We start from the raw sequence: 57,671 nt of genomic DNA, 5'->3' as shown, positions 1-57,671 counted from the left end.
CGCCGTCGACCGCGTCCGGCTCATCGCGAGCGCCAAGGACGTCACGGTCGACTTCGAACTCGACCCGCCCGTCGCAGTCGGTGGCTCGGGCCCCGGCATCGGCGGCGGCACGGTGGAACCGCGGTACCGGCTCGACACCGGCGGGATGGCGCAACTCGTCACGAACACCGCGGGCAACGCGGTCGCCGCACTCCCCCGCGGCGGCAGCGTCGTCGTCACCTGGCGGACCACCCCCGGCGAGGGTGTGTTGCAGATCACCGACGACGGCCCCGGCGTCCCCGAGTCGTTCGTACCGGTCGCGTTCGACCGTTTCACCCGGCCCGACGAGGCCCGCACGTCACGACGCGACCCGGACGCAGTGCCCGGCATCCCGATGCCGGGCGGCTCCGGACTCGGACTCGCGATCGTCCGCGCGGTCGCCGAACGGGCTGGAGGCTCGGCCACCCTCCGCAACGTCCCGACCGGCGGGCTCGAGGTCACCATCCGCGTCCCTGAGGTGCGGGTCACGCCGAACCCTCCGCGCTGACGAATCCGGGGAGTGCCGCGCTCACGGGGCCTCCCGCGCTCACGGGGAGCTCCGCGTTCACGGGAAGTGCCGCGCTCACTGGAAGTCCCGGGACCGGGTCCGGACCGCGAGGGGCAGGTGCTCGATCCGGTCCGCGACCAGGTTCACGACGCCGTCCGGCGAGCGTTCCAGGATCCCCCGCACGATGACCGCCGGCGACTCCCGGGCCACCCGCCGGTACCGCCCCCACACGCCGACGCTGCAGATGACGTTCACCAGCCCGGACTCGTCCTCGACGTTGAGGAACGTGATACCCGACGCCGTCGCCGGACGCTGCCGGTGCGTGACGATGCCGCCGACCTCGACGCGCCGACCGGTCTCCGCCGTCCGGGTGTCCTCGACGCTGAGCACCCCACGGTCGGACAGCTCCGGACGGAGGTGGCCCATCGGGTGGTCGTCGGTCGACATGCCCGTCGACCACATGTCCGCGATGAGGACGTCCCCGCTCGTCATCTGCCCGAACAGCGGCGGCTGCACGACGACCTGGGTGTCCGGCAACTGGTCGGCCCGCTCCGCCGCCGCCTGCGCTGCGGACCACATGCCGGCCCGGCGGTCGATGCCCAGGGACTCGAACGCGTCGGCGGCGGCGAGGGCCTCGAGCTGTGCCGTGGTGAGGCCGACCCGCCTGGCCAGGTCGGACATGTCGGTGAAGGGCCCGTTCGCCCGCCGTTCGGTGACGATGCGCTCGGCGCTGCGTCGGCCGAGCGAGGCGACCTCGGCCAACCCGAGTCGCACGGCGAACGCGCCGTCCCGTCGGTGGGCGGCGGTGTCGTCCTCGGCGTCCCGGTCGAAGGGCAGCACGGGCGGTTGCTCCGTCGCCAGGCACGCGTCCCCCAGGCCGCCGGCGGCGTGAGCGGCGGAACCCGCGAGACCCGTGTGACCGGCGGAACGGTCGGGGCGATCGGGGTGGTCGGGGTGGTCGATCGGCTCGAGGGTCGCGTCGACCTCGGACCGCAGGATGTCCGGCCGGAGCACACGGACCCCGTGCCGCCGGGCGTCGGCGACGAGGGTCTGCGGTGAGTAGAAGCCCATCGGCTGCGCCCGGAGCAGCGCCGCCAGGAACGCTCCCGGGTAGTGCAGGCGCATCCACGCGCTGGCGTAGACGATGAGCGCGAAGCTGATCGAGTGGCTCTCCGCGAAGCCGAAGTTCGCGAACGCCTGGATCTTGGCGTAGATGGCGTCGGCGTCCTCGCCGAGGATGCCGTTCTCCGCCATCCCCCGGTAGAGCTTGTCCCGGAGCCGGTCGATCTTCTCGAGGCCACGCTTGGACCCCATCGCGCGGCGGAGCAGGTCGGCGTCGTCCCCGGAGCAGTTGCCGACCGCGATCGCCATCTGCATGAGCTGTTCCTGGAACAGCGGCACGCCGAGCGTCCGTTCCAGCACGGGTTCGAGGGCCGGGTGCATGTAGGTGACCGGTTCCTCGCCGGTGCGGCGTCGGATGTACGGGTGGACCGCGCCGCCCTGGATCGGCCCGGGGCGGACGAGGGCGACCTCGATGACCAGGTCGTAGAACCGTCGGGGCAGCAGCCGGGGCAGCGTGCCCATCTGCGCACGGGACTCCACCTGGAAGACCCCGATCGTGTCCGCGCGGCAGAGCTGGTCGTAGACGCCCTGTTCCTCCTTCGGGATGGCGTGCATGTCCCACCGCTCCCCACAGTGGTCCGCGGCCAGGTCGAACGAGTACTGCAGCGCGGCGAGCATGCCGAGCCCGAGCATGTCGAACTTCACGAGCCCCATGTAGGCACAGTCGTCCTTGTCCCACTGCAGGACGGTCCGGCCGTCCATCCGGGCGTGCTCGATCGGCACGACCTCGCCCACCGGCCGGTCGGTCAGGACCATCCCGCCCGAGTGGATGCCGAGGTGTCGCGGGAACCCGAGGACCTGCTGCGCCAGGTCGACCACGGGTTCCGGGATGTCGTGGTCCTGGCTCTCGGTGACCGAGCCCCACCGCTCGACCTGCTTCGACCAGGCGTCCTGCTGGCCGGGGCTGTGGCCGAGCGCCTTCGCCATGTCCCGCACGGCGCCCTTGGGCCGGTAGGTGATGACGTTCGCGACCTGTGCGGCGTTGAACCGGCCGTACTTGTCGTAGACGTACTGGATCACCTCTTCCCGCCGGTCGGAGTCGAAGTCCACGTCGATGTCGGGTTCCTCGTCGCGCATCGACGACAGGAACCGTTCGAACGGCAAGCCGTACCGGATCGAGTCGACCGCGGTGATCTCGAGCAGGAAGCAGACCGCCGAGTTCGCCGCGGACCCGCGTCCCTGGCAGAGGATCCCCCGGCTCCGGGCGAACTGCACCATGTCCCGGACGATGAGGAAGTAACCGGGGAACCCCTTGTCCTCGATGACGGACAGTTCGCGTTCGATGCGCTCCCGCTTGTGGGCGTCCACCCCGTCGGCGTCCCCGGGGTAGAACCGGCGCGCACCGCGCCATGTGAGGTCTCGCAACCAGCTCATCGGGGTGTGACCGTCCGGCACGTCCAGGTCGGGCAAGCCGGGCTTCGCCGTCCGTAGCGCGAACCCGAGCTCGTCGGCGAGCTCCACGCTCCGCTCCACCGCTCCGGGCCACCGCGCGAACCGCCGCGCCATCTCGGCACCGGAACGGAGGTGTGCGGTGTCGGCCGCCGGCAACCACCCGTCGATCTCGTCGAGACTGCGGCGGGCCCGGACCGCGGCGAGGGCGGTCGCGACCGGGAACCGGTCCGGGGTCGCGTAGTGCACGTTCCCGGTCGCCACGACGGGCAGCGCGTGCCGGTCGGCGAGGACGGCGAGGACGTCGTTCCGGGCGCTGTCGAGCGGGTCACCGTGGTCGGAGAGCTCCACCACCACGTTGCCGGTGCCGAACCGGTCCAGCAGTGCGCGGAGGGCCTGCTCGGCAGCGCTCTCACCGCCGCGTTCGAGGGCCTGACGGACGCTGCCCTTCCGACAGCCGGTGAGCACCCGCCACCGGCCGGCCGAGCGTTCCGCGAGGTCGTCGAGGTCGTACCGCGGCCGACCCTTCTCGGAGCCCGCGGCGAGGTGCGCGGCCGTCACCGCGCCGGCCATCCGGTGGTACCCGTCCTGCCCGTCGGCCAGGAGCAGCAGGTGCGAGCCCTCGGGGTCGGGGACGCCGTTCTGTGGTTCGGTGAGGCCGAGGGACAGCTCGGCACCGTAGACCGTGATGATGCTCGGGTACGTCTCGGCAACCTCGGCCATCCGGGCGGCCCCGTAGAAGCCGTCGTGGTCCGTGATCGCCAGTCCACGGAGGCCCAGTCGTGCAGCCTCTTCCAACAGGTGCTCGGGCGGGCTCGCGCCGTCCAGGAAGCTGAAGGTCGAGTGCGCGTGGAGTTCGGCGTACGGGACAGCCGGGGGCGCGTCGGGCGCGGCGAGGTCCGCCGGTCGGTAGGGCGCACGCTTCCGCGACCAGGCCGGGCTGTCACCACCGTCGCCCTCGGGGGTCGTGCCCGGGCTCCGCTTGTCGGAGAGGGCGCGCTCGAACTGCGACCACGGGATCGGCGGGTTGTTGTACCCCATCAGGAACCGTCCTTCACGTCGCGATCGCCTCTGCCCACCAGCGGTGGTCGGCGAGGACCAGGTACCAGGCACGCCCGTCGGCGTCCACGAGCTGCAACCGGTGCAGCCGTCGCCCGCCGGACTCCCACCAGCGCACGACCAGTGGCCAGGGTCCCGCCCAGGCCGTGACGGCGGTGAACCGTCCCCCGCGGTCGCCGTCGGAGCGGAACTGCTCGGGTTCGCCGGTCAGGGTGCCACGGTCGTCGACGTCCACGGATCCGCCGTCCGCCGCGACGACGTCCACCGGCCGGGGTCGTTCGAGGACCGTCGCCGGCGGGGGCCCGGGGAGCCTTCCCGGCCACGGACGGTCCCGCACGACCGCGAGGGCACGCTCGCCACCGACCGGCGTGTCGCCCCACGGCACGAGCACGATGCGCTCGGCCAGGGTGCGCCCGCCACCGATCCGGGGCGTGACGACCCCGTCGTGTCCGACCATGCCCTGCACCCGGGCCAGCCCGTGGTGGACCCGCTCGTCCGGTCCGGAACCCCAGAGCCCGCGCTCGTGGTTCGCCAGGTCGTCCACCGCGACCGGTTCGAGCACGACCGTGGTCACGGGAGCCTCGAGCCCGGTCGGGTCGACCCCACCGGCGAGCTGCCAGCGCACCCGGTCCACCACGTCCGCGGCGTCGAACCACCGCGGGTGCGCCCAGACCCGTTCGAGCAGGACGTCCCGTTCGTCGACGATGCCCACGCGGATGGTCGTCGCCACCAGCCCCGCCGCCCGGAGCTTCGCGGCGAACTCGTCGGCGGAACGACGGAAGGCGAAGGCGATCTGGTCGGCGCGGTCGAGCGGCGGCTCGAAGGACGCCTGGACCTCGAGGTCGGGTGGGACGTCCCGCGCGGAGACCTCCCGCGGGTCGCGACCCCCGGCGAGCCGGTGCAGGAATGCCCCGGGCACGCCGAAGCGGTCGCGCACCTGTTCGTCGGTGAGGGCTGCGAAGTCGCCGAGCGTCGTGAGGCCCAGGCGGCCGAGCACCATCGCGAGGTCAGGGTCGCCGAGCACCCCGAGCGGCAGCGGGGCGAGGAACGTGCCCGATCCACCGACCGGCACCATCCGGACGCGCTCTCCCGGCCGGGTCGGCCGTGCCCGGGCAGCCTGCTCCGCCGCGAACGGGGTGTCCGCCACACCGGCACGCACGCCGGGTGCGCCGTGGTCGGCGGCGATGCCCGCCAGGATCGTCGCGGCCGCCCGCTCGCCGCCGTGGTAGCGCGCCGGGCCGCGGGCACGCAGCGCGATCGTCCCGGGGCGCAGGACCTCCACCCCTGGCGCGGCGGCTTCGATCGCGCGGATGACGGGCTCGAACGCCCGGTGGTCGAGTGCGTCGTCGTAGGGCTGCGTGACCAGGTCGGTGCAACGTGCCTGTGCTTCGCGGACCCGCAGTCCGCGCACCACGCCGACCTGTCGAGCCGAGGCGGAGCTCGCGAAGACCAGGCCCTTCGCGATGAGGGCGAACGGCTGTTCGGGCGGGGTGCCCGCAGCCCGGGCAGCGGCGATGACGGGCCAGTCCGGGCACCAGAGCACGATCGTCCGGGTCGGCGGGGATTCCGGCAGACCGGCACCACGGCTGAGCGCGTCGGCCCGGACGGCTCCGGCACCCGGCAGCCCCACCCCGGACGACCCGACATTCGGCAGCACGGCACCACCACGTGGGCCGGCGGCCAGAGCCCGACGTCCGCGGGGGCTCACGATGCCACCGCCACGGGACGCAGGGCCCGCCCACCGGCCGAGGCCGCCACCGGGACCGCCGCACGCACCGACCCGTCCGCCGCGGGCAACAGCAGCTCGGTGCTGGTCGGCCGGACTGCTCCGGCCCGACCCGAGGCGGTGACGGTCACCCGGCGTTCGGTGAGGTACCCGTGTCCCTGGCCGATGCCGCTCCAGTGCGACTCGGCGACCCGCAGGGTGACGTCCGCGCCGGGCCAGGAACCGAGTGCGACGAGGGCGGCCCCGCGCTGGCGGAGGCGTGCGGAGAGCCGGGCGACGTCACCGGGCACCACGCGGCCGAGCGGCCGGGTGAGGACGATCTGCGCGACGTCGGCGAGCGCCGCGGTGACCGCGAGCCACTGGTCGCCCGGGTCCGGCACCAGAACGAGTCGTTCCAGGTCGATGCCGGCCGCGGCGGCGGCTTCGACGCCGAAGGACGGCACCCCGACCACGGCGCACCAGGCTCCGGCCGCGGAGGCCGCCTGCAGCATGGTCTGGGCGAGCAGCACCGACTCCGGCACGGAGTACGTGCCACCGGCGCGGATGGCGCCGCCGGGCAACAGCGGCGCGAGGGCATCGGCCGTGGGCAGCCCCTCGGTGTCCACGCGGGTCGCTTCCATGTCGGCGACCCGGGAGCGCAGTGCGGTGATCCGGTCGAGCGCCGCACGAGTTGCACCGACGTGGTCGGAAGCCCGGGCAGCACCGTTCCGCCCGATGTGCTCCCGGTCCCCGCGTCCGCGGTCGCCACGCTCATCGGGCGACCGGAGTGCCGCCGCCGTCTGCATGCCCTCATATTCGAACATGTGTTCGATCATGTCAACCGGCACCGACATCCGGTGGACAACCGCTCGAACACCCGTTCGATCGGTTCAGGACCCGACGATCACCAGCGCGCCACTGCCCCGATCCCCCCGAGCACCGACAGGGTCTTCGTCTCGACCTCGTCCGCCTCGTCCGCCGCCGTGGAGGACCACGTCACCGCGCCGCCGGCCCCGAGGGACCGGGACCGCACGCGGCCGTCCCGGTGCAGGACCGTCACCAGTGTCCGGATCGCCACCGACAGATCGACCGCTCCGCTCGCCGAGAAGTACCCGATCGCCCCCGAGTAGACCCCGCGCGGCGCCGCTTCGAGGCGGTCCGCGATCGCCGTCGCGCTGCGCTTCGGCGCGCCGGTCATCGACCCCGGTGGGAACGCGGCACGCACCACCTCGGCCCGGGAGGTGCCCTCCGGCAGCACCCCGGCGACCGTCGACACCAGCTGGTGCACGCTGGCGTAGGTCTCGACGTCGCAGAGCCGCTCCACGCGCACCGTGCCCGGGCGTGCCGTCCGCAGCAGGTCGTTCCGCAGCAGGTCGACGATCATCACGTTCTCGGCGCGGTCCTTCGCGCTGTCGGAGAGCTCCGCGCGTGTCGCGGCGTCCGCCACCGGGTCCGGGTGACGGGGACGGGTGCCCTTGATCGGTTCGGCGAGCACGCTCCCGTCGGCGTCGATCCGCAGGAACCGCTCCGGCGAACGGCTCGCGATCCGCAGGTCGCCCCAGCGCAGGTACGAGCCGAACGGGACCGGGTCCCCCTCGCGCACGCGCCGGTACTCCGCCAGGTACCGGTCGCCGTCGCGGCTCGGTCGGGCGTCCGGCACCGAGAAGGCGGTCGTCAGGCACACCTGGAACGCGTTGCCCTCGCGGATCTCGTGTCGACAAACGTCCACCGCGTGCTCGTGGGCGACGCGGCGGACGCGACCGCGGGCCTCCAGGACGCGCCCGACGACGACCGTGTCCCCGGCCGGGAGGCCCGGGCGTTCCACCGTGACGTCGTCTCGCGTCGCCGACGCGCGCACCTCCGCCAGCCACGCCCGGTTCGCATCCGAGGCAGTCGGCGCGTCGTCGTCCACCAGCGCGATCGCCCAGGAGGAGCCGTCCGCGTGGACCAGGACGGCCCGGTCGACGAACCGGAGGTCGGCGTCGGGGTGTCCGTCAGCGGTCCGGTCGGGTCCGTCGACCTCGCGACCGAGTTCGTAGCCGAGGAAGCCCACCCAGCCGAGGGCGAACGCACACCCCGGCAACGGCTCGTCGAGCGTCGGGGTGCGGCGCAGCAGCTCGTCGAGGACGGCGAAGGCCGGTCGGCTCTCGACCCGGCTGGACCCGAACCACCGGGCGGCCGACCCCGACACCGTGACGTGGGCGATCCGGTCCTCGTGCCGGAGGCAGGCGGCGAAGGGGCCGTCCGGGACGGCGAGGACCGACCACGCCGCACGGCGGGCCGCCGCTGCGGGCGAGTCGACCGGCAGCGCCGAGTCCAGCCAGGCCAGGTCGGCGGTGCTGCGACGGGCGAGCTCGCCGAGGTCCGGGACGTCGGCGAGCCGCTGGACCGCGATCCGCGGTACGCCCGCGGGACGGTCCACCGTGACGCTCAGACCGCCGAGATCGTCCACGCGGCAGCGTGCGCGTCGCCGGGCTCGAGCACGACGAGTCCGGCGTCCACGTCACCGGCGAAGGCGTCGGCGTTGAAGGCGTTCGGGGCGCAGGTCATCGGCTCGACGGCGAGGCCGGAGCGGTGGTACTCGGGGACGACGTGGTCGGCGGTGTGCACCTGCGCCCACCCGCAGTCCCTGCCGAAGGCGACCCGCACGCCGTGCCCGTCGGCCGCGGTGACGGTGATCGTGGCGGTGCCCTCGGCGTCACGGTCGAAGCCGGTGAAGGCGTGGTCGATGAAGCGGGCGCCGATCGCCGTCGGCAGGCGGAGGTCGAACTCGTCGTGCACGGGGACCAGCTCGGTCGGGATCAGGCGGTCCTCGGTGACCTCGAGCACCTCGGCTGCCGGGAGCGTCAGCGTCCAGTCGTCGACCGTGCCCGCGCCGGCGACGAGGTACGGGTGCGGACCGGTCCCCCAGGGTGCCCGGTCGTCCCCGGTGTTCGTCCCGGTGATCGTGGTGTGCAGACCGTCGGCGTCCAGGCGGTACTCGACCCGCACCTCGACGCGGGCGGGGTAGCCCTCCTGGGGCTGCACGGTGGTGGCGAGGACGACCCGGTCGGCGTCCTGCTCGAGCACGGCGAAGTCGGTCCAGGCCACGAGACCGTGCAGGGCGTGTGCGCGCTTCGGCTCCGTCAGCGCGAGTTCCTGCTCGACCCCGTCGAAGGTGTACCGGCCGTCGACGACGCGGTTCGGCCAGGGGGCGAGCACGGCGCCGCGGAAGACCGGGCGGACGTCGTCGGCGTCGAACGTGGTGACGAGGTCTCGGCCGTCGTGCCGCAGTGCGCGCAGGGTGGCTCCGACGCTCGCGATCTCGGCGGTGTACCTGTCGGAGGCGATGGACGTCTGGGTTCCGGACCGGGGCGCAGCGCTGCTCATGCGCTCAGCGTAGCGGGGCACCGCGTCCGGGCGGCGATCGGGACGCCAGTGGAGTACGGAATACCGAGTACTGGGTGCCCGGGGTGCCGTCCGGTTACGTTCCCTGCGCCGTCACCACCTCCACCGCCCGGACGGGGACGGGGAACAGGGACGGCTGACCATCGGAGGATCCTCATGCGTCACCGCATCACCACACGCATCGCCGTCGCGTCGACGGCCGTGCTCAGCATCGCGATCGGAACGGTCGCACCAGCGACCGCCGCTCCCCCGGGTCCGGCCGGGCGTCCGCAGGTCGGGCTGGCGATCGACGTCCTGGCGGACGGCGCGGGGCCGTTCAGCCCCGATGACCGACCCGGCGGCGACAGCGGGCCGACGAACGGTGTCGTCCGCACCCTCGACTCGGTCACGTACCGGGTGACCGTGAACGCGAACGGCGGTGTCGGCCATCGCCAACGCTTCACCGTCACCGCGCCGACCGGGACGTCGTGGGCGGCTCTGCCCGAAGGCTGTTCGGCGTCCGGCTCGGGCATCGACGGCCGCGACCTCACCTGCGTCCTCGGGGACGTGGCGGAAGGCCAGGTGGTCGCGGTGCCCGTCGTCCTCGACGTCTCCGCCGGGCTCGACGACGGCGACGCCGTCATCGTGACGGGGACCGCCACCGCTGACGACGCGGACGCACCGGTCTCGGCGACCGCGCCGCGGCTCACCGTCTCGGCGGCGGCCCGCTACAACCTGAGCAAGCGGGTCGTCGGCTCCGTGCTGCGCCCGGACGTCACCGGACCCGACGGCACACGCGGCTTCCAACTCGTGTTCCCGATCGCCGTCGAGTGGCAGCCGGTCGTCCCCGGGCAGGGCCTGCTCGGGTTCGCTCCAGGTGACGGGCGGATGACGTTCACGGACGACGTCTCGCAGCTGCGCGGTGACCTGCCGTCCGGCGCGGTGCTCTGGAACGGGGACGCTCCGCCGTGCGGTCCGAACGACCCGTCCGTCTCGTCCCGGTTCGCCTCACTGCCGGCGGGGAGCGGTGGTGGCCCCCGGGCGGTCGCCGACTCCGGCCGGTTCACGTGCGAGCAGTCCGGTGCCGGTCAGGACGTCTCCGTGACGATCACCGGGACCGTCACCGACGCGTCACGCATGCCGACGCAGAACGCCTTCGGCGGCCCCGTCGTCGGCAACACCCCCGGGTTCGTGGTCTCGGGCTACATCTCGTTCTGGGTGCCGAACCCACCCGCCGGCACGAGTCTCGGATCGGTGAACACGTTCCGCGACGTCGTGACGCACGCGGCGTCAGGGGCACCGAACTTCCCAGGGGACGCCGAACCCGTGGCGGACAACCGAGCGACACGGAACATCGTGGCGGACGCCGTCGGGACCGCGGGGAAGCGTCTCCTCAGGGTGCTGGACGACAGCGGTCGGACCGGCGACGGTTCGGCGCGTCGGGGTGATCCGTGGAGCACGCCCGGGTCGGTGCTCCGCAGCGACGTGAGCGCCTCGAACCCCGGACTCGACACGTTCCGGAACACCGTGCTGTGCGACACGTTCGACCGGCACACGCAGCGTCTGGCGCGGGTGCAGGGGACGTCGGCCCGGACCAGCGGGCTGCGCGAGGCGCGGGTCGAGTACGCCGCGTACGACATGGACGGTCCGGAGGACGGGCAACGCCGGGCCACGTGTGACGACGATCGCGGTCCCTGGTTCACGGACCCGGCGGAGGTGCCGGGCGGGATCGACGCCGTCGGCGCCGTCCGTGCCCGCGGTGACGTCGGCGGTGGCACCACTGCCGCGCTGTCCTCGTTCGTCTCGGTCCGCGAGGTCGCCGACGGGACGCGTGCCTACGACTTCGGGCACGTGCGCTTCAGCGACCGTCACCCCGACTGGGTGCACGACACCCGCTCCGACCCCGAACTCGGCGCCGGAGGGTTGTCCGACAGCGTGCTCGTCACCGAGGACCTGGCCCGGATCGGGAAGACCGTGGCGCGTGCCAGCTCCTCGACCGCCACGGCGGGCGACACGGACACACCGGTTCCCGTGGTGCCCGGCAACGCCGTGGACTACGTCCTCACGCCGTCGCTCACGAACGGGAACACGACGGGGCGACCACGACTGGTGACGGTCCGTGACGTCCTCCCGGCACACATGGCGTACAGCCCGGGCAGCGCGTCCGTCGAGCCGGCGGTCGACACGGTCCGGGACGACGACGGCACCGAGCACCAGCGACTGACCTGGGCGATCGACGACGTGACGCCGAACACCCGCATCGCGCCGATCACCTACACCGCCGTCGTCGCACGGGATGCTCCGGCAGGGCCGCTGGAGAACCGGGTCGAGGTCTCGGCTCCGACGGACCGGTCTCCGTCCGAGTACCGGTCCGCCGCGCGGGCCGTCCAGGTCGTGACGAGTGGTGGCCTGCGCGTCGAGAAGCGGGCGGAAGCCCCCGTCGTCGTCACGGGAGACGACCTGGTGTGGTCGCTCGACACGACGAACACCGACACGGATCCCGTCCGCGACGTACAGCTCGTCGACGTCCTCCCGCACGCCGGCGACGGATCGTCGTTCCACGGCGCAATCGAACTGGCCCGTCCCGTCGATGCCGGCCCGGCGGAGTCCGTCGTGTACGCCGCCGCCGACCCGGAGGCGGTGTCGCTCGACCCCGCGGACGAGTCGAACCAGCCCGGCGGCTCGACGACGTGGTGCGCGGAGACCGCGTTCGGCAGCGCCGGGTGTCCGGACACCCTCGCCGACGTCACTGCCATCCGGATCGACGACCCGAACGGGATCGCTCCCGGGGAGACCGTGTCCCACCGTGTGTCCATCGCGACCCACGGGCAGCGGGACGGTGACCGGTACACGAACCGCTTCGGGGTCCGCTCCGCCGACCTCGCGCTGCCGGTCCGGTCGAACCCCGCAACCGTCCGGGTCGTGTCGGGCGCCGTGGGTGACCTGGTCTGGACGGACTCGGACGGCAACGGCGTACAGGACCCGGGTGAGCCCGGGATCCCGGACGTCCCGGTGCGGTTGCACGGCACCGACGACCGGGGGCGAGAGGTCGATCGGGTCGCCCGAACGGACCGGGAGGGGCACTACGGCGTGGACGACCTGCGCCCTGGCGACTACGTCGTCTCCGTCACACCGGTGCCGGATCGCACGTTCACGATGCCCTCGGTCGGTGACGACGACGCCCGCGACTCCGACGTCGCGGCGGACGGACGGACAGCACCGATCACGATCACCCGGCGGACGGGCCCAGACGGGGCGCTCGAGGGCGTCGAACGGAACGACCGCATCGATGCCGGCGTCCTGCCGTCATCGTCTCCCGAGCCGGGCGACGGCGCGGGGAGCGGCGGTCCCGGAGTCGGCGGGTCCGGAGACGGTGGGTCCGGGAGCAGCGGGTCGACGGGCAGCGGTCCGGACGACCACGGCGACACGACTGCGCATCCGGGTGGCTCACGCGGGCACGCCCTCGCCTTCACCGGAGCAACAGGGACCGCTGCGGCCGCCATCAGCGCGTTCCTCCTGCTGATGGCCGGTCTCGGACTCCGAGCCCTCGCCCGCGCACGGCGCCGCGTCTGACGGTCACCAGCGGATCACTCGGTGCGTCTCGTTGCCAGCCCGGTAACGGGACGCACCGAGTCGGACGGCGACCGGCTGCCCGCCTCCGGCTCCGGCTCCGGCTCCGGCTCCGGCTCCGATAGCACGCGGACCGCATGCCCGAACAGGCAAGCACAGGCACGCGAGCACAGGCACGCAAAGCCCAGACACGAAGAAGCCCCGACACGAAGAAGCCCAGACACGAAGAAGCCCCGACACGAAGAAGCCCCGCTGCTCCATGAGCGGCGGGGCTTCTTCGTGGTGTCCTTGCTTCTGGTGGATCTGAGGGGACTCGAACCCCTGACCCCCTGCATGCCATGCAGGTGCGCTACCAGCTGCGCCACAGACCCAGAACGAAACGACCCGAAGGCCGGTTTCTGTTCCCCCGGTTCCCCGGAGGCACCAGTACAGCGTACACCACGCGAACACCGGGTGACGAAATCGTCACCGCCACCCGGGCGCGTCGCGCTGAGACCCGCGTCAGGCCGACTGTTCGGCACCCTGCGACTGATTGGCCGGCAGCTCGAGCGGGATGACCGGGCAGTCCGACCAGAGGCGCTCGAGGGAGTAGTACTGGCGCTCTTCCTCGTGGAACACGTGCACGACGATGTCCCCGAAGTCGATCAGAGCCCAGCGGCCTTCGCTCCGGCCTTCACGACGAAGCGGCTTGGCACCGACCTGGAGCAGGCGGTCTTCGATCTCATCGGCGATGGCGAGCACGTTGCGCTCGTTGCGGCCGGTGGCGAGCAGGAAGACGTCGGTGAGCTGGAGTGGTCGGGTGACGTCGAGGGCGACGATGTCCTCGGCCTGCTTGGAGTCGGCCGCTTGAGCGGCGATCTGCGTCAGTTCGAGTGCGCGAGCGGAGGCGGTCACGGATTCCTTCCGGTGGTCATCCCGACGCGTGCGTCCGGATGTTCATGTGGGTCACGATCATAGGTCAGACCGCTGACGCGGGCCATGCCCACGGAGTTCGAGGCTCGCTCAGGAGCCGAAGAAGTTCGTCGCGACGAGTGCGACGACGATGACACCGGCAGCGACGACACCGACGGCACTCGCGGCGACGGCCAGCACGACCGGCGTCTTGGAGTCCTTCGGCTTGGCGGCGGCGAGCACGACCTGGCGGGTCGACGTGTGGCTCGACACGGCACGGCTCGCGCGGACCGGACTGGCGTCCGTGTCCGGCTGCTCGTCGTGCTGCTCGAGGAGGCGGTCGACCTCTGCGCCGTCGATCGGCCGGTGCGACCCGGTCGAGGACAGCGATGAGGGCAGGTCGATCGAACCGGTGAGGATGACCTCGCCGGTGGCGTTGAGCGCACCGGTGGGGTCGGCCAGCGCCGAGTTCGGCAGGATGAGGGCGTTCGTGTGCGACTCGGCGACACGGCGCGTGCCGGTCTCCTCGTCGTGCACCTCGGCGTCGTTCGAGTCGTGGGCGAAGGTCGACCAGTGGCCGGCCGGAGGCTGGAACGCCGTGGTGACGGGCTTCGGCTCGCGCGGCGCATCCGAGGATGTCGGACGCGGGGTCGATCCCGGCTGCGCTGCGGATGTCGGTCCCGAGACGGGCGCATCTGCCGGCACGACGACCGGGACCTCGTTCGTGTCGTCGTCGTCCAGGTCGAGCGGGAACACGCCGGGAGCCGCGGCGGGCAGCTCGCTGGCGGGCGCGGCGACGTCGTCGGTCGCGGCCATGATCGCGTCGGGGTCGGCGTCGTGCGGCGCCCAGGTCGTGCGGTGCTGGCGGGGTTCCTCGCCGTGGGCAGCCGCCTCTTCCAGGGGCTCGATGGCGTCCGGCGAACCGTCAGCGGCGGTGGCCTGCTCGACAGCGGCGGGTTCCAGGTGCGTGAGCTCCGGGTTGGGGTCCTGCCAGTGCGAGGACTCGTGGTCCTCGGTGGCCCGGCTCTGCACGGCGTCGTCGTCGGACCCGCCATCGACCTGAACAGCGTCGGCGTCGGCGTCAGCGTCGGCGACCTCCGTCGCCCCGAGCCCGGCCCCAGCGCCGAGCCCGGCCCCAGCGCCGAGCCCGGCCCCGGCCCCGGCGTCAGTGTCGTCAGTGGGGTCAGTGGCGTCAGTGGCGTCAGTGGCGTCAGTGGCGTCAGTCGACCGCTCGTCCGTCGGCGCGTCGAACCCGAGGGGCACGAGCGGCGAGGACTGCGCCCCGATGCCGGCGGCAGCGGCTTCGACCGGGGTCGACAACGGCGGCACCTGGGCATCCGGTGCGGGTACGGACGAGGGGCCCGTCAGCGTGCCGAGGACGTCCTGCACGGTGCGGTCGGACGACTGCGGGGTCGGGTTCTGCAGCGGGACGGGACGGCCACCCTGCTGCTGCGCCTCGCGCAGCAGCCGCAGCTGTCGGCGGGACATCCCGCCGGTGCCGGGGACGATCTCGGTCGCGGAGGCCGGGGGCACGTCGGACACGCCGGTGGCGGCTCCCGCGGATCGCGGTGCCGCCTGGTTGGCCGTGGCCGAACCGGGGGCGACGTGCGAACCGGGGCGACGACGGGCCTCCGGTGTGGCGGGGGCGGCGACGGTCGGCGGCGGCGTCGCGGGCTGGGCACCGCCAGAGGCGGCGCGCTCGCGCTCACGCATCTGGCGCCGCGACAGCGGCGGCTGCGCGTCGGACGGACTCATGCAACGCTCCGATACAGATGGTGCTTCGAGATGTACTGGACGACGCCGTCGGGCACGAGGTACCAGACGGGGGACCCGCTCCGCACCCGGTCACGGCAGTCGGTCGAGGAGATCGCCAGCGCGGGGACCTCGAGCACACTAACGTCCCGTTCTGGGAGTCCGGTGATGCTCAGCTGGTGTCCCGGTCGTGTCACGGCGACGAAGTGTGCGAGGTCCCAGAGCCCGTCGTGGTCCTTCCAGTCGACGATCTGCTGGACGGCGTCCGCCCCGGAGATGAAGACGAGCTGGGCGTCGGGCCGCTGCTCGTGCAGGTCGCGGAGGGTGTCGACGGTGTAGGTCGGGCCGGGCCGGTCGATGTCCACGCGGCTGACCGTGAACATCGGGTTCGAGGCGGTCGCGATCACGGTCATCAGGTACCGGTGCTCGGCGTCGGTGACCTCGGACTTCATGTACGGCTGGCCGGTGGGGACGAACACGACCTCGTCCAGGTCGAAGTGCTTCGCGACCTCGGACGCCGCCACGAGGTGACCGTGGTGGATCGGGTCGAACGTCCCGCCCATCACCCCGATGCGCGGCCGACCCGTGCTCTCGAGCATCGGGTGGCGGATCAGATCTTGGAGTGGCCGAACTCGTCCACACCGGTCTCGTGCTGCCGGGTGGCCTGGAACTTGTGCGAGTGGCGGTAGGCGACGTCGCGGAAGCTCCACGTGACGAAGCCGAGGAGGGTGAAGACGCAGGCCGCGACGATCGGGAAGACGATCGCGGGGACGCCGGCCGCATGTTCTGCGGCTTCAGCGAGGAGTGACATCTGGCAGTGCTCCGATCGATCGAGGAAGACTCCAGACCATCCTAGCCGCGGATGTGTCCTTGCCCGCGCACGAGCCACTTGGTGCTCGTGAGTTCAGGCAGCCCCATCGGGCCCCGCGCGTGCAGCTTCTGCGTGGAGATCCCGACCTCGGCGCCGAACCCGAACTCCCCGCCGTCCGTGAACCGAGTCGACGCGTTCACCATCACGACCGCCGAGTCGACGCCCGCCAGGAAGTGCTCGGCCGTGTCGACGTCGTTCGTGACGATCGACTCGGTGTGGTGTGTGGACCATTGCGCGATGTGCGCCATCGCCGCGTCGACGTCGGGCACGACACGGATCGAGAGATCGAGGTCCATCGACTCGGTGGCCCAGTCGGCCTCGGTCGCACGCAGCACCCCGGGGACGATGGTCCGGGTGGCGTCGTCGCCCCGCAGGGTCACGCCGGCGGCCCGGAGGCGGTCGGCCAACACCGGCAGGAGCCGCTCGGCCGCCCGCTCGTGCACGAGCAGCGTCTCCAGGGCGTTGCAGACGCTCGGCCGCTGCACCTTGCTGTTGAGGACGATGTCCACGGCACGGTCGACCGGTGCCGACTCGTCCAGGAAGACGTGCACGACCCCGGCGCCGGTCTCGATGACGGGCACCTGCGACTCGCTGACGACGGTCTGGATGAGGGAGGCGCTGCCGCGCGGGATGAGCACGTCGACCAGGCCGCGGGCTCGCATGAGACCGGTCGCTCCGGCGCGTCCGAGCGGGTCGATCGTCTGCACGAGCTCGCGCGGCAGCCCGACCGAGGCGATCGCGTCCTGGATCCGCCGCACGAGCACGGCGTTGGTGCGGAGCGCCGCCGACCCGCCGCGGAGGACCACGGCGTTGCCCGACTTCAGCGCCAGGGCGGCGATGTCGACGGTGACGTTCGGACGTGCCTCGTAGATGGCGCCGACCACCCCGAACGGCACCCGCACCTGCGCGAGCTGCAGCCCGTTCGGCAGGACCGAGCCGCGGACGTGCTCCCCCACCGGGTCGGTCAGCCCCACCACGTGCTCGACCGCGTCGGCCAGAGCGTCCACGCGGTCGACGTCGAGACGCAGTCGGTCCAGCAGGCCCGACGTCAGTCCACCGTCCTGACCCGCGATCAGGTCTTCGTGGTTCGCGGTGACGATCTCCGCCGTCCCGGCGCGCAGCCCGAGGGCGATCGCCCGCAGGGCGGCGTCCTTGACGGCCGTCGTCGTGGTCGCCAGCACCGTCGCGGCCGCGCGGGCAGCCGTCAGCGTGTCGACGAGCGGCGTACCCGCCTGGGCCTGCGCGGGAGCGGTGAGGGACATGACCCGATTCTAAGTCGGCGGCGCCTCTGTGACGGGAGGCGTGCCTCCCGTCCGACGGGCAGCCCCGGTCAGGCGCGTGGTGCGGCCCGGAACCAGGTACCGACGTGCTCCCCACCGAGCGCACGGTCGACGAGGGCCGTCGCCGTGACGAGCACGGACGTGCCGGCCTCGGCCGCGAGGCGGGCGGCCGCGACCTTCGTGCCGGCTCCCCCGGTACCGACCCCGGCAGCACCGATCGAGCCGAAGGTCACCCCCGCGAGCTCGTCGCCGAACGGGACCTCGTCGATGCGGGTGGCACCGGGCTGCTCCGGCGGCTTCGTGTACAGGGCTTCGACGTCGGACAGCAGCACCAGGGCGTCCGCCTCGACCTGCCGGGCGACGAGCGCGGCGAGCCGGTCGTTGTCACCGAACCGGATCTCGTGGGTGGCGACCGTGTCGTTCTCGTTGACGATCGGCAGCACCCGGAGTTCGAGCAGCCGGTTCATCGCCCGCCGCGCGTTCACCCGGTGCGTCGGGTTCTGCAGGTCACCCGCGGTGAGCAGGACCTGCGCCGCCGTGACCCCGTGCCGGTCGAGTTCCTTCTGGTACCGGAAGACCAGCACCGCCTGCCCGGTGGCGGCGGCGGCCTGCTGCGTGGCGAGGTCCTCCGGCCGTCCCTCGAGCCCCAGGAACGGGAAGCCGGTGGCGATGGCGCCGGACGACACCAGGACGACCTCGGTCCCACGACGGTACGCGCCGACCAGGGCGTCGACGAGCGGGCCGATCTGCGACGCGTTGTCCCCGCTGACCGAGGACGAGCCGACCTTGACCACGATCCGTCGGGCGCGCGGGATGTCCGCGCGCTCCGCGACGGTGTTCGGTCCGACCACGGCGCTCAGTCGCGCTCGGACGTCGTCGGCTCGACCGGGTCGGACTCGGCGTCGTCGTCGTCCGCCCACAGACCGGCGATCCGCTCCTGCTCGAGCTCGGCACGTGCGGCGGCCTTGCCGTCCATCCGCTCGAAGTAGTCCGAACGACGCTCGTTGCGCGTCGGTCGGGCGTTGAGGTCGAGCCGGGAGTCCGTCCCGCGAGCGCTGGTGATGAGCTCCGCGGTGGAGGTCAGGGTCGGCTCCCAGTCGAAGATCATGCCGCCGTCGCCACCGATGACCACGGTGGACCCGGCGACGGCTCCGGCCTTGAACAGGCCGTCCTCGACCCCGAGCTTGGCGAGCCGGTCGGCCAGGTAGCCGATCGCCTCTTCGTTGGTGAAGTCGGTCTGCTGCACCCAGCGCTCCGGCTTCGCACCACGGACCCGGTAGAAGCGGTGCTCCTCGCCGCCCTCGGCACGCACCGTGAACGGCTTCTCGTTGACGGCCTTCGGACGGAGCACGATGCGCTCGACCTCGGGCTCGGCGGCCCGCTCGGCACGGGCCTGCTCGACGACGTCGGCCAGGGCGAAGGTGAGCTCACGCAGGCCCTTGTGCGACGCGGTGGAGATCGGGAACACGCGGTAGCCGCGGGACTCGAACTCGGCGGTCACGAACGCCGCGAGTTCCGCGGCGTCGGGCACGTCGATCTTGTTGAGCGCGATGAGCTGCGGGCGATCGAGCAGCGGGACCTGCCCCTCGGGGACCGGGTACTGCTCGAGTTCGCGGAGGATCACGTCGAGGTCGCTGATCGGGTCACGGCCGGCGTCGAGCGTGGCGCAGTCGATCACGTGCAGCAGGGCTTCGCAGCGCTCCACGTGACGGAGGAACTCGAGGCCGAGCCCCTTGCCCTCGGACGCGCCCTCGATCAGACCCGGGACGTCGGCGACGGTGAAGCGCGTGCTGCCCGACTCGACGACGCCGAGGTTCGGGGTCAGCGTCGTGAACGGGTAGTCGGCGATCTTCGGCTTGGCAGCCGAGATCGCGGCGATCAGCGACGACTTGCCGGCGCTCGGGTACCCGACCAGGGCGATGTCCGCGATGGTCTTCAGCTCGAGGCTGACGTCGCCGCTCCACCCGTCGGTGCCGAGGAGCGCGAAGCCGGGGGCCTTGCGCTTGGTAGTGGCGAGCGCGGCGTTGCCGAGGCCACCCTGGCCGCCGGGACCGACGACCACGCGGATGCCCGGCTCGGTGAGGTCCGCGAGCACGTCGCCGTTCTCGTCGTACACGACCGTGCCGACGGGGACGGGGAGCTCGAGCGTGTCACCGCTGACCCCGCTGCGGTGGTCGCCCATGCCGGGCTGGCCGTTGCGGCTGGAGCGGTGCGGTGAGCGGTGGTACCCGAGCAGGGTGGTGACCTGCGGGTCGGAGACGAGGACGATGTCGCCGCCGTCACCGCCGTTGCCGCCGTCGGGGCCCGCGAGGGGCTTGAACTTCTCGCGACGGACGGACACGCAGCCGTTGCCGCCGTTGCCTGCCGTGAGGTGCAGCGTCACGCGGTCGACGAACGTCGCCATGGGGTCACTCCTGTAGGTGTTCGGGAAATGCAGAAGAGGGGCAGGCACACGGCCCGCCCCTCCCGCTGAAGCTGATCGTCAGCGACTACGCGTTGACGATGTTGATGACCTTGCGGCCACCCTTGGTGCCGAACTCGACCGCACCGGCCGAGAGGGCGAACAGCGTGTCGTCGCCACCGCGGCCGACGTTGGCGCCCGGGTGGAAGTGCGTGCCGCGCTGGCGGATGATGATCTCACCGGCGTTGACGACCTCGCCACCGAAGCGCTTCACGCCGAGGCGCTGTGCGTTCGAGTCGCGACCGTTGCGAGTGGAACTCGCACCCTTCTTGTGTGCCATGTCTCTGCTCCCGCCTTATGCGATCTTGGTGACCTTGACGCGCGTGAGATCCGCGCGGAAGCCCTGGCGCTTCTTGTAACCGGTCTTGTTCTTGAACTTCTGGATGACGACCTTCGGGCCGCGGAGGTCGGCCAGGACCTCGGCGGTGACCGTCACGTTCGCGAGCTCGGACGCGGCGGAGGTGATCTTGTCCCCGTCCACGAGGAGCACCGGCGCGAGGTCGATGTTGCCATTGTCGTCGGCCTTGATGCGGTCGATGGTGATGATCGAGCCGACCTCGACCTTCTCCTGACGGCCGCCGGCGCGCACTACTGCGTAAACCACGTGGAATCCTTACGTAACTCTGCTTGAGGGAAGTCTCGGGTGCCCACTTCTGCGCGAGCGCCCTGGGTTGCCCCGGGACGATCGGCGACGCAGGCAGAACGGCCCGCTGACACCAGGGATCGAGAATACTCGATCCGACCAGGCGGGTCAAACGCCGACACACGTACCATGGGGGGATGACCGTGTTGATCGATCCCCCGGCCTGGCCCGCACACGACACGCTCTGGTCACACCTGGTCAGTGACTCATCCTACGACGAGCTGCATGCCTTCGCCGACCGGGCGGGGGTCCCACGGCGCGCGTTCGACCACGACCACTACGACGTGCCGCAGGACCGGTACGCCGAACTCGTGGCCTCCGGGGCCGCCCCGGTGACCGGGCGCGAGCTGGTGCTGCGCCTCATCGCCAGCGGACTCCGTGTGCCGCAGCGCGACAAGCGGAAGACGGCGCGCGACCAGGACTGACCGCGGCACCGGGAACGTCGACCGGATCCGTCACCGGGAGGGCACACACGGGCGTGTCGCGGGACGTCAGCGCGGATGCCGGCCGACCCACAGCCACGCGGCCGAAGCCGACCCGAGCAGCATCAGGGTCATCGGCAGCCCGAGTTGCAGCGGCGTGGTGACGACGTCGACGAGCAGACGCCCGAGCCCCTGCCCCACGCTCCCCTGCTGGACGGCGTCGTGGACCGCGGTGACGATGCCGACCAGGGCGAGTGCCACGGTGCCCGCAGCACCCGCCAGGACGCTCCGCAGGAGCACGACGGGCAGCGGGGCACGCGGCACCACCGGCACCAGGAAGGCCAGCACCAGGAAGGCCGCGAGGGCGAACGGGGAGCGCGCGACGAAGACGTTCTGCACGAAGGCCTCGACCAGGCTCGTCCCACCGTGGCTCCGGAAGGGGCCGACGATCGTGCTCGTGCCGAGCAGCCCGATCAGGCCCGCCAGGAACTCGACCAGGACGACGCTGACCACGGTGATGGCCGCGCCCGTCGTGGCGACGATGGAGACCTCGGGCGCGAGGACGGACGTGGCGACGGGCACGCCGGCCCGACCAGACCCAGCCCGAGCAGAACCAGCACCCGAACCGGCCCGACCAGGACCGGCCGGATCCAGCGGGGGCACCGCCGACGGGGGTGCCCCCGGCGGTGGTACGGCTCCCCAGCCCGTCCGGGGCTGGTCATGACCCGGTACCGGGTCACGACCAGCCGGACGCTGCTCGTCCGTCACATCACTGCCCGAGGATGACGGTGCCGTCGTCCTCGGTGGCCGTCGGGTTCGCCGGGGCGCTGATGCTCCCCGACGAGACACGACGCGAACGCGCACGACCCTGGCCGGGCTGCTTCGGCTCCGGCAGCGCCTGCAGCACCGAGTCGAGGAGGGACTCCGCCGCTTCCTCGCTCACCCGACGCGGCTCGCGCTTGGCGACGCCGACCGGGATGTCGAGGATGGCGACGGTGGTGTCGGCCGGCGTGACCGGGGCCGACGAGCTGACCCGACGGCGACCGGCGGGACGCTCCTTCGGCGCCACCTCGGCGGCGGGCTGCTCAGCGACAGCCGCGGCCGACTGCGCCGGTGCCGACTCCGGACGCGTTGACCGCGTGTGGACACCCGTCGTCGTCCCCGGGAGCACCGCCTCCGGGGCGGGCGTCGCGAGCGACGTGTGCTGCTCGGCGGACCCCTGCTGCGCGTCACTCGACGCCTGCTGCGCGTCGCTCGACACCTGCTGCGCGTCGCTCGACACCTGCTGCGCGTCACCGGCCCGGCTGCCACGACGGCGACGACGCTTCGAGCCACCGGTGGGCTCACTCGGCGCCTCGGCCGCGGGGGCGACCGGCGACGTCGGCGACGCCGCCGTGACCGGCGACGCGGCACCGGCGACGCCGGTGACCGGCACGTCGGACTGCTCGTGCGGGATGGTCGACGCGGCGATCCGCGACAACGCGTGCTTGACGTCGTCGGTGATCTGGTGCGCCTGCGACGACTTCGACTCGGCCGCGACGGCGTTGCCGTTCGTGCCTCCACCGTTGCCGTTGCCGCCACGGGCCTTGCGGCGGCCCTTGGTCGGCCCCGGGTCCGCGTTGTTGTCGTTGACCTGCGCGTTGACCTCGTCGAGCGACTCGCGCAGACCGACACCGATCTTCTTGCGGGTCATCTGCACGAGGCCGAGCGAGGTGACCTCGGCCACCTGGTGCTTCGTCCGGTCGCGGCTCAGGCACTCCATGAGGCGACGGAGCACGAGGTCCCGGTTCTCCTCGAGCACCATGTCGATGAAGTCGACGACGATGATGCCGCCGATGTCCCGCAGACGGAGCTGGCGGACGAGTTCCTCGGCGGCCTCCAGGTTGTTCTTCGTGACGGTCTCCTCGAGGTTGCCCCCGGAGCCGACGAACTTCCCGGTGTTGACGTCGACGACCGTCATGGCCTCGGTGCGGTCGATCACGAGCGAACCACCGGAGGGCAGCCAGACCTTGCGGTCGAGGGCCTTCTCGATCTGCTCGTTGATCCGGTACTCCTCGAACGAGTCCGGGCCCTGGTAGAGCTCGACCCGGTCCTTGAGGTCCGGCGCGACCGCACTGAGGTACTCGTCGATGGTCTGTCGAGCGGACTCGCCGTCGATGATGAGCTTCGTGAAGTCCTCGTTGAAGACGTCACGGACGATCTTCACCAGCAGGTCCGGCTCGGAGTGCAGCATGACCGGCGCCTGGCCGCTCTGGACCTTCTTCTCGATGGCCTCCCACTGGCTGGTGAGGCGCTGCACGTCGCGCGTCAGCTGGTCCTCGGTGGCACCCTCGGCGGCCGTGCGCACGATGACGCCGGCGTGCTCGGGGAGGACCTCCTTGAGGATCTTCTTGAGACGGGCGCGCTCGGTGTCCGGCAGCTTGCGGGAGATGCCGTTCATCGAGCCGTTGGGCACGTAGACCAGGTAACGGCCCGGCAGGGACACCTGGCTGGTCAGACGCGCGCCCTTGTGGCCGACCGGGTCCTTCGTGACCTGCACGAGCACCTTGTCACCCGGCTTGAGCGCGGCCTCGATGCGACGACCGTGGCTGGTGTCGACCGAGTTCCAGTCGACCTCGCCGGCGTACAGGACGGCGTTGCGACCGCGGCCGATGTCGACGAAGGCGGCCTCCATCGAGGGCAACACGTTCTGCACCTTGCCGAGGTAGACGTTGCCGATGAGCGAGACGTTCTGCGACTTCGTCACGTAGTGCTCGGCGAGGACGCCGTCCTCGAGCACGCCGATCTCGATGGTCGAGGAGCTCGACCGCACGATCATCTGGCGGTCGACGCTCTCGCGGCGGGCCAGGAACTCGTCCTCGGTCACGACCTGGCGACGACGTCCGGCGTCACGGCCGTCACGACGGCGCTGCTTCTTGGCCTCGAGACGGGTGGAGCCCTTGATGCGCTGCGGCTCGGTGATGAGCTCGGGCTCGCGGCGACGCGGTTCGGCCTGCTCGCGGTCGCTGCTGCTGCCCCGGCGGCGGGTGCGGCGGCGGCTGCCACCCTGCTCGTCGCGGTCCTCGTCATCCCAACGGTCAGAACGGTCGACCCGATCGGTGCGCTCGTCGCGCTCCGGGCGGTCGTCGCGGTCGTCACGGTCGGACCGGTCGTACCGGTCCGACCGGTCGTACCGGTCGCTCCGGCCGGAGCGGGAGCCGCGTCCCGAGCGCTCGGCTCGGTCCGAACGGTCGTACCGGTCGCTCCGATCACGGTCACGGTCAGATCGGGCGGGCAGCTCCGGCAGCACCGGGGCGTGGAAGATCAGGCTGAGCGTGCTGGTCGCCTTCGGGACGAACGGCTCGGCCGGGGCCGACGCCGCGTCCGGACGGGAGGCCCGTCGCGCCTCCGGCACGTCGCTCGCGTCCGCCGCGCCCTGCGTCCCGACCTCGTCCTGGCCGACGGCCGGCAGGTCACCGGTCAGGGTGCTGACGTCCTCCGGCGCGGTTCCCGCACCCGAGGCGGCTTCCACCACGACGGAGACCGTGCCGGTCGCGGTGTCGACCACGACCTCGACGGTCTCCGAGTCCGGCGACTGCTCGACCTCGGTCGTGTCGCTCACGTCTGCCTCGGCGGTGTCGGTGACGTCAGCGGTGTCGCTCACGTCGGCACCGTCGGAGGCGTCGACCGTGTCCGCGACATCGAGCGCCTCGACCACGTCGGACGACCGGTCGGGATCGAGCTGCTCGTCGGACCCGACCTGCTCGTCGTACTCGACCTGCTCGTCGGACCCGACCGTCTCGACGGCGTCGGTCGACGTGTCGGACGGGTCAGGCGCCTCCAGGCCGCCGGACCGGGCGCGACGGCCGCCGAAGAGGCGGGTCCGGCGCTTCGGCGCGTCGTCGGTGTTCTGGTTCTGGTTCTCGTTCTGCTCCACCATGGACTGGTGCACTCCTCGACCCCGCACGCACCCGGTGGGTGGCGGGAATTCTCTCGTATCGGTGCGGGCGGCGACTCCGCCCCCGCGCTCGCTGCTGTCAGTGACCGATCCGGCGTCTCGTCCACGCCCGGTCGTCGTGGGCACCCGGCTCACGGCGGCTCGGCGTCGGAGGTGACGCGTCGTCCGGTCACGGTGCTCTGTCACAACACCATCACGTCCGGGCGGTGGCCCGGCAAGTTCTCGTCGTCGCCCGGATCGGCCGGGTGACTGGTCCATCATCGCACGCGGTCGCGGAGAACGCCGGGAGCCTCGTGCGAAGATGACGCCGTGAGTTCGACGCCTGTTGCTCCCCGCCGTCCCGTCGCCGTCGCGATCCTGTTGCTCGTGACCGGACTGGTCGGGCTGTACGCGGCGTTCAGTCTGGTGCTCGACGAGTTCGCCAAGTACGAGAACCCGCAGAAGGTGCTGACGTGTGACGTCAGCCCCTTCCTCAACTGCTCGAACGTCATGACGACGTGGCAAGGGCACCTCTTCGGGTTCCCGAACCCGCTGTTGGGGATGATGGGGTTCGTGGCACCGATCGCCGTCGGCATCGCGCTGCTGGCAGGGTTCCGGGGTACGAAGTGGTTCTGGACGCTGTTCAACGCCGGGCTCTTCCTGGCCTGGGTCTTCGTCACCTGGCTGTTCACCCAGACCGTCTGGTTCATCGGGTACCTCTGCCTCTGGTGCATGCTCGTCTGGGCCATGACGATCCCGCTGTTCTGGATCTTCACGATCTGGAACCTGGCGAAGGGGAACCTGCCGTTCGGCACCGGGGGACGACGGATCGGCCGAGCGCTCCTGCCGTTCTGCTGGGCGTTCCCGCTCGCGAACTACCTGTTCATCGTCGTGGTGATCCTCGTTCAGTTCCCGACGCTCCTGACCACCCTCTGAACTCCGCGACTGAGCCCACGGTGGTGACGTGTCACCTGATTCCTGGGGTCTTCCCAGCACAGGGGCCCGGTCCCGGCGGTCGGAGCCGTTACGCTCGATCCCGATGAGCGACAACGAGAGCAAGAAGGCGCGCCGCAACGCCGCGCGCGAGCGTGCCCGCGAGGCCCGCCAGAAGGAGCAGGCCCGCCGACGTCGGAACAAGACGTTCCTGATCAGCGGCATCATCGTGGCGTCGCTCGCGGTCGTCGCGATCGTCGTGCTCGTGGTCGCGAACTCGATCCAGCCCGTCGGGCCCGGACCGAAGAACATGGCGAGCGACGGCATCGTGCTCACGGGGCAGAACGGCAAGATCGTCCCGGTCGAGACGAAGGGCATCCCCGAGGGTGGGAAGCCGAGGGCCACGAAGCAGGACGACTCGGTCGCGAACATCACCGTGTACGAGGACTACATGTGCCCGATCTGCAACCAGTTCGAGACGGGCAACATGTCCCAGATCAAGCAGTGGGTGCAGGACGGCACCGCCACGCTCGAGGTGCGCCCGTTCAACCTGCTCGACCGCGCCTCGCTCGGCTCGAAGTACTCGACCCGCTCGGCCGCCGCGGCCGCCTGTGTCGCGAACTACGATCCCGACGCCTTCCTCGACGTCAACAGCGCCTTCTACGAGAACCAGCCGTCGGAGAACACCCGCGGTCTGACGAACGACAAGCTCGCCGACATCGCGAAGAAGGCCGGCGCGACGAACGCAGAGGTGCAGTCCTGCATCACCGACCAGCGGTTCGCAGGCTGGGTCGCCGACGCCACGAACCGTGCGCTCACCGAGCCCCTGCCGAACTCCGACCTGCCGAAGCTGACCGGGACTCCCACCGTCCTCGTGAACGGCAAGCAGTACAACGGAACCGGCACCAACGCCTGGTCCGACGCCCAGGCCTTCGCCTCCTTCGTGGAGCAGAACGGCGGCTCCGGCAAGTAGTCGCCGGCACGACGACGAAGGCCCCCGCACTCGAGAGTGCGGGGGCCTTCGTCGTACCGGATCAGGCGAACCAGAGTCCGAGCTCACGGGCGGCGGACTCCGCCGAGTCCGAGCCGTGCACCAGGTTCTGCTGGACCTTGAGACCCCAGTCGCGGCCCAGGTCACCACGGATGGTGCCGGGAGCGGCCGAGGTCGGGTCGGTGGTCCCGGCGAGCGAGCGGAACCCGGCGATGACGCCGTTGCCCGCGACGCGCACGGCGACGAGCGGACCGGACTGCATGAACTCGACGAGCGGCTCGAAGAACGGCTTGCCCTGGTGCTCTTCGTAGTGGCTGTCGAGCAGGTCGCGCGGCGCGGTCAGCATCTTCAGGTCGACGATCTCGTACCCCTTCGCCTCGATGCGGCGGAGGATCTCACCGGTGAGCTGGCGGGCGACGCCGTCGGGCTTGACGAGGACGAGGGTCTCTTCGAGTTCGGACACAGCGGGACTCCCTGCGGTTCGAGGTGGTGGTGGGTCAGTCCTCGCCGAGTGCGGCTCGGCGGGCGGCGTTCTGACGGTCGAGCTGACCGCCCTTGACGAAGCAGAAGACCCACAGCGCCAGGAACACCACGCCCACCACGACCATGAAGGGCTCGATGAACCCGGTGGCGAGGATGGCCGCCTGCAGCAGCCACCCGAACCATACACCGGCACGGGAGCCGGTCAGTCGGGACGCCAGGGCCAGGATGACGATCGCAGCGATGCCACCGCCGAACGCCAGTCCGGCCGGCAGGGTGTGCTTGCCGTAGACGACGAGCATCGGGAAGAAGAACATGATCGCCTCGAGCACGAGGGTGATCGACAGCAGGCTCTCGCGGGCCCCGCGGTCCCGACGCGGACGTCGCATCCGGGGCGTGCGGGGCGGACGGGAGGCCCGTGGTGCGTCCGTCACTTCGTTCCGCCTTCGCGGTGGACCATCTCCATGACGGCACCCACCATCACGATCGAGCCGGCGACCAAGACCATCGCGTCCTCGGCGTCGGCGTCGTCGGCCAGGTCACGGGCTTCCTGCAGGGCGCCGGCGAGCGACGGCTCGACGACGACCCGGTCGTTGCCGACCTCGTCGACGACGAGCCGGGCGAACTCGTCGGCGTCGAGCGCCCGCTCCCCCGGCGGCTGTGTCACGACGAAGGTCGCGACGGTGTCCTTGAGGGCACGGACGAACCCGCGCGCGTCCTTGTCGCGGAGGATCCCGACGACGCCGACGACGTGTCCGGACGGGAACGCCACGGGCAGCGCGTCGGCGAGTGCCTTCGCGCCGTGCGGGTTGTGCGCTGCGTCGACGACGACGGTCGGACCGGTCGCGATCGGCTGGAGCCGCCCAGGGCTCGTCGCGTTGGCCAACCCCTCGCTGAGGACGTCCTCGTCGAGTGCCTGGCTGCCCCGGCCGAGGAACGACTCGACCGCGGCGATCGCGACCGCCGCGTTGCGGGCCTGGTGGGCGCCGAACAGCGGTACGAACAGGTCGTCATAGGTCCCGGCGATGCCCTGCACGCTGATCAGCTGCCCCCCGACCGCCGGGGTGTCGCTGGTCACCCGGAAGCGGGTTCCCTCGACCGCCAGCGTCGACTCGGTGAGCTCGGCGGCCCGCTCGAGTTCGGCGAGCGCCTCGGGCACCTGGGCCGACGTGACCACGGACGAGGACGGCTTGATGATCCCGGACTTCGTGCGCGCGATCTCGGCGACCGTGTTGCCGAGCTGCTTCGCGTGGTCGATGGCGATCGGGGTGAAGACCTGCACCTGGCTCTGCACCACGTTGGTGGAGTCCCACTCGCCGCCCATGCCGACCTCGATCACGGCGACGTCGACGGGTGCCTCGGCGAAGCACGCCAGCGCCAGGACGGTCAGCGCCTCGAAGAACGTCAGCGGCAGTTCGCCCTTCGCGGTGAGTTCGGCATCGGTCATCTCGAGGATCGGGGTGATGTCGTCCCAGTTCTCGACGAACCGGCTCGGCTCGATCGGCTCGCCGTCGATGACGATGCGTTCCCGGATCGACACCAGGTGCGGGCTGGTCATGAGCCCGGTGCGCAGACCGTGGGCACGGACGATGCTCTCGGTCATCCGGGCGGTCGACGTCTTGCCGTTCGTCCCCGTGATGTGGATGACCGGGTACGCCAGGTGCGGGTCGCCGAGGAGCTCGACGGCACGTCGGGTCGCGGTCAGGCGGTGCTCGGGCGACTGTTCACCGATCCGGGCCATGAGCGCCGCCTCGACACGGCGGACCTCGTCGTCGTCCCCGCCGTACGGCAGCTCCTCGCCGGGAGCGGTGTCACCGGTCGGGCCGACGGGGATCTCGATCCCGTCCGCGTCGTCCGCCGGGGCGTCGTACTCGTTGCTGTCGCTCATGCGCGCTGGACCTCCACGGTCACCTTCGCTCCGTCGCCGACCGCGACGGTGTCCTCGTCCTGACCGAACGCCGTCGGCACGACCTGTACTCCGCTGGCGAGGGTCTCGTTCGCGATGAGCGTCTCGTGCACGACGATCGCGGCAGCGGCCGTCTCGTCCGCTCGGAGCGTCAGGTCGATGCGGTCGCCGACGTCGAGACCGGCATCGCGACGGGCCTGCTGCACGGCACGGACGACGTCGCGGGCGATGCCCTCGGCCTCGAGCTCCGGCGTGGTGACGGTGTCGAGGACGACGAACCCGCCGCCGTCCAGGAACGCCACGGCCTTCGACGTGTCGGCCACGGTGAGGTCGAGCGTGAACTCGCCCTCGACCAGGTCGACGCCACCGACGGTGACGCCGGTCTCGGTCGCGGCCCAGTCGCCCTTCTTCGCGGCCGGGATGACCTGCTGCACGGCCTTGCCGATGCGGGGGCCGGCAGCGCGGGCGTTCACGGTGAGCTTCCGCTCGATGCCGTACTGCGCCAGGGACTCCTCGGCCTGCGCCTCCAGCACGACCCGCTTGACGTTGAGCTCGTCGCGGAGGATGTCCGCGAACGGCTCGACCGCTGCGGGGTCCGGCACGACGAGCGTCAGCGTCGCGAGCGGCAGCCGGACGCGCTTGCCGGTCGACTTGCGGAGCGCGAGCCCCTTCGAGGCGACGTCCCGCACGCGGTCCATTGCGTCGACGAGGGCGTCGTCCGCGGGGAACTCGGACGCGTCCGGCCAGTCGGTCAGGTGGACGCTGCGGTCACCGGTCAGGCCCTTCCAGACCTCCTCGGTCACGAGCGGTGCCAGCGGCGCCGCCACCCGGGCGAGGGTCTCGAGGACCGTGAACAGCGTGTCGAACGCGGCACGGGCCTCCGCGGAGGTCTCCGCACCGGCCCAGAACTTGTCCCGCGACCGGCGGACGTACCAGTTGGTGAGCACGTCGGCGAAGTCACGGATCGCCTGCGCGGCGAGCGGGGTGTCGAGCGCGTCGAGGTGCGTCGTCACGTCGGCGACGAGCACGCGCGTCTTCGCGAGGAGGTACCGGTCGAGCACGTCGGTGCTCGCGGTGCTGCGGGCGGCCTGGTAGCCCGACTCCCCCGACGCGTTCGCGTAGAGGGTGAAGAAGTAGTACGTCGACCACAGCGGCAGCAGGAACTCGCGGACACCCTGGCGGATGCCCTCTTCGGTGACCACGAGGTTGCCGCCGCGGATCACCGACGACGACATCAGGAACCAGCGCATCGCGTCGGCGCCGTCGCGGTCGAAGACCTCGGACACGTCCGGGTAGTTCCGCAGGCTCTTCGACATCTTCTGGCCGTCGGAGCCCAGGACGATGCCGTGGCTGATGACGTTCGTGTACGCCGGCCGGTCGAACAGCGCGGTGGAGAGCACGTGCATGACGTAGAACCAGCCGCGGGTCTGCCCGATGTACTCGACGATGAAGTCCGCCGGGTTGTGTGCGTCGAACCACTCGGCGTTCTCGAACGGGTAGTGCACCTGCGCGTAGGGCATCGACCCGGAGTCGAACCAGACGTCGAACACGTCGGTGATCCGCCGCATGGTGGACGCACCCGTCGGGTCGTCCGGGTTCGGACGGGTCAGGTCGTCGATGAAGGGACGGTGCAGGTCCACCTGCCCATCGGCGTTCAGCGGCAGTCGGCCGAAGTCGCGCTCGATGTCCGCGAGCGAGCCGTACACGTCGGTGCGCGGGTACTCGGGGTCGTCGGACTGCCACACCGGGATCGGCGTGCCGAAGTACCGGTTGCGGGACACCGACCAGTCGATGGCGTTGCCGACCCACTTGCCGAACTGCCCGTCCTTGACGTTGTCCGGCACCCAGTTGATGTCCTGGTTGAGCTCGCCCATGCGGTCGCGGAGGTCGGTCACCCGGACGAACCACGACGAGACGGCCTTGTAGATCAGGGGCTTGCGGCAGCGCCAGCAGTGCGGGTAGCTGTGCTCGTAGGACGCCTGGCGGAGCAGTCGGCCGGCGTCGCGGACGGCCTTCGTCAGCGGCTTGTTGGCGTCCATCCAGAGCTGTCCGGCGACGAGCGGGAACTGCGACGTGAAGACACCGCCCTCGTCGAGCGAGAGCACCACGGGGATGCCGGCGGCCGCACAGACCTCCTGGTCGTCGGCACCGTAGGCCGGGGCCTGGTGCACGATGCCGGTGCCTTCACCGGTCTCGACGTACTCGGCGACCAGGACCTTCCAGGCGTTCTCCATGCCCTCGGTCTCCGCGAGGAAGTCGAACAGGCGCTCGTAGGTGACGCCGTCGAGCTCCCGGCCCTCGATCGTCCGCGTGACGGCGCCCACGGCGTCCTCCGCCGAGGCGTACCCGAGGTCCTTGGCGTGCGCGGCGACCGTGTCCGCCGCGAGCAGGTAGGAGGCCGAACCGGCGTCGGACCCGTCAGCCGCGCCTCCCGGCCCGGCCGGCAGGACCGCGTACGCGATCGCCGGACCGACCGCGAGCGCGGCGTTCGTCGGCAGCGTCCACGGGGTCGTGGTCCAGGCGAGGGCACGGACGCCGTCGAGTCCGAGCTCCTGTGCACGTGCACCGGTGAGCGGGAACGAGACCGTCACCGACTGGTCCTGGCGCATCTTGTAGACGTCGTCGTCCATGCGCAGCTCGTGGTTCGACAGCGGCGTCTGGTCGTTCCAGCAGTACGGCAGGACCCGGAAGCCCTCGTACGCCAGGCCCTTGTCCCACAGGGTCTTCCACGCCCACAGGACGCTCTCCATGTAGGTGACGTCGAGGGTCTTGTAGTCGTCCTCGAAGTCGACCCAGCGCGCCTGCCGGGTGACGTACTGCTGCCACTCGTCGGTGTACTGCAGCACCGACTTGCGCGCGGCCGCGTTGAAGACGTCGATGCCCATGGCGTCGATCTCGTGCTTCTCGGTGATCCCGAGCTGGCGCATCGCCTCGAGCTCGGCGGGCAGCCCGTGGGTGTCCCAGCCGAAGCGACGGTGCACCTGCTTGCCACGCATGGTCTGGTAGCGCGGGAAGACGTCCTTGGCGTAGCCGGTCAGCAGGTGCCCGTAGTGCGGCAGGCCGTTCGCGAACGGCGGGCCGTCGTAGAAGGTCCACTCGTCACAGCCCTCGCGCTCGGCGATGGACGCGCGGAACGTGTCGTCGCCCTTCCAGAAGGCGAGGATCCCCCGCTCGACCGCGGGGAAGGACGGGGACGGGTTCACGCCCGCACCGCTCGCGGACACGTCGCCGTTCGGGGACTCGCGGTTCAGGGGGTAACGCACCGGATGGCTCCTGGAGGTCGGTGGAACTGGACCACGAGGACGGAGCCTGCGCTCCGCGGTACCACCTCGCTTGCCTCGGACCGGCGCGACCGCCTGTTCGTGACCACTCTGCGTCGGGGATGATGACGGTCCCGAACCCGTCCGGTTCTACTGACGACCCCCGACGGGTGCCGCGTTCTTCCGGATGACTCCCCGGTGATGGCCGGATCGATGCCTGTGCGCCCGAGTCTACCGGACGGGAGCATGCTGGAGCGATGCCCTCGTCGTCGTCATCCCAGACCCCCGCGACCGTTCCGGACGCCTTGGCCGGCAGCGCGAAAGCGAAGCCGGAGTCCCTGCTCACCGTCCTCATCGCGTTCGGCGCGAACCTGCTCGTCGCGGTGGCCAAGTCCGTCGCCGCGATGCTGACGGGCTCCGCGTCGATGGTCGCCGAGGCCGCGCACTCGTGGGCGGACACCGGGAACGAGATCTTCCTGCTCATCGCCGAACGACGCGGTGCCCGGAAGCGCGATGCACGCCACCCGCTCGGCTACGGCCGCGAGACGTACATCTGGTCGATGTTCGCCGCGTTCGGGCTGTTCACCGCGGGCGCGATCGTCTCGATCTACCACGGCATCACCGAGCTCGGGGACACCGGGCCGGCGGAGGACGTCGTCCTCAACTACATCGTGCTGGGGGTGTCGTTCCTCCTCGAGGGGACGAGCTTCCTGCAGGCGTTCCGCCAGGCCCACGGTGCCGCGACGAAGCGCCGCGTCCCGGTCCTCCGGCACGTGCTGCAGTCGTCGAACCCGACGCTTCGAGCCGTCTTCGCCGAGGACGCCGCCGCGCTCGTCGGCCTGGTCATCGCGTTCCTCGGTGTCTTCCTGCACCAGGTCACCGGGCTCGCCGTGTTCGACGCCATCGGGTCGATCGCCGTCGGCCTGCTGCTCGGGGTCGTCGCCGTCGTCCTCATCGACCGCAACCGCCGGTTCCTGCTCGGGGAGAGCACCTCCCCCGAGCTCGAGAACGCCGTGCTCGTCGAACTGCTCGCCCGCGAGCAGGTCGAGAGCGTCAGCTACCTGCACCTGGAGTTCGTCGGCCCGTCGCGCGTGTACATGGTCGCCGCGGTCGACCTGGTCGGGAACGACACCGAGGAGCACGTCGCCGGCCGGCTCCGGAAGATCGAGCAGTCGCTCGAGGACAGCCAGTACGTCGAGGAGGCCGTGCTCACGCTGTCCGTGCCCGGTGCCGCGGTCCTGAAGCCGACGGGCAACGAGATCCCCGAGGTCGTCAAGGACGGGACCGTCGAGGACGTCGCCGCCGGAGGCGCCGGGACGCTCCGCGCCTGAGCGCCCTGAGCGCCCTGAGCGCCCTGCGAGACCCGGGCGACCCGGGCGACCCAGACGGCCGAGGCGTCAGCAGTCGGCGTCGGTGAACTCGAGGTCGACGGTCTTGGTCGAGCCCGGGAAGACGTACGAGTACCGCATCGCGATGTCCTCCTCGAGGATGTCCCGCGTCGCCGTCGTCGAGCAGAGGTTCGACAGCACGGAGCTGCGGATCGCCCGCTCGGAGATCGCGGTCGGGTCGGCGGCGACGCTGTAGCGGTAGTGGATCGCCTCGTCCTCGGCGTCCACCCCGGTCCAGGTCGTGATCTCGTCGACCTGCTTCGGGAAGGTCGTCTGCTCGGTGATCTTCTCGACCCCCTGGTCGACGAGCTCCTGCTTCGACGGGCCGCCGATCGAGGACAGGCCCCAACGGACCAGGGCACCGGCGACGAGGAACGCCACGATGCCGACCACGGCCACCAGGACCCGACGACCCCGGGGCTGCTGCGGGCGGCCGCCGTACGCAGCGGCTCCCCCGGGCTGGACCATCGGGGCGCCGGCACCCTGCCAGGGCTGCTGGCCCTGCGAGGCGCCGGGGTACTGCGGCGGCTGACCGCCGAACTGCGGCGGCTGCTGCTGGCCCGCCGGGTACTGAGGAGCCTGCGCGGGGTACTGCGGCGTCTGCTGACCGCCGTCCTGCGGCGCCTCCGCCGGGTACTGCGGCTGACCGCCGTCCTGCGGCGCCTGCGCCGGGTACTGCGGGGCCTGCGTGGCGTCCGGCTCGTGGTGCTCCGGGTCCGGACCACCCGTTCCGGACGAGGACGGCTGCTGTTCGGGTGTCTCGGACACGGATCCCCCTGGAGTCATCGGCCGTCCCCCTCGGACGGCGCACGCAGAACCTACCAGCGGAGCGACACCGGGTCAGCGCGAGTCGAGCCCCGCCACCACCGGCGTCAGCGCGGCGGCGACGTACTCCACGAGTGGACGTCGCGCGACCCCGTCGGTCACCCAGACCCCGAAGGCAGCGGCAGCCGCCCCGAGCATCGACCCCGCCACGGTCTGCGGCCAGAGCGACGCCGGGTGCTCTCCGGTCCGCCCGGCGACGAACGACGCGATCGCCTGGTGCTGCCCCGTGACCCGGGTGGCACCGCTCGCGACGAGTTCGGCACCGACGTCCATCACCTCGGCCTGGCTGATGGCCCAGGGCACGCGGTCCGGATCGTGGGCGCGGGCGGTGGCGAGCAGAGCGTCCTCCACGGCGCGGACGGCGCTCGTCTCGGCGGAGGACGCCAGGTGCTGCGGGAACTCGGCCACCGCGGCGTCGAGGTCGAGCCACATCACGTCGGACTTCGCGGCGAAGTAGTTGAAGAAGGTCGCGCGGCTGACACCGGCGCGGGCGGCGATGTGGTCCACGGTGGTCTTCGCGTACCCCTGCTCGAGGAAGAGCTCGGCAGCGGCGTCGGCGAGCACCTCGGCGCTCGATCGTCGCGGTCGACCGCCTCGGCGGGTTGGCTGGTCCATGCCCTCCAGTAAACCGCTAGACTCGTCGAGCCATGATCTTGGACCCAGTACAGAAAACCCCGGCGCTGCGGCGCATCGTGACCGGCGTCGCCAGCGCGGCCACGGTCCTCCTGGCCGTCGCCGCCTGCTCCGGCGGCGGCAGCCCCAGCGACAGCAGCACCCCGGTCCGTGGGGGCACGCTGACGTACGCCTCGGGCGACGCGGAACCGACCTGCCTCGACCCGCACGTCGGCGGCAACTACCCGCAGGCGCTCCTGGCGACGCAGTACATCGAGGAACTCGTCGGTCTCGACGACGGTGAGCCCACACCCGAACTGGCCACGAAGTGGTCGACGAGCGATGACGGCAAGACCCTCACCTTCACCCTGCGGGACGACGTGACGTTCACCGACGGCACCCCGTTCGACGCCGCGGCCGTCGTCGCGAACATCGAGCACGTGCAGGACCCCGCCACGGCCTCCAGCACCGGGTACCTCGCCCTGCAGTCGATCGAGGAGGCCACGGCCACCGACGACCGGACGGTCACCCTGTCGCTCAGCCGGCCGGACGCCGCGCTCCTCGAGTCGTTCTCGCAGCCCTGGGTCGGCATGGAGTCGCCGAAGGCCCTGCAGCGGAAGCAGGCCACGAACTGCGAGTCCCCCGTCGGCACCGGCCCGTTCGAGGTCACCGACTGGAAGCACGGCGACCGCGTCACCCTGACGGAGAACGCCGACTACACGCCGCTCGGCGACTCGACCACGAAGCCCCGGCTCAACGGTCTGACCTGGCGGTTCCTGCCGGACTCGACCTCCCGCTACGCGGCACTGCAGTCCGGGCAGGTCGACGTCATCGACAACGCCCAGCCGGACCAGCTGCGGGCCGCGTCGTCGAAGGCCGCGATCCGCGACCTCGATGCCCCGCGTCCCGGCGCGTCGAACCGGCTCGAGCTGAACTCCGGCCACGGGGTCTTCCAGGACGAGTCCGTCCGCAAGGCGTTCATCGCAGCTGCCGAGATCGACCCGGGCCTGAAGTCCCTGTTCCTCGGCACCGCGAAGCGCTCGTACTCGGTGCTGTCCAGTGTGGAGCCGACCTCGTACTCCGACGAGTCGCTCTTCGCGTACGACCCGTCCGAGGCGAAGCGGCTGCTCGACGCCGCCGGCTGGAAGACGAACAGCGATGGCGCCCGCGAGAAGGACGGCGAGCCCCTCACCGTCACGTTCCCGGTCTCCACGAACCAGTCGGTGCCGGCTGAGCGCAGCCTCTTCCAGCAGATCCAGGCCTCCGAAGCGAAGGTCGGCATCACCGTCGAGCTCGAGGAACTCGACCTGTCCAGCTGGTACGCCGCCCTGGCGGAGAACCAGTACGACGTCGTGAGCGCGCCGTACACGAAGGTCGGCCCGGACGTCCTCCGTGTCCTCTACGACTCCGCGTCGATCACACCGGCGCCGTCCGGGTACTTCGCGAACCTCGCGCAGCTCGACGACCCGGCCCTCGATCGGCTGCTCGAGCAGGCGGCGCAGACCGCCGACTCGTCGGAGCGTGCCGACCTGGTCGAACAGGCGCAGAAGACGATCCTCGAGAGCCGGACCGTGCTGCCCCTCTACGACCAGCAGAACCACTTCCTGTACCGCTCGGCCGTGCACGGCATCTCGACCACGTCGGTCTCCACGCCGTGGTTCGGGACGGCGTGGCTCGCCCGCTGACGCACCGGTGGCGACGACCAGGAGGCCCGGCACCCGTCCGGCACGCCACTCGCCCGCCGTCCGGTGGGCGCGTTGGGCGGTGCGCCGGCTGCTCGGCGGGGTCGGCGTCCTGTGGGCGGTCGCGACGATCGTGTTCGTCGCGATCCGCCTGATCCCCGGTGACCCGGCACTCGCGATCCTCGGCGGACCGGGCTCGCAGGCCTCGGCCGAGGCGGTGGCGCAGGTCCGCTCCGAGTACGGCCTCGACCGCCCGGTGCTCGCGCAGTACGCGGTGTTCCTCGGACGCCTGGCGACCGGGCAGCTCGGCGACTCGTACGCGTTCCGCACGCCGGTGTCGACGCTGCTGACGCAGGAGCTCCCGGTGACGCTGACGCTCGCGGTGGCGGGGCTGGTCGTCGCTTGGTTGCTCGCGGTCGTCGCCGCGTGGTGGTCGACGCAGCGCGGGCGCGCGGCGGCGCTGCTGACCACCGGGCTGTCGGTGACCGCGAGCGTGATGCCGCACTTCTGGCTCGGCAGCGTGCTCATCGTCGTCTTCGCCGGCAGCCTGGGGTGGGTGCCCGCGGTGAGCGACGGGACCGTCCGGGGGTGGGTGCTGCCGGTGCTGGTCGTCGCGGTGCCGGTCGCGGGGTACCTGGCCGAGACGATCCGCGACGGCGTCGTGGACGCGCAGCGCTCGGCGTTCGCGCTCGCGGCCAGGGGTCGGGGCGAGTCCCGCGCGGGGCTGTTCGGGCGGCACCTGCTCCGGCACGCGGCCCTGCCCGGCATCGCCCTGTCCGCCTGGGCCTTCGGGTCGCTGGTGTCCGGGGCCGTGGTCGTCGAATCGGTGTTCGCGCTGCCCGGCATCGGGCGGGCGCTGGTGACCGCCGTGACGCAGCGGGACATGCCCCTGGTCGCCGGGATCGCCCTGGTCTCGGCGGCGGCGTACGTCGTGGTGCTCGCCGCGGCGGACCTCGTCGAGCGGGCGGTCGACCCGCGGGGCACGACGTCGGACGAGGCGGAGGCGCGGTGAGCGGCATCGTCGACCCGAGCCTCCCGTCCGGACGCAGCAGCATCGACGGCGTGCCCGGCAGCACGCCGTCCCAGGACCCCGGCGCCGCCCGCGCCGGGCGCCGGTCCGAGCGATTCCGTGGGGGGACGCTCGGCCCGGCAGGCACCGTCGCCGCGGCGGTGGTGGCCGTCGCCGTCGTGGCGGCGCTGTGGCCGACGCTGCTCGGCGGGTCGCACCCGCTCGCGGTGCACCCGACCGAGGCGCTCCTGCCGCCCGGCGCCGACCACCCCTTCGGCACGGACGAGTCCGGACGTGACGTCCTGGCACGGGTGGTCGCGGGGTCGCGCGCGTCACTGCTGGTCGGCGTGGTCGCCACGCTGGTCGGCGGTGGCACCGGCGTCGTCCTCGGCGTCCTCGCGGGGCTCGGCGGCCGGGTCGTCGACGCCGTCGTGGGGCGGGTCACCGAGGTCGCCTTCGCGCTGCCGCTGCTCCTCGTCGCACTCGTCGTCATCGCCGTCACCGGGCCCGGACCGGTGCCGGCGATGCTCGCGGTCGGGTTCGCGACCGCCCCCGGGTACGCCCGGATCGTCCGCGGCCTGGTCCGCACCGCGCGGTCGTCCCAGGTCGTCGAGACCGCAGTGCTGCTCGGCCGTTCCCCCGCCGCCATCGTGCTCCGCCACGTGTTGCCGGCGGCGCTCTGGCCGGTCGTCGCGGTCGGCACGCTCGGCATCGGCCAGGCCGTGGTGTGGGCGTCGGCGCTCAGCTACCTCGGCGTCGGGACACCGCCACCGGCACCCGAGTGGGGTGCGATGCTCGCCGACGGCCGCACCTACCTGCAGACCGCACCCTGGATGAGCACCTTCCCGGGGCTGGCGATCGTGGTGCTCGCGACCGCGGTGACGGTGCTCGGCCGGGCGCTCCGCCGCGCGGGAGCGGCGCGGTGAGCGGCGCGGGGAGCGGCGCGGGGAGCGGGCACGGCGACGACCTCGCCCTCGAGGTCGCCGGTCTCGCCGTCACGATCGACGGCCTCCCCCTCGTCTCCGACGTCACGCTCCGCGTCGCCCCGGGCGAGTGCGTCGCGCTCGTGGGCGCGTCCGGGTCCGGCAAGTCCGTCACGGTCCGGGCGGCACTCGGCCTCTCCGCCACCGGTGCGGTGGTGACGGCCGACCGGCTCGCCGTCGCCGACCACGACGTCCGTGGCCTGTCGGAACGCCGGTGGCGCGCGGTCCGCGGTCGTGACGTCGGCTACGTCGGCCAGGAGGCCCTGGGCGCGCTGGACCCGCTCCGTCCGGTCGGGCGCGAGGTCGCGGACGCCCTCCGCCTGCACACCGACCTGTCGGCTCGCGACCGCGTCGAGGCGGTCCGTGCCGAACTGGAGGCCGTCGGGCTCGACCCCGCGCTCGCCACCGACGGCCGGACCGCGGGCACGCTGTCCGGCGGCATGCGACAGCGTGCCCTCATCGCCGCCGCGACGATCGGCCGGCCCGGGCTCCTCGTCGCGGACGAACCGACCACGGCCCTCGACGCCGGGATCGCCCTCCGCGTGATGGAGCAGCTGCGGGCGGCGCAACAACGGGGCACCGGGCTGCTCGTCGTGACGCACGACCTCGGACTCGTCGCGGGCTGGGCGGACCGGGTCGCGGTGATGGACGCCGGCCGGATCGTCGAGGAGGGTCCGACCGCCACCGTCCTGGAGGCCCCGGTCCACCCCGCCACGCAGGCCCTGGTGCGCGCGACACGGTCGACGACGGCGGTCCGTTCCGTGGGCGTCCCGTCCGCATCGGAGCAGCCGGTGCTCGCCGCGGAGGGCCTCGTGCGCTCCTACCCGGGAGTGGCCGCCGTCACCGACGTCGCACTGCGGGTCGCGCCGGGCCGGGTGCTCGGCGTGGTCGGGGCGTCGGGCTCCGGCAAGACGACGGTGGCGCGGATGCTCCTCGGGCTCGAGACGCCGGACGCCGGGACGGTCACGCTCGACGGCGAGGCGTGGGCACCGCTCCCCGAGCGCGAGCGTCGTGCCCGGCGACACCGGATCGCCGCGGTCGTCCAGGACCCGGGCGCCACGTTCGACGAGCGGTGGAACGTCGACCGCGTGCTCGCCGACGCCCTGAGCGGAGGCCGTGCCCGGCGTGCGACCGGTGCCCTGGGTCACCGTGTCGAGGCCGCACTGCGACAGGTCGACCTGGACACGAGCCTCCGGACCCGGTCGCCCCGCACCCTGTCCGGCGGTCAGCGGCAGCGGCTCGCGATCGCCCGCGCGCTGGCCACCGAGCCGGAGGTCCTGGTGCTCGACGAGCCGGTGACCGCCCTCGACGCCACCGTGCAGGACGCCGTGCTGGGCCTGCTCGAACGGCTCCGCGACGACACCGGCGTCGCGATGGTCTTCGTGTCGCACGACCTGCGAGCCGTCCGGCGGCTCGCGGACGAGTTGCTCGTCGTCCACGAGGGCATCGTCGTCGAGCACGGCCCGGCCGAGGCCGTGTTCGGCCGTCCGGAGCACCCCGTGACGCAGCGGCTCGTCCGTGCCGCCGGACGGCTGGCAGCCGGCCCGACGGCCTGACGGTCACGCCGTCGGCGCGGGTGCCGGACCTGACCACCCACGCGACGGAGGCCCGACCCACGTGACGCGGGTCGGGCCTCCGGACCGGGTGGTGCGGGTCAGGATCCCGCGGGTGCCGTGTCCTGCGCGCCCTCGCCGACCAGACCGTCCGCGGTCACGACCGGGATCTGGCTCGTCGAGAACTCCTTCGCCCAGTCGGACCGCGCGAGTTCCGAGGTCGGGTCGTTGTAGTCGTCGATGACGCCGGCGACCTCGTCTTCAGACCCGACAGTGGGGCCGGAGCCCATGAGCGGCGTGGCGGCGGTCTCCTTGGTGAAGTACACCGCGACGAGCCCGATGACGGCCGCCAGCATGAGGTAGAAGGCGGGGATGTCCTCAGCCCAGCCGTAGCCGCCGTCCTTCGCCCAGTTGATGAGTGCGGCGGTGGCGAGCGGGGTGGTCCCGCCGAAGAGCGACACCGACACGTTGAACGCGATGGCCAAGGCGCCGTAGCGGATGATCGTCGGGAACAGCGCCGGCAGGGTGGACGGCATCGTCGACGTGAAGGTCACCAGGACCACGCCGAGGATGAGCAGGCCGGAGAAGACCCCGACGCCGGTGCCGGTCTGGACGAGTCCCAGCGTCGGCCAGGACAGGAGGAAGAAGCCGATGCAGCCGGCGGCGAGCACCGGACGACGACCGAAGCGGTCCGACAGCCGACCGCCGAACGTGATGACGACCATCATGAGCAGCATCACGACGACGATCAGGATGAGCCCGAACGTGGCGTTCTGGCCGAGGTTCTGCTCCAGGTAGGTCGGCATGTACGACAGCAGCATGTAGTCGGTCACGTTGAAGACCAGGACCAGCCCGATGCAGATGACGAGGGCACGCCAGTTCTCAGCGAAGAGCTTGAGGAACGGCGTCTTCTGCGACTCGCGCTCAGCGGCCTGCTCCTGCTGCTTCTGGAACGCCGGGGTCTCCTCGAGCTTCAGCCGCAGGTACAGGCCGATCAGGCCGAGCGGCCCGGCGATGATGAACGGGATGCGCCAACCCCAGCTGAGCAGGGCGTCCTCGGACAGGCCGAACTGCAGGCCGGTGACGATCGAGGCGCCCAGCACGTACCCGGCGAGCGTGCCGAACTCGAGCCACGAGCCCATGAACCCGCGCCGCTTGTCCGGCGAGTACTCGGCGATGAACGTCGCGGCGCCGCCGTACTCACCACCGGTCGAGAAGCCCTGCACGAAGCGGGCGACGAGCAGCAGGATCGGGGCCCAGACGCCGATCGTGTCGTACGACGGGATCAGGCCGATCATCAGCGTGCCGGCGGCCATCAGGATCATCGTCAGCGCGAGGACCTTCTGACGGCCGATCTTGTCGCCGATGGGACCGAAGACGGCGCCGCCGATCGGTCGGACGATGAACGCGGCCGCGAAGAAGCCGAAGGTCGCGACGACGTTCGACGCCGGGTCACCCTCCGGCAGGAAGACCTGCGAGATCGTGACCGTGAGGTAGGCGAAGATGCCGAAGTCGAACCACTCCATCGCGTTGCCGAGGGCCGCGGCGGCGACGGCACGCTTGAGCATCGACTCCTCGACGACGGTGACGTCGTCCTCGGTCAGCTTCCGTCGGGCACGCTTCACGGCCCCCTTCGTCCGCACGGCGCCCTTCGTCCGCAGCGGGCGGTCCGCCTGCTGCTGCTTCGGTGTGTCGTTGGCTGGCAAGGTGTTCCTCCGGTGTGCTGTGGCGTCCTTCGGGCTCCCGGCGGGACGGCCGGGCTTCCGGCGAGACAGCGACACTGGCGTCCTGCGAACCGCGCTCGCCGGACAAACCCCGGAAGCCTAGCAGGTGGGCTGTCCAGCGCGGGTCCACCGGTACGCTGAGGATCGCACCCGCACCACGCGGGGACACTCAGGCACCTCATCACGGACTCGGTGCCGCACATACGAACGGAAGGCGCAGCCATGACCAAGCCCATGCCCGACAAGCCATCGGTGGACGGACTCGAGCAGGTCTGGGGGCCGCAGTGGGAGCAGGACGGCACCTACCGGTTCGACCGCGACGCCGCGGGTGACCGGTCCGCCGTCTACTCGATCGACACCCCGCCGCCGACCGCCTCCGGCTCGCTGCACATCGGTCACGTGTTCTCGTACACGCACACCGACCTCAAGGCCCGGTTCGAACGGATGCGCGGCAAGCACGTCTTCTACCCGATGGGCTGGGACGACAACGGTCTCCCCACCGAGCGTCGCGTGCAGAACTACTACGGCGTCCGCTGCGACCCGTCGCTCCCCTACGACCCCGACTTCACCCCGCCGTTCGCCGGCGGTGACGGCAAGTCGAGCAAGGCCGCCGACCAGCTGCCGATCTCGCGCCGCAACTTCATCGAGCTGTGCGACGAGCTGACCGTGCAGGACGAACAGCAGTTCGAGGAGCTCTTCCGGACCCTCGGCCTCTCCGTCGACTGGACGCAGTCGTACCGCACGATCGACGCGACCTCCCGGGCCAGCGCGCAGCGTGCCTTCCTCCGCAACCTCGAGCGCGGCGAGGCCTACCAGGCCGACGCCCCGACGCTCTGGGACGTCACGTTCCGGACCGCGGTCGCGCAGGCCGAGCTCGAGGACAAGGAGATGCCCGGCGCGTACCACGGTCTGGCCTTCCACAAGAGCGACGGCAGCGGCGACGTCGTCATCCAGACCACCCGCCCCGAACTGCTGCCGGCGTGCGTCGCCCTCGTCGCGCACCCGGACGACGAGCGGTTCCAGGACCTCTTCGGCACGACGGTCCGCTCCCCGCTGTTCGACGTCGAGGTCCCGGTGCTCGCACACCACCTCGCGCAGAAGGACAAGGGCGCGGGCATCGCGATGATCTGCACGTTTGGTGACACCACCGACGTCGTCTGGTGGCGCGAACTGCAGCTGCCGAACCGCTCGGTCATCGGCTTCGACGGTCGCATCCGCTCCGACGAGCCGGACTGGATCGAGTCCGCGGAAGGCCGTGCGCTCTACGCCGAGATGGCCGGCAAGACGGTGTTCTCCGCCAAGAAGGTCGTCGTGGACGCCCTCACCGAGTCCGGCGAGCTGGTCGGCGACGTGAAGACGATCAACCACCCGGTGAAGTTCTTCGAGAAGGGCGACAAGCCGCTCGAGATCGTCTCCACCCGCCAGTGGTACATCGTGAACGGTGCCCGCGACGAGCAGCTCAAGAAGACGCTGCTCGAGCGCGGTGACCAGATCGCGTTCCACCCCGACTTCATGAAGGTCCGGTACGAGAACTGGGTCGGCGGCCTGTCCGGCGACTGGCTGATCTCCCGCCAGCGCTTCTTCGGCGTGCCGATCCCGGTCTGGTACCCGCTCGACGCCGACGGCAACCCGGTCTTCGACCAGCCGATCGTCCCGACCGAGGCGCAGCTGCCCGTCGACCCGTCGTCCGACCCGGCCCCCGGGTACGACGAGTCACAGCGCGGTGTCGCCGGTGGCTTCCAGGGTGAACTCGACGTGATGGACACCTGGGCGACCTCGTCCCTCACCCCGCAGCTCGCCGGCAAGTGGGAGACCGACCCGGCGCTCTACGACCTGGTGTACCCGTACGACGTCCGCCCGCAGGCGCAGGACATCATCCGGACCTGGCTGTTCACGACCGTCCTCCGCAGCCAGCTCGAGGCAGACGTGGTGCCGTGGAAGAACGCGTCGATCTCGGGCTTCATCGTGGACCCCGACCGCAAGAAGATGTCGAAGTCGAAGGGCAACGTCGTCACACCGCTGTCCGTCCTCGAGGCACACGGTGCCGACGCGGTCCGCTACTGGGCGGCCTCGTCGAAGCTCGGCACCGACGCGGCGTTCGACCCGCAGAACCCGAAGCAGATCAAGGTCGGTCGACGACTGGCGATCAAGGTCCTCAACGCGGCGAAGTTCGTCTACGGCTTCGAACTGCCCACCGGGGCCCACCGGGTCACCGAGGCGCTCGACGTCGACATGCTCGCCGCGCTCGGTACCGTCGTCGACCAGGCCACGGCCGCGTTCGACGCCTACGACCACGCCCGGGCGCTCGAGATCACCGAGCGGTTCTTCTGGACCTTCTGCGACGACTACCTCGAGCTCGTCAAGGAGCGTGCCTACGGCACCGCCCCCGACTCGGTCCACGAGACGCAGGCGAGCGCGGTCCTCGCGCTCCGCGGCGCGATCGACGTGCTGCTCCGCCTGCTGGCGCCGTTCCTGCCGTACGCGACGGAGGAAGTGTGGGCCTGGACCCACGACACCAGCGTGCACCGGGCCTCCTGGCCGGTCCGTGCCGACCTGCCGGTCGACCAGGCCGAGACCGGGCTGCTGGCCGCCGTCGGTCAGGCACTGATCGGCATCCGTGGTGCGAAGACCGCGGCGAAGGCGTCCCAGAAGACGCCGGTCACCCGGGCCGTCGTGCAGGCGCCCGCCGCCGTCCGTGAACTCGTCGAGCGGGCTGCCGTGGACCTGGCGGCCGTCGGCCGGATCCAGGACCTGTCGTTCGTCGATGGCGACGAGTTCGCCGTCGTCGAGATCGAGCTGGCGGAGCAGCCCTCGGCCTAGTCGACCCGGACCGGACACCGGACACCGGACGCCCCGTTACCGTGGAGACACGGGCGGGGCGTCCGTCGTTGCGGCGCCCTCCCCCGACACGGACTGGAGGCTCGCATGCAGTTGGGTACGAGATGGAACGTCGGCGCGGAACCACCCGCGCGACTGCCCGAGACGATGGTCGTCGCCGTGCGCGGAGTCGAGGACGAACTGGCCGCCGGCTCGGTCGACGCCTCGACGTGGCGCTGGACGCTGACGTTCCTGGAGGGCAAGCCGATGGTCGAGCTGGACGACGGGACGTCGATCCACCTGGACCCGCTCGGGCACGCGCAGGTGACCGACCCGGACGACGCGGGGTCCGAGGACTGAGCGCCTCACATGCTGACGAGAGCCGGCCTGCAGCACGGGACCACCGTGGTGCAGGCCGGCTCGGTCTCGGGTCAGGCGCCGACGCCCGTCCGGGATCGCCGAGGGATCAGGACTCGGCGAGCCAGGAGAGCAGCACCGCGTTGACCTCGGCGGTGTGCGTGGTGAGGAGGCCGTGGGGCGCGCCCTCGATCTCGACGTACTTCGCAGCCGGCAGGGCCTTGGTGAAGCGCCGGCCGGTGGCATCGATCGGCAGGATGTTGTCTGCCGTGCCGTGCACGATCAGCGCGGGAACGGTGACCTCCGGGATGTCCTTCCGGAAGTCCGTCGGCCAGGTCAGCGGTGCGGCCGCGGACGCGACCGAGCCGGAGCCGGCCGCGATGTTCCAGGCGTTGCGGACCTGCTCCTCGGAGATGCGGGTGCCGAGGTTCTCCGACAGGTTGAAGAAGTCCTGGTAGAAGTTCGTGAAGTACGCGTAGCGGTCCTGCTGCACGTCGGCGGCGACACCCTCGAAGAAGGACATCGGCGCGGCACCGTCGGGGTTGTCGTCGGTGATGGCGAGGAAGGGCTCGAGCGAGGCGAGGAACGCGACCCTGGCGATCCGGTCCTCACCGTGACGGGCGATGTAGCGGGCGATCTCGCCGGTGCCCATCGAGAAGCCGACGAGGATCACGTCCTGCAGGTCGAGGGTCTCGAGGACGGTGTGCAGGTCGTCGGCGAAGGTGTCGTAGTCGTAGCCGGTCGAGGGCTGCGAGGACTGCCCGAACCCGCGACGGTCGTACGTGATGACCCGGTAGCCGGCATCGAGCAGCGGTGGGACCTGGCCCTCCCACGAGTTGCCGTCCAGCGGGAACCCGTGGATCAGCACGATCGGCTGCCCCTGGCCCTTGTCCTCGTAGTGCAGTGCGATGTCGACGCTGTTCTCGGTACCGACGGTGATGGATCCCATGGTGTTCCTCCTGGTGAAGTGCACTGAGCCCCGTGGAGAACGGGCGTTCTCCGGTGGTTTCGCCTACACTAGAGAACGATCGTTCCCGGCGCAACTCCGATGCCGGTGGACACTGAGCGGACGGAGCACGCACATGGCGACGAGCACGGTCGAAGCCGAGACGGCAGCACGGATCGTCGAGACGGCGGACGCGCTCTTCTACACGCGCGGGATCCAGGCGGTCGGCATGGACGAGATCCGCTCGACCGCCGGTGTCTCGCTGAAGAAGCTCTACGCCGCGTTCCCCGGCAAGGAGCAGCTCATCGCCGCCGTGCTCGCCGGCCGCCACGAGTTCTGGGAGCAGGGCATCCGGGCCGCGGTCGACGCCGCCGACGGTCCGCGCGCGCAGTTGCTGGCCGTGTACGACTTCCTCGAGTCCTGGTTCGGGGACGAGACGTTCCGCGGGTGCGGATTCATCAACGCCTTCGGGGAGCTCGGCGCGACCTCCCCCGCGATCGCCGAGATCGCCCGCGACCACAAGGACTCGTTCCAGCGGTTCGTGGCCGAGATCACCGCGCGGGCCGTCCCCGACGCCGACCGAGCGGAGGAACTCGCGTCGCAGCTGGCCCTGCTCGCCGAGGGAGCGCAGACCACCGCGGCGATCGCGGGGACGACCGAGGCGGCAGTGCACGCACGCCGAGCAGCCGCGGTGCTCATCGACGCAGCGACGCACTAGGACCGAGGGGCTCGCGCGCCCGGCGCGGCGCTCACGTCGCTAGGTTGGGGCGATGGCCACTCCGTTCGATGGACCGAGCACCCTCCCCTACGCCCTCCCCCCGTTCGACGACGTCCGGACCGAGCACTACCGGCCGGCCTTCGACGCGGGCATGGCCGAACACCGCGCAGCGGTCGAGGCGATCGCCACCGACCCCGAACCGCCGACGTTCGAGAACACCCTCGTCGCGCTCGAGCGTGCCGGACAGCTGCTGCAGCGTGTCGAGATGGTCTTCTCCACCGTCACCTCGGCCGACTCCACCGACGAGCTCCGCGACCTCGAGGCCGAGCTCTCCCCGCTCCTCGCCGCTCACCGGGACGCGATCGTCCTGGACGGCCGCCTGTTCGCCCGGGTCCGCGCCGTGCACGACACGCTCGACGCCACCCCCGGTCGTTCCGACGAGGACCGCCGCCTGGCCGAACGCACGCTGACCGAGATGACCCTGGCCGGTGCAGGGCTCGACGACGCCGGCAAGGAGCGCCTGACCGCGGTCAACCAGGAGCTGTCGTCGCTGACGACGACGTTCGAACGCAACCTGCTCGAGGACACCAACGACGCCGCGGTGCACGTCACCGACGAAGCCGAACTCGCCGGCCTCGACGACGGTGCGAAGTCCGCCGCCGCGGCAGCCGCCGCCGACCGTGGTCTCGAGGGGTGGCTCGTCACCCTGCCGCTGTACACCGGGCACCCGTGGCTCGCGACCCTCACCGACCGCGGCCTCCGCCAGCGGATCATGGAGGCGTCGCTCTCCCGCGGCCGCCGCGGCAACGCGTTCGACAACCGGGCGGTCCTGCTCCGCATCGTCCGCCTCCGAGCCGAACGGGCCGAGCTGCTCGGCTTCCGCGACCACGCGTCGGTCGTCACCGCGGACGAGACGGCCCGTACCCCGGAAGCCGTGGCGGGCCTCCTGTCCTCGCTCGTCACCGCCGCCGTCGCGAACGCACGCGACGAGCGCGAGGCTCGTTCCCGCACCGTCGGCTTCGACGTCGAGTCGTGGGACTGGGCGTACGCCACGGAGGTGCTGCGGGGCGCCCAGTTCGCCGCCGACAGCAGTGCTCTCCGTCCGTACCTGGAGGCCGACCGGGTCCTGGTCGACGGCGTCTTCCATGCCGCAGGAGCCCTGTACGGCCTGCGCTTCACCGAGCGTCCCGACCTGCACGGCTACAACGACGAGGTCCGCGTCTTCGAGGTGGTCGACGAGCAGGACGCCCCCGTCGGGCTGTACCTGCTCGATCTGTACACGCGCGACGGCAAGCGCGGTGGTGCGTGGATGAACCCCGTCGTGGAGCAGTCGCACCTGCTCGGCACGCTGCCCGTCGTCGTGAACAACCTCAACGTGTCGAAGCCCGCGGTCGGCTCGCCGACGCTGCTGACGCAGGACGAGGTCGAGACCCTGTTCCACGAGTTCGGCCACGCCCTGCACGGGCTGATCGCCCGCACGACGTACCCCCGGTTCTCCGGCACGAACGTCGAGCGCGACTTCGTCGAGTTCCCGTCGCAGGTGAACGAGATGTGGGTCACGTGGCCGTCGGTCCTGGCGAACTACGCCAAGCACCACGAGACCGGTGCGCCGATGCCGCCCGAGCTCGTCCTGGGCCTCAGCGACTCGGAAGGGTTCAACGAGGGCTTCGGCACGACCGAGTACCTGGCCGCCGCGCTGCTCGACCAGGCGTGGCACCGGTTGAGCGCCGCCGACGCCGCTGCGGTCACGGACGTCGAGGCGTTCGAGCGGGAGGCCCTGGTCGCCGCCGGCATCGACGCCCCGGCCGTCCCGCCCCGCTACTCGTCGACGTACTTCGCGCACACGTTCTCCGGCGGGTACGACGCCGGCTACTACGGGTACATCTGGAGCGAGGTGCTCGACGCCGACACCGTGGAGTGGTTCCGCGAGCACGGCGGGCTGTCCCGCGAGGCCGGCGAACGCTTCGCACGGCTGCTGCTCGGCGTCGGCGGCGCGAAGGACCCCCTCGAGGCCTACCGCGAGTTCCGCGGCCGCGACGCCGAGGTCGGCCCGCTGCTGCGTCGCCGCGGGCTGGAGTAGCGCGGGCGGGGCGGTCGCCACGCGACACAGGAGCGCGCCCCGTCGAGGACGGGGCGCGCTCCTGTGTCCGGGGTGCGTTGGGCTACGCCGACTTCTCGACGCGCTTCGGCGCCGAACGCGGCACGATCGTCGGCGCCGCGTTCTCGAGCACCGAGGCCCGGGTGACGACGACGCGGGCGACGTCGTCGTCCGAGGGGACGTCGAACATGATCGGCCCGAGGACCTCTTCCATGATCGCGCGGAGGCCACGGGCACCGGTCTGGCGCAGGACGGCCAGGTCGGCGATCGCCTCGAGTGCAGCGTGGTCGAACTCGAGCTCGACGCCGTCGATCTGGAACATCCGCTGGTACTGACGGACCAGGGCGTTCTTCGGCTCGGTGAGGATCTGCATGAGCGCAGCCTGGTCGAGCTTCGACACCGTGGTGACCACGGGCAGACGACCGATGAACTCCGGGATCAGGCCGAACTTGTGCAGGTCTTCCGGCAGGACCTCCGAGTACAGGTCCTGGTGGTCGGTCGGGCTGTGCAGCTGGGCACCGAAGCCGATGCCGTGCTTGCCGACGCGCGAGGAGACGATCTCTTCCAGCCCGGCGAACGCACCGGCGACGATGAACAGGACGTTCGTCGTGTCGATCTGGATGAACTCCTGGTGCGGGTGCTTCCGACCCCCCTGCGGTGGGACCGAGGCGACCGTGCCCTCGAGGATCTTGAGCAGCGCCTGCTGCACGCCTTCGCCCGAGACGTCGCGCGTGATCGAGGGGTTCTCGGCCTTCCGCGCGATCTTGTCGACCTCGTCGATGTAGATGATGCCGGTCTCGGCACGCTTGACGTCGTAGTCGGCCGCCTGGATCAGCTTGAGGAGGATGTTCTCGACGTCCTCGCCGACGTAGCCGGCCTCGGTCAGGGCGGTGGCGTCCGCGACGGCGAACGGCACGTTGAGCCGCTTCGCGAGGGTCTGCGCCAGGTACGTCTTGCCGCAGCCGGTCGGGCCGATGAGCAGGATGTTCGACTTCGCGATCTCGACGTCGTCGCGGTCCTCGGCGGCGGTGATCTGCCCCTGTGCCCGGATCCGCTTGTAGTGGTTGTAGACGGCGACCGCGAGTGCGCGCTTCGCCGGGTCCTGCCCGATGACGTACTCCTGCAGGAAGTCGAAGATCTCGCGCGGCTTCGGCAGGTCGAACTCACCGCTGCCGGTGTCCTCACCCGCTTCGGCGAGGCGCTCTTCGATGATCTCGTTGCAGAGCTCGACGCATTCGTCGCAGATGTAGACGCCGGGTCCGGCGATCAGCTGCTGTACCTGCTTCTGGCTCTTCCCACAGAAGGAGCACTTCAGGAGGTCGGCGCTCTCTCCGATGCGTGCCATGCTCTCGGCCTTCCCTGGTCGACGTGCACCGCCAGTGCGGTCCACGAGGTCGTCGTGGACCGAGCCTAACCGCTCCCGGTGACACAGTCGGGGACCTCCGGCCTCGTTCGCCCAGGGCGTGGTCGGCCTGGTAGCGTGAGCGGCGTTGCTCTACAAGTTGTAGAGAACGGCTCCTGGAGGAACCATGCAGAAGCGCCTCGTCACCGGCGGTGTCGTGACCCTCGGCGTCGCCGCCGCCATCGTCCTCGGCACCGCGGCCTCGGCCAGCGCCCACGTCGAGGCCGAAGCGTCGTCGACCGCCGTCAACTCGTACACCACCGTCACGTTCTCCGTGCCGCACGGCTGCGACGGCTCCCCCACCACGAAGCTGCAGTTCCACGTCCCCGAGTCCGTGATCGAGGTCACGCCGACCGTGAACCCGAACTGGACGATCACGAAGGCGACCGAGCCGTACACGGCCCCGAGTTCCGCGGCCGGATCCGACGAGGACGCGGCGGAAGCGGCCGCGGAGCGCGTCACCAGCGTCACCTACACCGCGAAGACCCCGCTGCCCGCCGACGAGCGCGACACCTTCTCGCTCTCCTTCGCGCTGCCCGGCGGCAAGGCTGGAGACACCGTGTCGATGCCGGTCACGCAGACCTGCGAGCAGGGTTCCACCGAGTGGGACCAGGCGACGAAGGCCGGTCAGGCCGAGCCGGAGCACCCCGCACCCACGATCACCCTGACCGCCGCCGCATCGGGCGACGACGAGCACGGCACCACGGAGTCGACCGAGTCCGACACGTCGACCGCGACCACGGCCTCCGGCTCGTCGTCCTCAGCCCCGGCGGACCCGGACCTGGTCGGCCGTTTCCTCGGCCTCGGCGGCCTGCTCCTGGGTGCCGTCGCACTGGTCGTCTCGGTGGCCGCCACGCGCCGCCGCGGCAGCAGCAAGTGACGACGGGCGCCGAGCAGCCTGGCGTGCAGCCGGGCGCACGTCCGGCGGTGCGCCGCCGGATCCGGACCGGGAGGCTCGGTGCCGGGACGCTCGCCGCCCTCACGCTCGTGGGTGGTGCGGTCTTCGGCCTCGCGGCACCGGCCAGCGCGCACAACTACGTCGTGTCGGCGACCCCGGCGGCGAACAGCACGCTGACCGCGTTGCCGAAGACGTTCGCGATCACCACGAACGACCGACTGCTGGACATCGGCGACACGGACTCCGGGTTCGCGTTCCGGATCGTCGGTCCGGACGGGAAGTACTTCGAGGACGGGTGCGTCGACGTCACCGGCCCCACGATGTCCACCACGGCGGCCCTCGGCGCGTCCGGCGATTACCAGGCCGAGTGGCAGATCATCTCGGCCGACGGGCACACCGTCTCGGACTCGTACGACTTCACGTGGAAGGCGCCAGCGGGCTTCACCCCGGCCACCGGCACCACGAAGCCGCCGACCTGCGCGAAAGGCGGCAACGGCTCGACCGCCGCGGCGAGCACGACGGGCACCGAGTCCGGCGAACCGGCGTCCGCGGCGTCCGACGCCCTGTGGATCGGCGCGGGCGGACTCGTCGTCGTGGCCGCGATCGTCGCCGTCCTGCTGCTCGTCCGTCGTCGCCCGGCTCCCGCCGCTGACGACGCCGACGAGGACTGACAAGCCGGCCGACTGGCTTCGTCCCGAGCGGTCGCCACACCCCCGCTCGCCGTGCCCGAACTCGGGTACCCGAGCGGTCACGAATCGTCGGACTGGTCTCGCCAGAGCGACCGTTCGTGACCACTCGGCGAAACGCGTGCGGTGAGTCGTGACCAGCGGGCGGACGGCTGCGGACATGCGGAGGCGCGACGAGCCTCCCGTCCGCCGCCGACGCCTCGAAGGCTCGTCTGACACTCCCGCGCCCCGTCATCGAGTGGTCACAAGAGGTCGTTCTCGGCCCGCCGTACCGACGACACGTGACCGCCCGGCGAAGGTGAACGGGGCGTCGCCGCGGCAGATCCGCTCACCCCGGGGACGACGGCCGGTCCCCGGGAACGACGACGGCCCCGCACCGATGAGGTGCGGGGCCGTCGTGTGTCCGGGTGCTACTTGACGAGCGCGGGGACGTTCTTGCGGCTGGTGAGGACCTGGTCGATCAGGCCGTACTCCACGGCTTCCTGCGCCGACATGATCTTGTCGCGCTCGATGTCGTGGTTGATCTCGGCCGGCGTCTTGTTCGAGTGCTTCGACAGCGTCTCTTCGAGCCAGGTCCGCATGCGGAGGATCTCCGCCGCCTGGATCTCGATGTCGGACGCCTGACCGCCACCCTGCTGGACGGCGGGCTGGTGGATGAGCACACGGGCGTTCGGGAGCGCCAGGCGCTTGCCCGGCGTACCGCCAGCCAGGAGCACCGACGCGGCCGAGGCCGCCTGACCGAGGCAGACCGTCTGGATCTGCGGACGGATGTACTGCATGGTGTCGTAGATCGCCGTCATCGCGGTGAACGAGCCACCGGGCGAGTTGATGTACATGACGATGTCGCGGTCGGGGTCCATCGACTCGAGCACGAGCAGCTGGGCCATGACGTCGTCGGCCGACGCGTCGTCGACCTGGACACCGAGGAACACGATGCGGTCCTCGAAGAGCTTCGCGTACGGGTCCTGCCGCTTGTAGCCGTAGGCCGTGCGCTCCTCGAAGCTCGGGAGGATGTACCGATCAGAGGGGGCCGGGACGTTCTGCGCGCCACCGAGCATGGGGAGATGCATTCTCGTTTCCTTTTCTTCGGTGGGGATCAGGACTGGGCGTCGGGCTCGGCCGCAGGGGTCTGCGTCTCGCCGTCGTTGACGGTTCCGCCACCACCGACGACCTCGGCGGACGAGGCGCGGAGGTGGTCGACGAAGCCGTACTCCAGGGCTTCCTGCGCCGAGAACCAGTTGTCGCGGTCGTTGTCCTTGAGGATCTGCTCGATGGACTTGCCGGTCTGCTCCGCCGTGAGCTCGGCCATCCGCTGCTTCATGTCGAGGATGACCTTCGCCTGCGTCTGGATGTCGGCAGCGGTGCCACCGAACCCACCGGACGGCTGGTGCAGGAGCACGCGTGCGTTCGGCGTGATGTAGCGCTTGCCGGGCGTGCCGGACGAGAGCAGGAACTGCCCCATCGAGGCGGCGAGGCCGATGCCCACCGTGACGATGTCGTTCGGCACGAACTGCATCGTGTCGTAGATCGCCATGCCGGCGGTGATCGAGCCACCGGGCGAGTTGATGTAGAGGTAGATGTCCTTCTCAGGGTCCTCGGCGGCGAGCAGCAGCAGCTTGGCTGCGATCTCGTTCGAGTTGTCGTCGCGGACCTCGGAGCCGAGCCACACGATCCGGTCTCTCAGAAGGCGGTCAAAAACACTGGGGTTCAGTGTTGCTTCGGCCATGGAAAAGCTCCCGTTCAGTTGTCGCTTGTTGTCGAACTTATCGGTTGCAACGCACGCGGTCGCGCCTGTTCGCTGTCGGCAATGCGGTCGACCGCAAACCGACCGCGGACGCACAGGAGGCGCGGTGCCAGTGAACTGGTCCCCGGATCTTGGACTGCTTAGTTGGTTCGAGATCCGGGGATGGTTCTGTTGGGTGGTAACGCGTCATCGTTGACTGGTGCGCAGCGCACTGCTGCGGTGGGCTGGTTCGAGCAGGGACTGGCTGATTGGGCGACCGCGCGTCGGTTGGGAGTTGCTCGCACTCCGGTGAAACGGTTGCATCGACGGTGGTGGCTGCATGGCGTGGAGGTGCTCGTGGACGAACCCAGACGCTCGTACTCGTTCGAGGTCAAACGCGATCTCGTGCGCCGGTTCCTCGCCGGTGAGAACGCCGACACGTTGGCCGCCGAGGGTGGCCTCTCGTCGACGTTGCTACTGCGCAAGTGGGTGAACCTCGCCCGCAAGGACGGTGAAGACGCGCTGCGACCGCGCCGCGTGGGCCGGCCGAGAGCGGTCCCCGAGGATGAGCTGTCCGAGGTGGAACGGCTGCGACGGGAGAACGAACTCCTGCGGGCGGAGAACGCGTACCTGGGAAAATTGCGGGCCTTGCAAGCCCAGCAACGGCGCGGGTGAGAACCGCTGCCGTCGCCGCTTGCAAGGCCGCTCATCGCCTGGACGATCTCCTGCGGATTGCCGGGCTTGCCCGGTCGACGTTCTTTTACCACCAGGCCCGCCTGGACCGTCGGGACCGGCATGTCGACACCGCTGCGGCCGTCCGCGCCGTGTTCGTGCATGCCAAGGGCCGATACGGGCACCGCCGGATCCACGCTCAGTTGCGTCGCGACGGGCGCCGAGTGGCGAAGAAGACGGTGCTGGCCTTGATGCGGCAGGAACGGCTGGTCTGCGTGGTGCGGCGCCGGAAGCGGTACTCGTCCTACGGCGGCGAGGTCGGCCGGATCGCACCGAACCTGCTTGACCGGAACTTCACCGCGACCGCGCCAGAGCAGAAGTGGGTCACCGACGTCACCGAGTTCCGCATCGGAACCGGCAAGCTCTACCTCTCCGCGGTGCTGGACCTGTTCGACCGGCGGATCATCGCGCACCGGACGGGGACGAGCCCGACACTGGAACTGACCAACGGGTCCCTCCGGGACGCCCTCACGGCCGCGCCGGGTGCGACACCGATGGTGCACTCCGACCAGGGCGTCCACTACCAGCACCGGTCCTGGCGAGGCATCCTGACCACCGCTGGTGCCCTCCAGTCGATGTCGCGGAAGGGCAACTGTCACGACAACGCGATCATCGAGAACTTCTTCGGTCACCTCAAAGCCGAGATGTTCCACCCCGCCCGCTTCGCTGACACAAGCGAGCTGGATACCGCGATCACGGACTACATCGCCTGGTGGAACACCACCCGCATCCAGGAACGCCTCGAGGGCATGAGCCCGGTCCAATACCGAGCCCATGCCCTCGCGGCATAACCTGAATTCACAGTCCAACAAACAGGGACCAGTTCACAGCTGGCACCGCGCCTCCTGTTGCGGAATGGCTCCCGACTACTTCGCGTCGGCCTCGGCGGACTCGTCGTCGGTCTCGTCGGACTCGACGTCGTCACCCTCGGCGACACCCGCGGTGAACGCGGAGAGGTCGACCGGGTTGCCGGCGGTGTCCTTCACGGTGACCTTCGACAGCACCGTGGCGACGGCCTTCGAGCGAGCGACCTCGCCGACCATGCCGGGGATCTGGCCGTTCTGGTCGATGACCTTGATGAACTCGGCCGGCTCCATGCCGTACTGCGCGGCGGCCTGGATCAGGTACTGCGTGAGCTCTTCCTGCGAGACCTGGATCTGCTCCTTCTCGGCGATGGAGTCGAGGAGGATCTGCGAGCGGAAGGCCTTCTCGCTGGACTCGGCGACCTCCTTGCGGTGCTCGTCGTCCTCCAGACGGTTCTCCTGCTCGAGGTGACGGTGCACCTCGTCCTCGATGAGCTTCTCGGAGATCGGGATCTCCACCGACTCGAGGAGCTGCTCGACGAGCTTGTCGCGTGCCGCAGCGCCCTGGCCGAAGGTCTTCGACTTGGCGATCTGCTCCTTGAGGTCCGCCTTCAGCTCGTCCAGCGTGTCGAACTGGCTCGCGATCTGGGCGAACTCGTCGTCGGCCTCGGGGAGCTCGCGCTCCTTGACGGCGGTGACGGTGACGGCGATCTGGGCGGTCTCGCCCTCGCGGTCGCCACCGACGAGCTTCGACTCGAAGGTGGTGGACTCGCCTGCGGTGAGGGACTCGAGTGCCTCGTCGATGCCCTCGAGCAGGTCGCCCGAGCCGATCTCGTAGGAGACGCCGGTGGCCGAGTCGACCTCTTCGTCACCGATGGTGGCGGTCAGGTCGAGCTGGGCGAAGTCGCCCGAGGTGGCCGGACGGTCCACGGTCACGAGGGTGCCGAAGCGCGTGCGGAGGTTCTGCAGCTCTTCGTCGATCTCGTCGTCGGAGACCTCGACCGCGTCGACCGTCAGCTCGAAGGAGCCGTAGTCGGGCAGGTCGAACTCGGGACGGACGTCGACCTCGAAGGTGAGGACGAGGTCGCCGGAGAAGTCCTTCACGTTCGGGAGCTCGGCGACGTCGGCCTCGGCACGGCCGAGGATGCGCAGCTCCTGCTCGTCCACCGCCTGGCGGTAGAAGGTGTCGATGGCGTCGCCGACGGCGTGGTTCAGGACCTCGCCGCGACCGACGCGCTGATCGACGATCGCCGGCGGGACCTTGCCCTTGCGGAAGCCGGGGATGTTGATCTGCTCTGCGATGTGCTTGTACGCGTGGTCGATGCTCGGCTTGAGATCGTCCGGCGTCACGTTCACGGTGAGCTTGACGCGGGTGTCGCTCACCTTGTCGACGGTGCTGGTGGCCAAGGGATGTTCTCCTGTTGGTTGACGTTCGATGTGACCTGGTCGGGGCGACAGGATTTGAACCTGCGACCTCCCGCTCCCAAAGCGGGCGCTCTACCAAGCTGAGCTACGCCCCGGTACGAGGGCCAGGATCGTCGCGTGCGCCGTTCAGCGCGCGGGCAGGACGAATCCAACCCAGCGACCTCGACGAGTCTAGCGGGCTCCAGGTGCGCGCCGCCCGGGAGGACCGCCGGTTGTGGGAAGTCATCCGTCCGCGGACTGCCGCAGACCCCGGCGCCACTGCACCCCGACGACGACCTGGACGGCCAGAGCGGCCACCCCGAGGAGCAGCCCGACGACGATCCGCCACACGTGCAGCAGTGCGTGCCACGGCTGGGTCTGCGGGTCGCCGAACAACTCCGGGCGGAGCGAGAGCACCACCGCGGCGACGGCCACCAGCACGTACGACAGCACCCGGGAGCGCCTGATCGTGCGCTGCGACGACTCGTCCGGCGGCGGCAGGATCATGGGGGTGTCGTTCGTCCGGTATGGTGGTGGGGCTGCGACATGTGCGCAGGCGCGGGGATGTAGCTCAATGGTAGAGCCCCAGTCTTCCAAACTGGCTACGCGGGTTCGATTCCCGTCATCCCCTCAACAGACGCGAACCGGCACAGCGCCGATCCTCGATTCCCGTCATCCCCTCCACAGACGCGAACCGGCACAGCGCCGATCCTCGATTCCCGTCATCCCCTCCACAGACGCGAACCGGCACAGCGCCGATCCTCGATT

Annotated in this window: 47 protein-coding genes and 3 tRNA genes (1 of these 50 running past the window's edge); 19 read left to right on the top strand and 31 right to left on the bottom strand. The window is 71.1% G+C overall.

The genetic code is table 11. From position 1 onward, the window contains the following. Positions 1-526, top strand: partial view of a cell wall metabolism sensor histidine kinase WalK gene (locus tag DEJ25_RS14885; protein WP_258366521.1) — the 3' portion only. It extends 1,037 nt beyond the left edge of the window; 526 of the gene's 1,563 nt are visible here — the last part of the coding sequence; its start codon lies off the left edge, out of view; the stop codon is at positions 524-526. A gap of 75 nt (positions 527-601) precedes the next feature. On the opposite strand, the gene DEJ25_RS14880 is transcribed toward DEJ25_RS14885, so the two are convergent. The 5 genes from DEJ25_RS14880 to DEJ25_RS14860 all read right to left on the bottom strand — a co-directional run bounded on the left by DEJ25_RS14880 (position 602) and on the right by DEJ25_RS14860 (position 9,170). Next, positions 602-4,078: an error-prone DNA polymerase gene (locus DEJ25_RS14880; protein WP_111045176.1), complete on the bottom strand. Its 3,477-nt coding sequence runs from the start codon at positions 4,076-4,078 to the stop codon at positions 602-604. A gap of 13 nt (positions 4,079-4,091) precedes the next feature. Beyond that, positions 4,092-5,753 carry a DNA polymerase Y family protein gene (locus tag DEJ25_RS14875; protein WP_258366520.1) on the bottom strand — a complete coding sequence of 554 codons (1,662 nt, stop codon included), beginning with the start codon at positions 5,751-5,753 and terminating at the stop codon, positions 4,092-4,094. Between the two features lie 47 nt (positions 5,754-5,800). Further along, complete coding sequence (locus DEJ25_RS14870; RefSeq protein WP_258366307.1) at positions 5,801-6,625, bottom strand: hypothetical protein; 825 nt, start codon at positions 6,623-6,625, stop codon at positions 5,801-5,803. An 80-nt stretch (positions 6,626-6,705) separates the two neighbouring features. Then, the gene (locus tag DEJ25_RS14865) at positions 6,706-8,253 is read right to left on the bottom strand and encodes an anthranilate synthase component I family protein (protein ID WP_111045175.1); all 1,548 of its coding nucleotides are present in this window, start codon (positions 8,251-8,253) and stop codon (positions 6,706-6,708) included. Then, positions 8,232-9,170 carry an aldose 1-epimerase family protein gene (locus DEJ25_RS14860; protein WP_111045174.1) on the bottom strand — a complete coding sequence of 313 codons (939 nt, stop codon included), beginning with the start codon at positions 9,168-9,170 and terminating at the stop codon, positions 8,232-8,234. The genes DEJ25_RS14865 and DEJ25_RS14860 overlap by 22 nt, the downstream gene beginning before the upstream one ends. A 174-nt stretch (positions 9,171-9,344) precedes the next feature. Between DEJ25_RS14860 and DEJ25_RS14845 the strand changes: the two genes are divergently transcribed. After that, positions 9,345-12,740: an SdrD B-like domain-containing protein gene (locus DEJ25_RS14845; protein ID WP_181427465.1), complete on the top strand. Its 3,396-nt coding sequence runs from the start codon at positions 9,345-9,347 to the stop codon at positions 12,738-12,740. Between the two features lie 292 nt (positions 12,741-13,032). Here the strand turns inward: DEJ25_RS14845 and DEJ25_RS14840 are convergent. From DEJ25_RS14840 to rplU, 10 genes are all read right to left on the bottom strand, one after another. Then, positions 13,033-13,108 (bottom strand) — tRNA-Ala (locus DEJ25_RS14840). 130 nt (positions 13,109-13,238) lie between these two features. Next, positions 13,239-13,631: a ribosome silencing factor gene (gene rsfS / locus DEJ25_RS14835; RefSeq protein WP_110903971.1), complete on the bottom strand. Its 393-nt coding sequence runs from the start codon at positions 13,629-13,631 to the stop codon at positions 13,239-13,241. A 108-nt stretch (positions 13,632-13,739) separates the two neighbouring features. Next, complete coding sequence (locus DEJ25_RS14830; RefSeq protein ID WP_111045172.1) at positions 13,740-15,383, bottom strand: hypothetical protein; 1,644 nt, start codon at positions 15,381-15,383, stop codon at positions 13,740-13,742. After that, complete coding sequence (gene nadD, locus DEJ25_RS14825) at positions 15,380-15,979, bottom strand: nicotinate-nucleotide adenylyltransferase (protein ID WP_110903973.1); 600 nt, start codon at positions 15,977-15,979, stop codon at positions 15,380-15,382. The genes DEJ25_RS14830 and nadD overlap by 4 nt, the downstream gene beginning before the upstream one ends. Before the next feature lie 11 nt (positions 15,980-15,990). Then, positions 15,991-16,191 (bottom strand): hypothetical protein, encoded by a 201-nt coding sequence (locus DEJ25_RS14820; protein WP_110903974.1) that lies wholly within the window; start codon positions 16,189-16,191, stop codon positions 15,991-15,993. 41 nt (positions 16,192-16,232) lie between these two features. Next, positions 16,233-17,513 carry a glutamate-5-semialdehyde dehydrogenase gene (locus DEJ25_RS14815; protein WP_111045171.1) on the bottom strand — a complete coding sequence of 427 codons (1,281 nt, stop codon included), beginning with the start codon at positions 17,511-17,513 and terminating at the stop codon, positions 16,233-16,235. A gap of 68 nt (positions 17,514-17,581) precedes the next feature. Next, positions 17,582-18,382: a glutamate 5-kinase gene (gene proB, locus DEJ25_RS14810; protein ID WP_110904032.1), complete on the bottom strand. Its 801-nt coding sequence runs from the start codon at positions 18,380-18,382 to the stop codon at positions 17,582-17,584. A 5-nt stretch (positions 18,383-18,387) separates the two neighbouring features. Beyond that, positions 18,388-19,935: a GTPase ObgE gene (gene obgE, locus DEJ25_RS14805; protein WP_111045170.1), complete on the bottom strand. Its 1,548-nt coding sequence runs from the start codon at positions 19,933-19,935 to the stop codon at positions 18,388-18,390. Between the two features lie 85 nt (positions 19,936-20,020). Beyond that, a complete protein-coding gene (rpmA, locus tag DEJ25_RS14800; protein WP_110903977.1) occupies positions 20,021-20,272 on the bottom strand; it encodes a 50S ribosomal protein L27 in 252 nt (83 codons plus the stop codon). Between the two features lie 15 nt (positions 20,273-20,287). Further along, on the bottom strand, positions 20,288-20,596 hold the full coding sequence (gene rplU / locus DEJ25_RS14795) for a 50S ribosomal protein L21 (protein WP_110903978.1): 309 nt from the start codon (positions 20,594-20,596) through the stop codon (positions 20,288-20,290). Positions 20,597-20,772: 176 nt separating this feature from the next. Between rplU and DEJ25_RS14790 the strand changes: the two genes are divergently transcribed. Then, positions 20,773-21,060, top strand: coding sequence for a DUF4031 domain-containing protein (locus tag DEJ25_RS14790; protein WP_111045169.1), 288 nt, complete (start codon positions 20,773-20,775; stop codon positions 21,058-21,060). Between the two features lie 66 nt (positions 21,061-21,126). On the opposite strand, the gene DEJ25_RS14785 is transcribed toward DEJ25_RS14790, so the two are convergent. Then, entirely contained in the window at positions 21,127-21,639 is a 513-nt protein-coding gene (locus DEJ25_RS14785; protein ID WP_111045168.1) for a hypothetical protein, read from the bottom strand. A 187-nt stretch (positions 21,640-21,826) separates the two neighbouring features. Continuing rightward, a complete protein-coding gene (locus tag DEJ25_RS14780; RefSeq protein WP_111045167.1) occupies positions 21,827-24,976 on the bottom strand; it encodes an Rne/Rng family ribonuclease in 3,150 nt (1,049 codons plus the stop codon). Between the two features lie 327 nt (positions 24,977-25,303). On the opposite strand from DEJ25_RS14780, the gene DEJ25_RS14775 reads away from it, so the two are divergent. Next, entirely contained in the window at positions 25,304-25,909 is a 606-nt protein-coding gene (locus DEJ25_RS14775; protein ID WP_110903981.1) for a vitamin K epoxide reductase family protein, read from the top strand. A 103-nt stretch (positions 25,910-26,012) separates the two neighbouring features. Further along, positions 26,013-26,879 carry a thioredoxin domain-containing protein gene (locus tag DEJ25_RS14770; RefSeq protein WP_111045166.1) on the top strand — a complete coding sequence of 289 codons (867 nt, stop codon included), beginning with the start codon at positions 26,013-26,015 and terminating at the stop codon, positions 26,877-26,879. 61 nt (positions 26,880-26,940) lie between these two features. Here the strand turns inward: DEJ25_RS14770 and ndk are convergent, their stop codons facing one another. The 4 genes from ndk to ileS are packed head-to-tail and all read right to left on the bottom strand — an operon-like array spanning position 26,941 to position 32,546. Next, positions 26,941-27,360, bottom strand: coding sequence for a nucleoside-diphosphate kinase (gene ndk, locus DEJ25_RS14765; protein ID WP_110903983.1), 420 nt, complete (start codon positions 27,358-27,360; stop codon positions 26,941-26,943). Positions 27,361-27,394: 34 nt separating this feature from the next. Further along, on the bottom strand, positions 27,395-27,811 hold the full coding sequence (locus DEJ25_RS14760; protein WP_146240699.1) for a DUF4233 domain-containing protein: 417 nt from the start codon (positions 27,809-27,811) through the stop codon (positions 27,395-27,397). After that, positions 27,808-29,265 (bottom strand): folylpolyglutamate synthase/dihydrofolate synthase family protein, encoded by a 1,458-nt coding sequence (locus tag DEJ25_RS14755; protein ID WP_111045164.1) that lies wholly within the window; start codon positions 29,263-29,265, stop codon positions 27,808-27,810. The genes DEJ25_RS14760 and DEJ25_RS14755 overlap by 4 nt, the downstream gene beginning before the upstream one ends. Continuing rightward, a complete protein-coding gene (gene ileS / locus DEJ25_RS14750; protein WP_181427464.1) occupies positions 29,262-32,546 on the bottom strand; it encodes an isoleucine--tRNA ligase in 3,285 nt (1,094 codons plus the stop codon). Before ileS ends, DEJ25_RS14755 begins: the two co-directional genes overlap by 4 nt. Positions 32,547-32,800: 254 nt before the next feature. Here ileS and DEJ25_RS14745 point away from each other — a divergent pair, with 254 nt between their 5' ends. After that, positions 32,801-33,874, top strand: coding sequence for a cation diffusion facilitator family transporter (locus tag DEJ25_RS14745; protein WP_111045163.1), 1,074 nt, complete (start codon positions 32,801-32,803; stop codon positions 33,872-33,874). Positions 33,875-33,940: 66 nt separating this feature from the next. Here the strand turns inward: DEJ25_RS14745 and DEJ25_RS14740 are convergent, their stop codons facing one another. Together DEJ25_RS14740 and DEJ25_RS14735 are read right to left on the bottom strand one after the other, a co-directional pair. Further along, a complete protein-coding gene (locus DEJ25_RS14740; protein WP_111045162.1) occupies positions 33,941-34,699 on the bottom strand; it encodes a hypothetical protein in 759 nt (252 codons plus the stop codon). Between the two features lie 72 nt (positions 34,700-34,771). Further along, positions 34,772-35,371 carry a TetR/AcrR family transcriptional regulator gene (locus DEJ25_RS14735; RefSeq protein ID WP_111045161.1) on the bottom strand — a complete coding sequence of 200 codons (600 nt, stop codon included), beginning with the start codon at positions 35,369-35,371 and terminating at the stop codon, positions 34,772-34,774. A gap of 32 nt (positions 35,372-35,403) precedes the next feature. Between DEJ25_RS14735 and DEJ25_RS14730 the strand changes: the two genes are divergently transcribed. From DEJ25_RS14730 to DEJ25_RS14715, 4 genes are all read left to right on the top strand, one after another. Further along, positions 35,404-37,053, top strand: coding sequence for an ABC transporter substrate-binding protein (locus DEJ25_RS14730; RefSeq protein ID WP_111045160.1), 1,650 nt, complete (start codon positions 35,404-35,406; stop codon positions 37,051-37,053). Positions 37,054-37,132: 79 nt separating this feature from the next. Continuing rightward, positions 37,133-38,062, top strand: a complete 930-nt coding sequence (locus DEJ25_RS14725) for an ABC transporter permease (RefSeq protein WP_258366519.1) — start codon at positions 37,133-37,135, stop codon at positions 38,060-38,062. Next, a complete protein-coding gene (locus tag DEJ25_RS14720) occupies positions 38,059-38,985 on the top strand; it encodes an ABC transporter permease (protein ID WP_111045158.1) in 927 nt (308 codons plus the stop codon). The genes DEJ25_RS14725 and DEJ25_RS14720 overlap by 4 nt, the downstream gene beginning before the upstream one ends. Next, positions 38,982-40,598 carry an ABC transporter ATP-binding protein gene (locus DEJ25_RS14715; protein ID WP_111045157.1) on the top strand — a complete coding sequence of 539 codons (1,617 nt, stop codon included), beginning with the start codon at positions 38,982-38,984 and terminating at the stop codon, positions 40,596-40,598. The genes DEJ25_RS14720 and DEJ25_RS14715 overlap by 4 nt, the downstream gene beginning before the upstream one ends. A 98-nt stretch (positions 40,599-40,696) precedes the next feature. Here DEJ25_RS14715 and proP read toward each other — a convergent pair whose 3' ends face one another. Continuing rightward, complete coding sequence (gene proP / locus DEJ25_RS14710) at positions 40,697-42,301, bottom strand: glycine betaine/L-proline transporter ProP (RefSeq protein ID WP_258366518.1); 1,605 nt, start codon at positions 42,299-42,301, stop codon at positions 40,697-40,699. 240 nt (positions 42,302-42,541) lie between these two features. Here proP and valS point away from each other — a divergent pair, with 240 nt between their 5' ends. Then, a complete protein-coding gene (valS, locus tag DEJ25_RS14705) occupies positions 42,542-45,139 on the top strand; it encodes a valine--tRNA ligase (protein ID WP_258366310.1) in 2,598 nt (865 codons plus the stop codon). A gap of 105 nt (positions 45,140-45,244) precedes the next feature. Continuing rightward, entirely contained in the window at positions 45,245-45,496 is a 252-nt protein-coding gene (locus tag DEJ25_RS14700) for a hypothetical protein (RefSeq protein WP_110903992.1), read from the top strand. 106 nt (positions 45,497-45,602) lie between these two features. On the opposite strand, the gene DEJ25_RS14695 is transcribed toward DEJ25_RS14700, so the two are convergent. Then, complete coding sequence (locus tag DEJ25_RS14695) at positions 45,603-46,442, bottom strand: alpha/beta fold hydrolase (RefSeq protein ID WP_111045156.1); 840 nt, start codon at positions 46,440-46,442, stop codon at positions 45,603-45,605. Positions 46,443-46,575: 133 nt separating this feature from the next. Here DEJ25_RS14695 and DEJ25_RS14690 point away from each other — a divergent pair, with 133 nt between their 5' ends. Further along, positions 46,576-47,157 (top strand): TetR/AcrR family transcriptional regulator, encoded by a 582-nt coding sequence (locus DEJ25_RS14690; RefSeq protein ID WP_111045155.1) that lies wholly within the window; start codon positions 46,576-46,578, stop codon positions 47,155-47,157. 52 nt (positions 47,158-47,209) lie between these two features. Continuing rightward, complete coding sequence (locus DEJ25_RS14685; RefSeq protein ID WP_111045154.1) at positions 47,210-49,237, top strand: M3 family metallopeptidase; 2,028 nt, start codon at positions 47,210-47,212, stop codon at positions 49,235-49,237. 82 nt (positions 49,238-49,319) lie between these two features. On the opposite strand, the gene clpX is transcribed toward DEJ25_RS14685, so the two are convergent. Then, positions 49,320-50,600 (bottom strand): ATP-dependent Clp protease ATP-binding subunit ClpX, encoded by a 1,281-nt coding sequence (clpX, locus tag DEJ25_RS14680; RefSeq protein ID WP_110903996.1) that lies wholly within the window; start codon positions 50,598-50,600, stop codon positions 49,320-49,322. A 184-nt stretch (positions 50,601-50,784) separates the two neighbouring features. Here clpX and DEJ25_RS14675 point away from each other — a divergent pair, with 184 nt between their 5' ends. Further along, complete coding sequence (locus tag DEJ25_RS14675; protein WP_110903997.1) at positions 50,785-51,537, top strand: YcnI family protein; 753 nt, start codon at positions 50,785-50,787, stop codon at positions 51,535-51,537. 23 nt (positions 51,538-51,560) lie between these two features. After that, entirely contained in the window at positions 51,561-52,226 is a 666-nt protein-coding gene (locus tag DEJ25_RS14670) for a copper resistance CopC family protein (protein ID WP_181427463.1), read from the top strand. A gap of 425 nt (positions 52,227-52,651) precedes the next feature. Here DEJ25_RS14670 and DEJ25_RS14665 read toward each other — a convergent pair whose 3' ends face one another. After that, complete coding sequence (locus tag DEJ25_RS14665; RefSeq protein ID WP_110903998.1) at positions 52,652-53,311, bottom strand: ATP-dependent Clp protease proteolytic subunit; 660 nt, start codon at positions 53,309-53,311, stop codon at positions 52,652-52,654. Between the two features lie 26 nt (positions 53,312-53,337). Beyond that, positions 53,338-53,967 (bottom strand): ATP-dependent Clp protease proteolytic subunit, encoded by a 630-nt coding sequence (locus tag DEJ25_RS14660; protein WP_110903999.1) that lies wholly within the window; start codon positions 53,965-53,967, stop codon positions 53,338-53,340. Between the two features lie 354 nt (positions 53,968-54,321). On the opposite strand from DEJ25_RS14660, the gene DEJ25_RS16900 reads away from it, so the two are divergent. Together DEJ25_RS16900 and DEJ25_RS14650 are read left to right on the top strand one after the other, a co-directional pair. Next, positions 54,322-54,639 (top strand): helix-turn-helix domain-containing protein, encoded by a 318-nt coding sequence (locus DEJ25_RS16900; protein ID WP_220033238.1) that lies wholly within the window; start codon positions 54,322-54,324, stop codon positions 54,637-54,639. Beyond that, positions 54,636-55,487: an IS3 family transposase gene (locus DEJ25_RS14650; RefSeq protein ID WP_220033237.1), complete on the top strand. Its 852-nt coding sequence runs from the start codon at positions 54,636-54,638 to the stop codon at positions 55,485-55,487. The genes DEJ25_RS16900 and DEJ25_RS14650 overlap by 4 nt, the downstream gene beginning before the upstream one ends. 75 nt (positions 55,488-55,562) lie before the next feature. Here the strand turns inward: DEJ25_RS14650 and tig are convergent, their stop codons facing one another. The 3 genes from tig to DEJ25_RS14635 all read right to left on the bottom strand — a co-directional run bounded on the left by tig (position 55,563) and on the right by DEJ25_RS14635 (position 57,410). After that, positions 55,563-56,906, bottom strand: coding sequence for a trigger factor (gene tig / locus DEJ25_RS14645; protein WP_111045152.1), 1,344 nt, complete (start codon positions 56,904-56,906; stop codon positions 55,563-55,565). Positions 56,907-56,942: 36 nt separating this feature from the next. Beyond that, positions 56,943-57,019: transfer RNA gene (locus DEJ25_RS14640), tRNA-Pro, on the bottom strand. A 127-nt stretch (positions 57,020-57,146) separates the two neighbouring features. Continuing rightward, positions 57,147-57,410 carry a hypothetical protein gene (locus DEJ25_RS14635; RefSeq protein ID WP_110904001.1) on the bottom strand — a complete coding sequence of 88 codons (264 nt, stop codon included), beginning with the start codon at positions 57,408-57,410 and terminating at the stop codon, positions 57,147-57,149. A 53-nt stretch (positions 57,411-57,463) separates the two neighbouring features. Here DEJ25_RS14635 and DEJ25_RS14630 point away from each other — a divergent pair. Next, positions 57,464-57,534 (top strand) — tRNA-Gly (locus tag DEJ25_RS14630). Positions 57,535-57,671 lie beyond the last annotated feature (137 nt).

The sequence above is a fragment of the Curtobacterium sp. MCPF17_011 genome (assembly GCF_003234145.1).
Taxonomy (GTDB): Bacteria; Actinomycetota; Actinomycetes; order Actinomycetales; family Microbacteriaceae; genus Curtobacterium.
This window is presented reverse-complemented; position numbering and strand designations above follow the sequence as displayed.

Excerpts from the sequence above, each read along its gene's own strand:
- DEJ25_RS14700 (WP_110903992.1), top strand. The coding sequence starts at position 45,245 with ATGCAGTTGGGTACGAGATGGAACGTCGGCGCGGAACCACCCGCGCGA.
- DEJ25_RS14695 (WP_111045156.1), bottom strand. The coding sequence starts at position 46,442 with ATGGGATCCATCACCGTCGGTACCGAGAACAGCGTCGACATCGCACTG.
- DEJ25_RS14815 (WP_111045171.1), bottom strand. The coding sequence starts at position 17,513 with ATGTCCCTCACCGCTCCCGCGCAGGCCCAGGCGGGTACGCCGCTCGTC.
- DEJ25_RS14635 (WP_110904001.1), bottom strand. The coding sequence starts at position 57,410 with ATGATCCTGCCGCCGCCGGACGAGTCGTCGCAGCGCACGATCAGGCGC.
- DEJ25_RS14830 (WP_111045172.1), bottom strand. The coding sequence starts at position 15,383 with ATGAGTCCGTCCGACGCGCAGCCGCCGCTGTCGCGGCGCCAGATGCGT.
- DEJ25_RS14685 (WP_111045154.1), top strand. The coding sequence starts at position 47,210 with ATGGCCACTCCGTTCGATGGACCGAGCACCCTCCCCTACGCCCTCCCC.
- DEJ25_RS14770 (WP_111045166.1), top strand. The coding sequence starts at position 26,013 with ATGAGCGACAACGAGAGCAAGAAGGCGCGCCGCAACGCCGCGCGCGAG.
- DEJ25_RS14735 (WP_111045161.1), bottom strand. The coding sequence starts at position 35,371 with ATGGACCAGCCAACCCGCCGAGGCGGTCGACCGCGACGATCGAGCGCC.
- obgE (WP_111045170.1), bottom strand. The coding sequence starts at position 19,935 with ATGGCGACGTTCGTCGACCGCGTGACGCTGCACCTCACGGCAGGCAAC.
- DEJ25_RS14790 (WP_111045169.1), top strand. The coding sequence starts at position 20,773 with ATGACCGTGTTGATCGATCCCCCGGCCTGGCCCGCACACGACACGCTC.
- clpX (WP_110903996.1), bottom strand. The coding sequence starts at position 50,600 with ATGGCACGCATCGGAGAGAGCGCCGACCTCCTGAAGTGCTCCTTCTGT.
- DEJ25_RS14780 (WP_111045167.1), bottom strand. The coding sequence starts at position 24,976 with ATGGTGGAGCAGAACGAGAACCAGAACCAGAACACCGACGACGCGCCG.
- DEJ25_RS14870 (WP_258366307.1), bottom strand. The coding sequence starts at position 6,625 with ATGTTCGAATATGAGGGCATGCAGACGGCGGCGGCACTCCGGTCGCCC.
- DEJ25_RS14820 (WP_110903974.1), bottom strand. The coding sequence starts at position 16,191 with ATGTCACTCCTCGCTGAAGCCGCAGAACATGCGGCCGGCGTCCCCGCG.
- valS (WP_258366310.1), top strand. The coding sequence starts at position 42,542 with ATGACCAAGCCCATGCCCGACAAGCCATCGGTGGACGGACTCGAGCAG.
- DEJ25_RS14845 (WP_181427465.1), top strand. The coding sequence starts at position 9,345 with ATGCGTCACCGCATCACCACACGCATCGCCGTCGCGTCGACGGCCGTG.
- nadD (WP_110903973.1), bottom strand. The coding sequence starts at position 15,979 with ATGCTCGAGAGCACGGGTCGGCCGCGCATCGGGGTGATGGGCGGGACG.
- DEJ25_RS14880 (WP_111045176.1), bottom strand. The coding sequence starts at position 4,078 with ATGGGGTACAACAACCCGCCGATCCCGTGGTCGCAGTTCGAGCGCGCC.
- DEJ25_RS14860 (WP_111045174.1), bottom strand. The coding sequence starts at position 9,170 with ATGAGCAGCGCTGCGCCCCGGTCCGGAACCCAGACGTCCATCGCCTCC.
- DEJ25_RS14660 (WP_110903999.1), bottom strand. The coding sequence starts at position 53,967 with ATGGCCGAAGCAACACTGAACCCCAGTGTTTTTGACCGCCTTCTGAGA.
- DEJ25_RS14730 (WP_111045160.1), top strand. The coding sequence starts at position 35,404 with ATGATCTTGGACCCAGTACAGAAAACCCCGGCGCTGCGGCGCATCGTG.
- DEJ25_RS14665 (WP_110903998.1), bottom strand. The coding sequence starts at position 53,311 with ATGCATCTCCCCATGCTCGGTGGCGCGCAGAACGTCCCGGCCCCCTCT.
- DEJ25_RS14755 (WP_111045164.1), bottom strand. The coding sequence starts at position 29,265 with ATGAGCGACAGCAACGAGTACGACGCCCCGGCGGACGACGCGGACGGG.
- rpmA (WP_110903977.1), bottom strand. The coding sequence starts at position 20,272 with ATGGCACACAAGAAGGGTGCGAGTTCCACTCGCAACGGTCGCGACTCG.
- DEJ25_RS14675 (WP_110903997.1), top strand. The coding sequence starts at position 50,785 with ATGCAGAAGCGCCTCGTCACCGGCGGTGTCGTGACCCTCGGCGTCGCC.
- DEJ25_RS14690 (WP_111045155.1), top strand. The coding sequence starts at position 46,576 with ATGGCGACGAGCACGGTCGAAGCCGAGACGGCAGCACGGATCGTCGAG.
- DEJ25_RS14745 (WP_111045163.1), top strand. The coding sequence starts at position 32,801 with ATGCCCTCGTCGTCGTCATCCCAGACCCCCGCGACCGTTCCGGACGCC.